The 57671-nt window shown below is 70.2% G+C and carries 45 protein-coding genes, 2 tRNA genes and 1 rRNA gene; 17 read left to right on the top strand and 31 right to left on the bottom strand.

Going from position 1 to position 57671, the window contains the following annotated elements; genetic code table 11:
* The first annotated feature begins 28 nt into the window (after positions 1-28).
* A 5S ribosomal RNA gene (rrf, locus tag WG209_RS13740) occupies positions 29-136 on the top strand.
* A 101-nt stretch (positions 137-237) separates the two neighbouring features.
* Here rrf and WG209_RS13745 read toward each other — a convergent pair.
* The 3 genes from WG209_RS13745 to WG209_RS13755 all read right to left on the bottom strand — a co-directional run bounded on the left by WG209_RS13745 (position 238) and on the right by WG209_RS13755 (position 2590).
* Positions 238-966: a hypothetical protein gene (locus tag WG209_RS13745; protein WP_337175625.1), complete on the bottom strand. Its 729-nt coding sequence runs from the start codon at positions 964-966 to the stop codon at positions 238-240.
* A 165-nt stretch (positions 967-1131) separates the two neighbouring features.
* Complete coding sequence (locus tag WG209_RS13750; RefSeq protein ID WP_337175626.1) at positions 1132-1848, bottom strand: protocatechuate 3,4-dioxygenase; 717 nt, start codon at positions 1846-1848, stop codon at positions 1132-1134.
* Positions 1849-1978: 130 nt separating this feature from the next.
* On the bottom strand, positions 1979-2590 hold the full coding sequence (locus tag WG209_RS13755) for a DUF1990 domain-containing protein (protein WP_337175627.1): 612 nt from the start codon (positions 2588-2590) through the stop codon (positions 1979-1981).
* 51 nt (positions 2591-2641) lie between these two features.
* Between WG209_RS13755 and WG209_RS13760 the strand changes: the two genes are divergently transcribed.
* The 4 genes from WG209_RS13760 (at position 2642) to WG209_RS13775 (ending at position 7806) form a co-directional block, all read left to right on the top strand.
* Entirely contained in the window at positions 2642-3673 is a 1032-nt protein-coding gene (locus WG209_RS13760) for an NAD(P)H-binding protein (protein ID WP_337175628.1), read from the top strand.
* Between the two features lie 360 nt (positions 3674-4033).
* A complete protein-coding gene (locus WG209_RS13765; protein ID WP_337175629.1) occupies positions 4034-5899 on the top strand; it encodes a sulfatase in 1866 nt (621 codons plus the stop codon).
* A 94-nt stretch (positions 5900-5993) separates the two neighbouring features.
* Entirely contained in the window at positions 5994-7130 is a 1137-nt protein-coding gene (locus WG209_RS13770; RefSeq protein WP_337175630.1) for an AAA family ATPase, read from the top strand.
* Between the two features lie 52 nt (positions 7131-7182).
* A complete protein-coding gene (locus WG209_RS13775) occupies positions 7183-7806 on the top strand; it encodes a DUF3226 domain-containing protein (protein ID WP_337175631.1) in 624 nt (207 codons plus the stop codon).
* Positions 7807-7821: 15 nt separating this feature from the next.
* On the opposite strand, the gene WG209_RS13780 is transcribed toward WG209_RS13775, so the two are convergent.
* The 3 genes from WG209_RS13780 to WG209_RS13790 form a co-directional block, all read right to left on the bottom strand.
* Positions 7822-8937, bottom strand: coding sequence for a family 16 glycoside hydrolase (locus WG209_RS13780; protein ID WP_337175632.1), 1116 nt, complete (start codon positions 8935-8937; stop codon positions 7822-7824).
* A 141-nt stretch (positions 8938-9078) separates the two neighbouring features.
* Positions 9079-10065, bottom strand: coding sequence for a diguanylate cyclase (locus tag WG209_RS13785; RefSeq protein WP_337175633.1), 987 nt, complete (start codon positions 10063-10065; stop codon positions 9079-9081).
* 105 nt (positions 10066-10170) lie between these two features.
* Complete coding sequence (locus WG209_RS13790) at positions 10171-11028, bottom strand: response regulator (protein WP_337175634.1); 858 nt, start codon at positions 11026-11028, stop codon at positions 10171-10173.
* Positions 11029-11515: 487 nt separating this feature from the next.
* Here WG209_RS13790 and WG209_RS13795 point away from each other — a divergent pair, with 487 nt between their 5' ends.
* From WG209_RS13795 to WG209_RS13810, 4 genes are all read left to right on the top strand, one after another.
* Positions 11516-12541: an SDR family oxidoreductase gene (locus tag WG209_RS13795; protein ID WP_337175635.1), complete on the top strand. Its 1026-nt coding sequence runs from the start codon at positions 11516-11518 to the stop codon at positions 12539-12541.
* A gap of 431 nt (positions 12542-12972) precedes the next feature.
* A complete protein-coding gene (locus tag WG209_RS13800; protein ID WP_337175636.1) occupies positions 12973-13593 on the top strand; it encodes a PEP-CTERM sorting domain-containing protein in 621 nt (206 codons plus the stop codon).
* An 888-nt stretch (positions 13594-14481) separates the two neighbouring features.
* Positions 14482-15228: a Calx-beta domain-containing protein gene (locus tag WG209_RS13805; protein ID WP_337175637.1), complete on the top strand. Its 747-nt coding sequence runs from the start codon at positions 14482-14484 to the stop codon at positions 15226-15228.
* A gap of 161 nt (positions 15229-15389) precedes the next feature.
* Positions 15390-16010, top strand: coding sequence for a hypothetical protein (locus WG209_RS13810; protein WP_337175638.1), 621 nt, complete (start codon positions 15390-15392; stop codon positions 16008-16010).
* A 19-nt stretch (positions 16011-16029) separates the two neighbouring features.
* Here the strand turns inward: WG209_RS13810 and WG209_RS13815 are convergent, their stop codons facing one another.
* Complete coding sequence (locus WG209_RS13815; protein ID WP_337175639.1) at positions 16030-16878, bottom strand: YiiX/YebB-like N1pC/P60 family cysteine hydrolase; 849 nt, start codon at positions 16876-16878, stop codon at positions 16030-16032.
* Between the two features lie 201 nt (positions 16879-17079).
* The gene (locus WG209_RS13820) at positions 17080-17742 is read right to left on the bottom strand and encodes a nucleoside monophosphate kinase (RefSeq protein WP_337175640.1); all 663 of its coding nucleotides are present in this window, start codon (positions 17740-17742) and stop codon (positions 17080-17082) included.
* Between the two features lie 331 nt (positions 17743-18073).
* Here WG209_RS13820 and WG209_RS13825 point away from each other — a divergent pair, with 331 nt between their 5' ends.
* The 3 genes from WG209_RS13825 to WG209_RS13835 all read left to right on the top strand — a co-directional run bounded on the left by WG209_RS13825 (position 18074) and on the right by WG209_RS13835 (position 22653).
* Positions 18074-19705, top strand: a complete 1632-nt coding sequence (locus tag WG209_RS13825) for a hypothetical protein (protein ID WP_337175641.1) — start codon at positions 18074-18076, stop codon at positions 19703-19705.
* A 189-nt stretch (positions 19706-19894) separates the two neighbouring features.
* Positions 19895-21769 carry a pseudouridine synthase gene (locus WG209_RS13830; RefSeq protein ID WP_337175642.1) on the top strand — a complete coding sequence of 625 codons (1875 nt, stop codon included), beginning with the start codon at positions 19895-19897 and terminating at the stop codon, positions 21767-21769.
* Complete coding sequence (locus tag WG209_RS13835; RefSeq protein ID WP_337175643.1) at positions 21766-22653, top strand: dihydroorotate dehydrogenase electron transfer subunit; 888 nt, start codon at positions 21766-21768, stop codon at positions 22651-22653. Before WG209_RS13830 ends, WG209_RS13835 begins: the two co-directional genes overlap by 4 nt.
* A gap of 24 nt (positions 22654-22677) precedes the next feature.
* Here the strand turns inward: WG209_RS13835 and WG209_RS13840 are convergent, their stop codons facing one another.
* On the bottom strand, positions 22678-23445 hold the full coding sequence (locus WG209_RS13840) for a UvrB/UvrC motif-containing protein (RefSeq protein WP_337175644.1): 768 nt from the start codon (positions 23443-23445) through the stop codon (positions 22678-22680).
* 192 nt (positions 23446-23637) lie between these two features.
* On the opposite strand from WG209_RS13840, the gene WG209_RS13845 reads away from it, so the two are divergent.
* A tRNA-Lys gene (locus WG209_RS13845) sits at positions 23638-23710 on the top strand.
* 1770 nt (positions 23711-25480) lie between these two features.
* Here the strand turns inward: WG209_RS13845 and WG209_RS13850 are convergent.
* The 12 genes from WG209_RS13850 to WG209_RS13905 form a co-directional block, all read right to left on the bottom strand.
* A complete protein-coding gene (locus WG209_RS13850; RefSeq protein ID WP_337175645.1) occupies positions 25481-26059 on the bottom strand; it encodes a hypothetical protein in 579 nt (192 codons plus the stop codon).
* A gap of 11 nt (positions 26060-26070) precedes the next feature.
* Positions 26071-27093 (bottom strand): DnaB-like helicase C-terminal domain-containing protein, encoded by a 1023-nt coding sequence (locus WG209_RS13855; RefSeq protein WP_337175646.1) that lies wholly within the window; start codon positions 27091-27093, stop codon positions 26071-26073.
* On the bottom strand, positions 27081-27707 hold the full coding sequence (locus tag WG209_RS13860; protein WP_337175647.1) for a hypothetical protein: 627 nt from the start codon (positions 27705-27707) through the stop codon (positions 27081-27083). Before WG209_RS13860 ends, WG209_RS13855 begins: the two co-directional genes overlap by 13 nt.
* Positions 27704-28702, bottom strand: a complete 999-nt coding sequence (locus WG209_RS13865; RefSeq protein ID WP_337175648.1) for a hypothetical protein — start codon at positions 28700-28702, stop codon at positions 27704-27706. Before WG209_RS13865 ends, WG209_RS13860 begins: the two co-directional genes overlap by 4 nt.
* Positions 28699-29544, bottom strand: coding sequence for a hypothetical protein (locus WG209_RS13870; protein ID WP_337175649.1), 846 nt, complete (start codon positions 29542-29544; stop codon positions 28699-28701). The genes WG209_RS13865 and WG209_RS13870 overlap by 4 nt, the downstream gene beginning before the upstream one ends.
* A gap of 71 nt (positions 29545-29615) precedes the next feature.
* Positions 29616-29852: a helix-turn-helix domain-containing protein gene (locus tag WG209_RS13875; protein ID WP_337175650.1), complete on the bottom strand. Its 237-nt coding sequence runs from the start codon at positions 29850-29852 to the stop codon at positions 29616-29618.
* A 1630-nt stretch (positions 29853-31482) separates the two neighbouring features.
* Positions 31483-34377 (bottom strand): DEAD/DEAH box helicase, encoded by a 2895-nt coding sequence (locus WG209_RS13880; protein ID WP_337175651.1) that lies wholly within the window; start codon positions 34375-34377, stop codon positions 31483-31485.
* Positions 34378-34581: 204 nt separating this feature from the next.
* Positions 34582-35670, bottom strand: coding sequence for an endonuclease NucS domain-containing protein (locus WG209_RS13885; RefSeq protein WP_337175652.1), 1089 nt, complete (start codon positions 35668-35670; stop codon positions 34582-34584).
* 6 nt (positions 35671-35676) lie between these two features.
* The gene (locus WG209_RS13890) at positions 35677-37344 is read right to left on the bottom strand and encodes a restriction endonuclease subunit S (protein ID WP_337175653.1); all 1668 of its coding nucleotides are present in this window, start codon (positions 37342-37344) and stop codon (positions 35677-35679) included.
* Positions 37341-38801, bottom strand: a complete 1461-nt coding sequence (locus tag WG209_RS13895; protein ID WP_337175654.1) for a class I SAM-dependent DNA methyltransferase — start codon at positions 38799-38801, stop codon at positions 37341-37343. The genes WG209_RS13890 and WG209_RS13895 overlap by 4 nt, the downstream gene beginning before the upstream one ends.
* A gap of 5 nt (positions 38802-38806) precedes the next feature.
* The gene (locus WG209_RS13900; RefSeq protein ID WP_337175655.1) at positions 38807-41260 is read right to left on the bottom strand and encodes a DEAD/DEAH box helicase family protein; all 2454 of its coding nucleotides are present in this window, start codon (positions 41258-41260) and stop codon (positions 38807-38809) included.
* A 198-nt stretch (positions 41261-41458) separates the two neighbouring features.
* Positions 41459-41653 (bottom strand): hypothetical protein, encoded by a 195-nt coding sequence (locus tag WG209_RS13905; protein WP_337175656.1) that lies wholly within the window; start codon positions 41651-41653, stop codon positions 41459-41461.
* Positions 41654-41901: 248 nt separating this feature from the next.
* On the opposite strand from WG209_RS13905, the gene WG209_RS13910 reads away from it, so the two are divergent.
* Positions 41902-41977 (top strand) — tRNA-Ser (locus WG209_RS13910).
* A 185-nt stretch (positions 41978-42162) separates the two neighbouring features.
* On the opposite strand, the gene WG209_RS13915 is transcribed toward WG209_RS13910, so the two are convergent.
* Both WG209_RS13915 and WG209_RS13920 read right to left on the bottom strand, forming a co-directional pair.
* Complete coding sequence (locus WG209_RS13915; RefSeq protein WP_337175657.1) at positions 42163-43746, bottom strand: efflux RND transporter periplasmic adaptor subunit; 1584 nt, start codon at positions 43744-43746, stop codon at positions 42163-42165.
* Complete coding sequence (locus tag WG209_RS13920) at positions 43743-46964, bottom strand: CusA/CzcA family heavy metal efflux RND transporter (protein WP_337175658.1); 3222 nt, start codon at positions 46962-46964, stop codon at positions 43743-43745. Before WG209_RS13920 ends, WG209_RS13915 begins: the two co-directional genes overlap by 4 nt.
* Positions 46965-47663: 699 nt before the next feature.
* Between WG209_RS13920 and WG209_RS13925 the strand changes: the two genes are divergently transcribed.
* The gene (locus WG209_RS13925; protein WP_337175659.1) at positions 47664-49277 is read left to right on the top strand and encodes a TolC family protein; all 1614 of its coding nucleotides are present in this window, start codon (positions 47664-47666) and stop codon (positions 49275-49277) included.
* A gap of 213 nt (positions 49278-49490) precedes the next feature.
* Here WG209_RS13925 and WG209_RS13930 read toward each other — a convergent pair whose 3' ends face one another.
* From WG209_RS13930 to WG209_RS13945, 4 genes are all read right to left on the bottom strand, one after another.
* The gene (locus WG209_RS13930) at positions 49491-50867 is read right to left on the bottom strand and encodes a hypothetical protein (protein ID WP_337175660.1); all 1377 of its coding nucleotides are present in this window, start codon (positions 50865-50867) and stop codon (positions 49491-49493) included.
* A gap of 46 nt (positions 50868-50913) precedes the next feature.
* Positions 50914-51321 (bottom strand): hypothetical protein, encoded by a 408-nt coding sequence (locus WG209_RS13935; protein ID WP_337175661.1) that lies wholly within the window; start codon positions 51319-51321, stop codon positions 50914-50916.
* 37 nt (positions 51322-51358) lie between these two features.
* The gene (locus WG209_RS13940; RefSeq protein ID WP_337175662.1) at positions 51359-52336 is read right to left on the bottom strand and encodes a DUF1559 domain-containing protein; all 978 of its coding nucleotides are present in this window, start codon (positions 52334-52336) and stop codon (positions 51359-51361) included.
* A gap of 266 nt (positions 52337-52602) precedes the next feature.
* Complete coding sequence (locus tag WG209_RS13945) at positions 52603-53034, bottom strand: hypothetical protein (RefSeq protein WP_337175663.1); 432 nt, start codon at positions 53032-53034, stop codon at positions 52603-52605.
* A 283-nt stretch (positions 53035-53317) separates the two neighbouring features.
* Between WG209_RS13945 and WG209_RS13950 the strand changes: the two genes are divergently transcribed.
* Both WG209_RS13950 and WG209_RS13955 read left to right on the top strand, forming a co-directional pair.
* Complete coding sequence (locus tag WG209_RS13950; protein WP_337175664.1) at positions 53318-54343, top strand: basic secretory protein-like protein; 1026 nt, start codon at positions 53318-53320, stop codon at positions 54341-54343.
* Between the two features lie 19 nt (positions 54344-54362).
* Positions 54363-54743, top strand: a complete 381-nt coding sequence (locus tag WG209_RS13955; RefSeq protein WP_337175665.1) for a VOC family protein — start codon at positions 54363-54365, stop codon at positions 54741-54743.
* Positions 54744-54762: 19 nt separating this feature from the next.
* Here WG209_RS13955 and WG209_RS13960 read toward each other — a convergent pair whose 3' ends face one another.
* The 4 genes from WG209_RS13960 to rplM all read right to left on the bottom strand — a co-directional run bounded on the left by WG209_RS13960 (position 54763) and on the right by rplM (position 57653).
* Positions 54763-55629: a pirin family protein gene (locus tag WG209_RS13960; RefSeq protein ID WP_337175666.1), complete on the bottom strand. Its 867-nt coding sequence runs from the start codon at positions 55627-55629 to the stop codon at positions 54763-54765.
* Positions 55630-55715: 86 nt separating this feature from the next.
* A complete protein-coding gene (locus tag WG209_RS13965; protein WP_337175667.1) occupies positions 55716-56378 on the bottom strand; it encodes a macro domain-containing protein in 663 nt (220 codons plus the stop codon).
* Positions 56379-56548: 170 nt separating this feature from the next.
* On the bottom strand, positions 56549-56959 hold the full coding sequence (gene rpsI / locus WG209_RS13970) for a 30S ribosomal protein S9 (protein WP_337175668.1): 411 nt from the start codon (positions 56957-56959) through the stop codon (positions 56549-56551).
* 88 nt (positions 56960-57047) lie between these two features.
* Positions 57048-57653 (bottom strand): 50S ribosomal protein L13, encoded by a 606-nt coding sequence (gene rplM / locus WG209_RS13975; RefSeq protein ID WP_337175669.1) that lies wholly within the window; start codon positions 57651-57653, stop codon positions 57048-57050.
* Between the last annotated feature and the right edge of the window lie 18 nt (positions 57654-57671).

The following is a 57671-nucleotide window of genomic DNA, read 5'->3' on the forward strand; positions in this document are numbered from 1 at the left end:
GGGGTTGAACGCCCCCGCCGGCCGACTTCCCGGCGACCATACCCGCGGGGCCACACCCGTTCCCATCCCGAACACGGCCGTTAAGCCCGCGGGGCCCATGATAGTGCATTCGCGCGAAAGTCGGTCATCGCCGGGATCCCACACTAGAAGCCCCCGCGCTCGCATGAGCCCGGGGGCTTCTTTTTTGCGCGCCGCGGCACTCCCTCTACGAGCCAGTTCGTGAAGACGTTCCGGGTACTACCCGAGGAGGTCGCGTAGCTTTCGACATTCCGCGTCGAGCGCTTCGTTTTCTCTCTCCAGCACGACGCCCCAGTCGGGCAGGCTGGCGGCGAGCGCTTCTCGGAGGAGCTCCATCCCTTCCGTGCCCGCTGCGAAGATCGCCTGCCCCCACGAGGTCGAAAGTCTCGCGGCCATCACCCCGAACGTTTTGTCATCCTGTCCCACGGGCCGGAGCACTTCGATCGAGCCGAATGGTTGGTCGGTCTCGGTCATGTGCCCGACGTACTGCTCGCGGCCTGTCGAAGCAGGTGACCGCTCCCAGTAAAGCCGCCCGCGTGTCGAGGCGTCGCGCACCGCGAGGGCCAGGGATTGCCACTTCGTGGAGATGTCGGGCGGCTCGGCCATGCTCGGCTCCGGCGGGCTGACTCGATCGATCATTTCGCGGACGTGTTCTCTCCACTCGCGCGACGACGTGGCAAGGAACCGGAGCGCATGGTCGTGCCCTATCGTGCCCCAGGTCGAGCCGACTTCGACGGCCTCGGATGCGATCACGACCGCCTGTCGATCGAGCGGGATTCCATCCGCGGCATACCACCAGATGTGGCGGAGCCGGTAACGCTGTCCATCGCATGCGGATCGGCAGGTGCAGACATCATCCGCCGCTCCTTGCGGGTCCCAGCGCATGAGTCCGGCTTCGGCGGCCAGGGCCAGGAGCCTGACGAACTCGAATCGGGGCCTTCCGTTCATGCGACCCTCGGGTGGCAGGCGTCTTGAACTCAATCCCTCAGATGCTCGAGGTACTGCTTTTCCAAGTCCGCTACGCTCCGGTGGCTCGGGGAAGTTTCGCGTGGCGGCTAAACCTCCCGGGTGATCGCCTCGTGTCACGGACGTGATGCTGCTCAGGTATGCGGCTCAGGTATTGCGAAGTCGGGCGTCGCGGGTCGTGTGCAGGACCTCGTCGTCCGGGGTACGGCCGAGGACGATGTCGTACGCGGCGGTCCATTCGCCTGTCTTGGAGTCGGGGACTGGGCGGAAATCGGCCATCAGGAGCTTGCGCGCGGAGTCGTCGAGGCCGTGCTGGACCACGCCGTCGGTCTTGTTGCCGGGATGGCCGTCGATGAAGAGCTGCGAGGTCAGCAGGGTGCGGTCGCCGCGCTTGATCTTGTAGTGGATGTGGGGCGCGGGGCGGCCGGGGTAGGGGACGGGCTTGATGGTGCGGAAGCGGTACTCGCCCGTGCTCGCGGTGGTGAAGCGGCCGAAGCCCTGGAAGTTCTTGTCCTGCCTGTCGGCGTTCTTGCCGCTGTCGGCGGTGTGCAGATAGACCTGATTGCCGTCGCACTGCCAGATCTCGATCGTCAGCCCCTTCAGGGGGGTCCCGGTGACGTCGAGGATCCGGCCGTGGAGTTGCGCGATCTCGCCGACGGCGGGGGTGAGCGAGTCGCCCAGGATGACGAGGTCGTTGTCCTGGTCGAGCGGGAGTTGGTCCGGATAGAAGGGGCCCTCGGTCCTCGACGGCGTGCGGGCCAGCTCCTCGGCGAACAGCCCGCGCGTGGTGAAGAACGCCGCGCCGGCGGCGAGCGAGCCCATGAAGGCTCGGCGATCGGTCGAGCGAAGGATGCGGGAAGTCATGGCGGGAGCCCCTGGTTATCGGTGAGTGCGACGAGACCGGCCCCTCGTATCGTGGCGACGCCGCCGTCCTCCCGCAAGTGAGGAAGCGTCGAACCGAGGGAGGGCGTCCGAGGAATCCCTGGACGGCGCGTCACTTCGTCGGCGTCGCCATCCCTTGCGCGGCCATCGATCGCGCCATCGCCGCGACCGATTCGAAGCCGAAGCGTCGCTGAGATCGACGCATGTAGGGATAGCCCAGGCGGGCGAGGATCAGGTTGGGGCGGGAATAGGCTCGCACGTCATAGAAGACCGCGTCGGTCTCCGCGTCCCAATCGACGAGGAATCGCTCCTCGCCGGACCCGACGTGATCCGGAAGGGTGCCGTAGGCGAAGCCGAACCGCGCGCGGGGCTCGGCGGGGTCGTCCTCGTCGATGACGTAGATGACGCGGCAGGCGTTGACCCACCAGACCCCCAGGCGGCGGGCGACGATCGCCACGACCTCGCCTTCGCGGATCGGCGCGTCGGCCGGCTGGATCTCCGCCCATCCGATGCGGAACTGGTCCCATCGTCGAAGCGCGGTCTTCGCGCGCTCGAACGCCTCGCGGCCGGTGCCGATTCGTTCGCGGGTGTGGTTCAGCCGGAAGGACGGAGGGGGGAAGGGGTCGGCCGTCGCGCCGACGGGGGAGTAGGTGAAATCGAGCCTCGCCTGGGCGTCGAGGAACTTCCGGACGGTTTCGGCAGACGGTTTGCGGAAGCTGTGCATCGTGCTCTCATCGCGGACGGTTATCTGTTGAATGGCCCGGGGGCGACGCTCATGTCAGCGAATCTCGAACCATCGCCGCCGATCCTCGTCGCCGGTGCCAGCGGATACATCGGCGGGCGACTCGTCCCGGTCCTGGAGCGTCGCGGCGGCCGGGTCCGCTGCCTGGCCCGCAAGCCCGACGTGATCCGGGAGAAGTTCGGCGCCGGAGTCGAGCCCTTCGCCGGCGACGTGCTCGATCCCGACTCGCTCCGGCCCGCGTTGAAGGGGGCCCGGGTCGCGTATTATCTCATCCACCTGATGGCGGGGGACGGCGATTTCGAGGAGCAGGACCGCCGCGCCGCGACCAACTTCGCCGAGGCCGCCCGGGACGCCGGCGTGCGCAGGATCGTCTATCTCGGCGGCCTGGGCGACGACTCCGACGCGAATCTCTCGCCGCATCTCAAGAGTCGTCACGAGGTCGGCCGCATCCTCCGCGACGTCTCGGGGGCGGAGACGATCGAGTTCCGCGCCTCGGCGATCCTCGGCCCCGGCAGCCTGTCCTACGACATGGTCAAGTCCCTGACCGATCGCCTGCCGGTGATGGTCTGCCCGAGCTGGCTCTCCACGCCCACGCAGCCGATCGCCGTCGACGACGTGGTCGCCTACCTGGGGGCGGCCCTGGATCTCCCGCCGGGCGAGAGTCGCGTCGTCGAGATCGGCGGGCCCGACGTGGTCCCCTATCGCGGGCTGATCGAGGAATACGCCCGCCATATGGGGCTGCGCCGGATCCTGGTCCCGGTCCCGATCCTCTCGCCGTGGCTCTCCGGGCTGTGGCTGGCGCTGGTGACGCCGAACAAGTTCGCCGTCGGGCGGCACCTGATCGAAGGGCTCAGGAATCCCACCGTCGTCCGCGACGACGCGGCCCGAAAACTCTTCCCGCGGATCCATCCCGTCGGCGTCGCCGAGGCCGTCCGTCGCGCCATCGGCCAGGAAGGGCGCGATGAGGGATCGTGGCCTGACGCCCGGGAGCGTCGGGGCGGGAAAAACCCCCGCGACGAAAAGAAACCTGAAATCGCCGCGTCGGACCCGAGGATCGTCTCTTGATGGTGATCCTTGGCAATTCGTGATCGGTGAGCTTGACCCGAGGCTCCACGGGCCGCGACGGGCGTGTCGCCAGGGGGCCCCACGTCCCGAGCCAACCCGCAACTCGCCGCCGAGAGCCCTCGCGGCCGATCTTCCTCGGCTCCCGGCGTAGGCGAAACGCCCCGAGAGCACGATTCGAAAGTAACGAACGAAGCCACGGGGATTTCGTCGAAATGATTTTCGTGGAATTGACTTGCGGCGAATGTCGGTTGCGCCCCGCGTGACGAACGAAGCCAACCGCGGCCGAGGATCGGCGTTGCTCGGTTTGGCGGGCTGGGGTATGGAGGGGCTGGACCCAGGGACGGGGAAGGGGGGGGCGACATGGATGGCGCGAGCGCGGCGAAGGTTGGCGGGGTGATCGAGGCCGAGGCGAGGCGCGCGGCGTCGCCGCTGGGGGTGGCGCGGCTGGCGTTGCTGTTCGGGCTGCTGACGGGGACGCTGGAGTTGACCCAGTGGCTCGTCCGCAACGAGATTTCCGGCGGCGGGGCCCTCGGGACCTTCCAGATGAGCCGGCACTTCTTCTGGATGATCCCGGCCTCCAACGTGGCCATCTTCGGGGCGATCGGCGTCGTGCTGGGGCTGTTCGCCTGGGTCCGGCCGGCCTGGGCGCGGAAGGCCACCCTCGCGGCGATGGGGTTCCTCTGCGGGCTGGCCCTCCTGCTGACGATCCCCGGCCTCTACGGCTCCGCGGCCGTGGCGCTCGCGGCCGGCCTGGGGGCGACGACCGCGCGCCGAGCCCTGGCCGACCCGGTCCGATTCCGCCGCGCGCTGGTCGTCGCGCCGGCGGCCCTGGGCGTCGTGGCGGCGGTCCTGTACGGCTGGGGCCGCGTCCACGCCACGCTATCGGCCCGGGTCCCCGCGACGGCCGCGACGGGGCGCTCGCCCAACGTCCTGCTGCTGGTGCTGGACACGGTCCGGGCGGAGAGCCTGAGCCTGTACGGCTACCATCGCGACACCACCCCCAACCTCAACCGCCTGGCCGCGCGGGCCGTCCGGTTCGATCAAGCCAGGTCTACCGCGCCGTGGACCCTGCCGTCGCACGCCAGCATGTTCACGGGGCGATGGCCCCATGAGCTGAACGTGGGGGAGAAGAAGCCGCTCGACGGGACCTATCCGACGCTGGCCGAGGCGCTCTCCTCGCGCGGATACGCGACGGGGGGCTTCATCGCCAACACGTTCTTCTGCAACCAGTGGTTCGGGCTGGGCCGGGGCTTCCGGCACTATGACGATTTCTACGAGGAACAGGAGTCGGTCTCGGTCGCCGAGGCCCTGCGATGCTCGTCGCTGGGCCGGCTGGCGGTCAAGGCGCTGCCGGATTCGCTCGGCGGGGTGGAGCGTCGTCGCAAGGACGCGGCGCGGATCAACGGAGCCTTCCTGAACTGGCTCGACGGGGAAGGGGGGGGCGACCGGCCGTTCTTCGCCTTCCTCAACTACTTCGACGCCCATGGCCCGTTCATCCCGCCCGACGGCTTCGAGCGCCCCTTCGGCCGTCCCGCCGCCGACGCCGAGGAGGAGGCGATGATCCGCGAGTGGGACGTCCGCTCCCGCGCGGGGGTCACGGACGCCCACCTCGCCCTGGCCCGCGACTCCTACGACGACTGCCTGGCGTACCTCGACCAGCAGGTCGGCCGGCTGTTCGACGAGTTGGAGCGGCGCGGGATATTGGACGAGACGCTCGTGATCGTGACCTCCGACCACGGCGAGGGCCTGGGCGAGCACGACCTGATCGGCCACGGGCGGAGCCTGTACGACCAGGAGACCCGCGTGCCCCTGCTGATCTTCCTCCCGCGCGGCGAGCGGGGCGGCGAGTCGGTGGCCGAGGCCGTCAGCATCCGCGACATCCCCGCCACGGTCCTCGACGTCCTGGGCCTGGACGGCCCCGCCTTCCCCGGCGCCTCGCTGGCCCGCCGTCCGACCGCGGAGGCCCCCGTCCTGACCGAGGTCCGCATCAAGGACGCCGTCTCGAAAAACCCCGCCCGCCCCCCCGCCTGGCGCGGGCCGATGGCCGCCGTGATCGCCGACGGCTTCTCCTACATCCGCAACGCCGACGGCCGCGAGGAACTCTACGACGTCCTCGCCGACCCCGCCCAGCTCCGCGACCTCGCCCCCGAACCCGACTCCGCCGAGACCCTCACGCGCCTGCGCGAGAGCCTCGACGGCATGAGGACGGACGGGGGCAAGGATTGAACCGGCCGGGCTTCTTCCCCCTGTTAGAATGTGGGCGAAGTTCTCGCGCGGGCCGTGCCCGCGCCTCCGACGTCGATACGAAGGCGAGCCGGCCATGATCAAGCAGCTTGTTATGGAAGGGTATCGCGGCTTCGAACGCTACACGCTCGCTAACCTGTCTCGCGTCAACCTGCTCGTCGGCAAGAACAACTCGGGCAAGTCGTCGATCCTGGAGGCTGTCCAACTCCTTGCCGACGGCGGCGACTTTCGGACGCTCGATCAGACCGCTCGAAGGCGAGGAGAGACGATTCTTCCCCCTTCCGATATGGGACGCGCCACGACAGCGAGGCTGCCTGACATATCTCATTTTTTCCATGGCCATTCGATCGAGCCCGGATCCCAGTTTTGGCTATATTCTGGCGACTCGTTCGGGTTTCTCGGTTTCGAGATCGTCCCCATATCGGACTATAGGGGAAAACTCCCCAGATCGGCCGCAGGCCTCGAGCTCCTGGATCCAGCCGATTTCATCCTCGTCGTAGGCGCGCAGGACGGTGGCTACTCTCGGTCCCCTTGGGACGACCACCCAGCGGTCCCGGTCTCGATGGCGGGAGCCTTTGATCCACGTCGAGCATTCACGAGGCACGCGCGACTCGCCGCTTTTCCGAGGATGGAGGGATTGCCATCATTGTTCTTGCCTCCCGAGTCCCTGGATCGTGGTGAACTTGTCGAGTTGTGGGACAAGATCATCACCGACGGCGACGAGGGGGAAGTTGTCCGCGCGATGCAGCTCCTGGAACCCGACCTGACCAGCATCGCGTTCCTGAGCGGCGAGCGATCCGCCGCGTCCGACCCGCGCGGCGGCGTCGTGGTTGGATTCCAGGGCGAACCCCAGAGGCGCCCGCTGGGGAGCCACGGCGAAGGGATGCGTCGTCTGCTCACCCTGGCGGTGGTGCTAGCTCGGACGAAAGGCGGCGTCCTCCTCATTGATGAGGTCGATACGGGGCTCCATTACTCGATCCTTGGCGACGTATGGAGCCTGATCGTGGAGACGGCCGTCCGCAACGACGTCCAAGTCTTCTTGACGACGCACAGCCTCGACTCCCTCCGGGCACTGGCCTGGTTTTGCGGGGCGCGACCGGACCTGGCGGGCGAGGTCACAGTCCAGAAGATCGAGCGGAGGCTTGACGAGGCGGTCGCGTTCGAAGCCTCGGAGATCCAGATCGCCATCGAGCAAGATATTGAGGTCCGTTGATGGCGAAGAACGAGACCAAGCTCCGGCTGTACGTCGAAGGGATCGATGACCAGTGGTCTCTCGTCAGCCTGCTCTACCGCACAACGGCTTGGACTATCCGCCGGGTCGAAAGCCCTGGGAGACTCCTCCCGATCTCCCGTTGTTCCAGCAGGCAGGCAGCGTGGATGCTCTTCTGGACTCGATCGAGCCGAATGTTAAAGCATCCACTGGACGGCCCGTTGGCTTCATCCTCGACGCCGACGCGCCGATCGCCAGCCGCTGGCAGGCGGTTCGAGATCGCTTGGCTCGAGTGGGAGTTCCCGCGGTCGGTGACGCCCCGCCTGTGGACGGCTTCATCGGCGAGTCAACACGCTTCAAGGTTCCCGCCGTCGGCGTCTGGCTGATGCCGGACAACGCGCGGGACGGCAAGCTGGAGGACTTCCTGGCCGACCTCATCGCCGCGGATGATGTCCTCATCGGCCACGCCCGCAAGGCGACGGCCGAGGCGAGGGACCTCGGCGCGGCCTTCTCGGAGCCGGACGTCATCAAGGCCGAAGTCCACTCCTGGCTCGCATGGCAGGGGGAGCCGGGCAAGCCGTATGGTCAGGCGATGATGGCCCGGTACTTCCAGCGCGACGCCGCCGTCGCGGCCCGGTTCGTCGCCTGGTTCAGGCGGTTGTACGGGCTGGCCGAGTAGCCGCGGGGGGCCGCCTTACTCCTCCACCCGCGGGAAGGGGCGGGGGGAGCCGTCGCCGATGCGGAGATTGACGAGGGTCGGCTTGCCGGCGTCGTCCTTCTCGAAGGTGACGTCGCCGTCGGTGTAGGGGAGGACGAAGTGGAGCGGGGCGACCGGGACGATCCGCAGCGGGGTCGCGCGGAACGGGAGCTTCAGCAGCAGGTGGTCGTCCTGGCGCGTCAGCTGGAGCTGGACGCCGTCGGCCTGGCCGTAGGTCCCGGCCAGGGCGTCGAGGTCGGCGGCCGGCACGGCAACGATCTTCGGCTCCCGGCGCTCGGCCTCGGTGGCGGGGACGCGCTCGGGGAGCTTGCGGACCCAGATGTTGCGGAAGCGGACCGGGTGGCCGTGGTCCTGCAGCTCGATCGGGCCGGTCGTCGCGCCCGGCTCGTAGGCGACGGCCTCCAGCCACGACGTCCCGCCGACGGGGGGCTCGTTGTCCTGCACCAGCACGCCGTTGAGGAACGCGGTGATCCGCGCCGGCTCGCGCAGGGCGCCGGAGGGGTCGAACCGCGGGGCGCGGAAGGCGACGTCGTAGGCCTGCCACTCGCCGGGCGGCTTCGTCGCGTTGAACAGCGGCGGGTACTGGCCGTAGATCGCGCCCGCCATGCCGTCGGCGTAGGTCTCGGCCTTGTAGGTGTCGAGGATCTGGAGTTCGAAGGACCCCATCAGGAAGAGGCCGCTGTTGCCGCGGTCCTGGCCCCGGCCGCGAGGAGGGGCCGGCGAGGCCCACTCCAGGTGGATCTGCGCGTCGCCGAACGATTCCCTGGTCCGGATGGCCCCCTTGCCGGGGGTCACGACGAACGCGCCGTCGGCCACGGACCACTCGGCCGGCCCGCCCGAGGCGGACTCCCAGACGGCGAGGTCGCGGCCATCGAACAGGACCACGGCGTCGGCGGGGGCGGGGACGCCGACCGACCAGCCGGCGGGCTCGACCACGGCCGGGCGGGGCCGGGCCATGTCGTGCTGGCGCCAGCCGCTGGGTGTCGGGATCGAGGCGACCGGGGGCCGATCCCCGGCCATCCCCAGGGTGGTTGCAACGATCGCGGCCCCGCCCAGGGCCGCGAAACCGAGCCGGAACGAGCGGACGTACATGATTCCCCGGGCCCCCGAACGACCTCGCGTCCACGCTCCCCCGATTCGACCACGACCCGTCGCCGGGGGGCGCGATCGCAAGTATAAGGCGCTCCGACGGCCGGCCACGAGGGCCTACCGCCGGGACCGGGGCGGATGGGATCAGGCCGGGGGGGGATCCGCCGGGGCGTCGTCGATCGCGGCGGCCTCGACGCGGTCGCGCCCGCCGGCCTTGGCGCGGTAGAGCGCGGCGTCGGCGCGGCGGAGGAGCCTGGAGGCGGTGTCGCCCGGGACGGCCTCGGCGACGCCGAAACTGGCCGTGAGCCGGCGCGGGGCCATCTCGGGCGGGCCGGCGTCGGGCGTCGCCAGCCGGAGCCGCTCGGCGACCCGCATCGCGACCTCCAGCGGGGCGTCGGGGAGCAGGACGACGAACTCCTCGCCGCCGAGCCGCGCGACCAGATCCTCGGCGCGGCTCAGGCCCCGCAGCAGGTCGGCGAAGGCGGCCAGGACGCGGTCGCCGCAGGCGTGGCCCCATCGGTCGTTCACCGCCTTGAAGTGGTCGATGTCGGCCATGACCAGGCAGAACGGCCGCCCCTCGCACGCCTGGACCGTCAGCTGGATGTCGAGCATCCGGTCCAGCGCGCGACGGTTGGCCAGGCCGGTGAGGGGATCGCGCTCGGCCGCCTCGCGCGCCTGGCGGAGCGCCTTCCGCAGCGCCGCGTCGCCGGAGGCGTCGCGGAGGACCACCAGGACCCCGAGCAGGGCACCACCCTCGTCGCGCACGGGCGAACAGCGGGCCTCCACCTGCACCCGCTCGCCGTCGCCGCGGCGGAGCGTGCCCATGCGGTCGATCGGCCTGCCCTGGAGCAGGGCCCGCTTGCCCAGGTAATCGTCGGCCTGGAGCGGCACCCCGGCGGCGTCCGTGAGCCCGAGCCGCGAGCTCGAGGCCGGCCGGCCCACCATCTCGCTCGCGGAGTAGCCGGTGAAGCGCGCGGCGGCCTCGTTCCAGTGGAGGGTCAACCCGGACGCGTCGATGAGATAGGCCGGGTCGCGCAGGGCGTCCAGCAACCGGCCGGCGAGGCCGCCGCCCAGGGCGTCCCGGTGCGGGGCGGTTGGGGCACACCACGACGATTTTGCTTCCGCGTTCATCTCCGCCGCGACTCCCGGGGCCTGATGCGGCACCGCGCCGCGCCGCGACAATACCGGGATTCTAGGGCGCGGACTTCCCGGGCGACGGCGATTCGAGGCAGACGCTCAGGAGGCGTCGGACGGGGAGGAGTCCGGCGGGGCGAACCGCTTGATGAGCGTGACCTGGTTGCCGCTCTCGTTGTATCGGAAGTCGTCGACGAGGCCGCGGGCGAGCATGATCCCGAAGCCCCCCTCGCGGATCCCCAGCTCGTTGCGCAGGTCGATGTGGCCGATGGGATCCTCGTCCGAGGCGGCGTGGGGGAGCCGGCCCGGGTTGAAGCCGGGGCCCTGGTCCTGGATGATCAGCGTGATGGCCTCGGGGTCGATCCGGTAGGTGATCCGCAGGACCAGGTCGGCGTTCTTGCGGTGGCCCCACTCGATGGCGTTGCCCCCCATCTCCATCACCGCCTGCTTCAGATCCTTGATCTGACGGTCGGTCAGCCGGGTGTGGGCGAAGAGGTCGGCCAGCAGGTCGTTGGCCTGCTGGAGATAGGTCAGCTCGCTGCGGATGTCGAAGTTGATCTCCCCGGAGGTCCCCCGCCGGCGGTGCTCGTCGTGCCAGGCCAGGGCCTCGTCCATCGCCCGGAAGAGCTGCTCGGGGGCGAACGGCTTGGCCAGGTAGCCGTTGGCCCCGACGCGCACCCCCGCGACCCTGTGGTGGGCCTCGTCCAGCGCGGTCACCATGATGATCGGGATCAGGTTGGTCTCGCGGTCCCGCTTCAGGGCGTCGCAGATCGCGAACCCGTCCATGTCCGGCAGCATCACGTCGAGCAGGATCAGCACGGGATCGTGCTCGGCGACGGCGGCCTTCACCTGGGCGCCGGCGTGGAGCTGGATCGGTTCGAAGCCGCGAGACCGAACGAAGCTGGCCAGGACGTCGTTGGTGTCGCGCTCATCGTCGACGATCAGAACCGTGCGCGGCATGGGCAGAACTCGATAGGGCGAACGGGACAGCGAGGAGAGCCGCGCGCGTCGCCCGGACGCGGCGGACGGTCGGAGCCATTGTCGCGCGCCGCCCCGGCCCTGGCAAGGGAGAGAGGTGCCCGGGCGGCGGGCGCGGCGAGCCGTCGCCGCGCGTCCCGGCCTCTCGGGCGTCGCCGCCTTCTCCCAGTAATCTAAGGATCCGGCCGCGGCCCGTCCACCCCCCGTCGCGCGGATCGCGCCTCTCGAAGGTTTTCAAGCGAAGGGCCAGGCGCGTCGTCGACGGGGGGGCTCGGCCTGGGCTCCGCGGGGCCGGTCCGGCCGTCCGCGATGTCGCGACGGTCGTCGACGCCGTCGAGGACTTTTCATCCCGTACCGCGCCAGGCGGGGAGGCCGTCGCGTGGCCCCGGATATCCCCCCGGGCACCCGATTTGCGACCCCGCCCCGCCGAGACGAACCTCGTTCGATCGTTCCCGTCGGAGTCGACGCCATGAACAGCGGTTTGAAGAAGGCCCTCGCCGTCGCGGCGATCGGGGCCGGCGCGGTGGCGGCCGCGCGGGCGTTCGCCCGGAACCGCCGGATGATCCACCTGGGCGGCCGAGTCGTCCTGATCACGGGCGGCTCGCGCGGCCTGGGCCTCGTGACGGCCCGCGAATTCGCCGCCCAGGGCGCCCGAGTCGCCATCTGCGCCCGCGACGCCGACGAGCTGGAACGCGCCCGCGTCGACCTCGCCTCCCGCGGCGCCGACGTCGCGGCGTTCACCTGCGACGTCACCGACCAGGCCCAGGTCGACCGCCTCGTCGCCGACGTCCTCGCCCGCTTCGGCCGGCTCGACGTCCTGGTCAACATCGCCGGGATCATCCAGGTCGGCCCCTTCGAGGAGACCACCCTCGAAGACTATGAGGAGGCGATGCTCACCCACTTCTGGGGACCCTACTACACGACGACCGCCGCCCTACCCGCCATGCGCGAACGGGGCGAGGGGCGGATCGTCAACGTCTCCTCGATCGGCGGCAAGGTCCCCGCCCCCCACCTCCTCCCCTATAGCGCCAGCAAGTTCGCCCTGGTCGGCTTCTCCGAGGGGCTCCGCGCCGAGCTGATGAAGGACGGCATCTACGTGACGACCGTCGCCCCCGGCCTGATGCGCACCGGCAGCCCCCACCGGGCGATGTTCAAGGGCCAGAACGAGAAGGAATTCGCCTGGTTCACCATCGGCGATTCCATCCCCGGTCTCTCCGTGAGCGCCGAGAAGGCCGCGCGGCGGATCGTCGACGCCGCCCGCCACGGCGACGCCGAGGCCATCATCTCCCTGCCCGCCGAGGTCATGGCGCGCGCCGCGGGGCTTTTCCCCGGCGTCTTCGCCGATGTAATGGGCCTGCTCAATCAGTTCGTCTTCCCCGCCCCCGGCGGCATCGGCAGGGCGAAGCGAGAAGGCCGCGACAGCCGCTCCCACCTCACCCCCGCCTGGGCCACGGTCCTCACCGACCAGGCCGCGGCCCGGAACAACGAGCTGTAATCCCGCCGCCCCCGGGACGTCTCGACCGAGATCTCCGCCCCCGGGGCACCCCTTTTTCGGACGCCCACACGCGCCGGTTCCGCGCAATTCCTGTTCGATCAGGTCTATATAAGCCGCTGGGCGAGCGTTGCCAGGGCCATGCTGATTTGTATGGCATTGCGCTTCGCCTGAGCGGCCCGACGTTGCCGGGGGTCGACATGCGGGCGACGCGGAGTCCGCAAGGTAAGGGTAAAATCGACATGGACCAAGTGATGATAAGTTTTCCGTTGACATCGGGCATCGTGGCGTTCACAATGTGCACCGCAGTGGAGAAGGAAAACAGGACGACACCCTGACGCGAAACCTCACGCTCAAGCCAAGGCAGTGGACGCCACTCGTGCGAACGCCAGGGATTGGCTCGTTAGAAGAAACATCAATTTGAGGGGAACAGCATGACGATCACCCGCAAGGCCTCTTTCCTGGCCGTCTGCGCCACCGTCCTTCTCGCCGCCGCCCCGGCCGCCGTCGCCGAGCAGATCATCTTCGTCGCCACCGGCACGTTCGACGCGACCGGCACCAGCCGCCTCGACAACATCGCCGGCGTCGACATCAGCTTCGACACGGGCATCGGCGTGCTCAACCTGGAAGACGGCGAGTTCTCTTTCGCCACCTTCGGCCAGTTCAACACCAGCTTGACGGACGCCGCCACCCCCGTGCAGGTGGACACCGGATTCACGCTGAACATCACGCAAAGCGCCCCGACGTTCGACACTTACGACTTCACGGGCTCCATCAGCGGTCGGATCTACTCCGAGGGGAGCACGCTGGTTATGCAGTTCAACGGGCCGCTGACGTTCACCACGGCCGACGGGCGCGTCCGGTACGACATCCTCAACGCCGACAGCGGCACCCCCGGCCGGATCGTCATCAGCGCCCCGAATACGAACGGCGGCATCACCAGCGTGAACGGCCAGGTCACCCTGAACGCCATCCCCGAGCCGTCGGCCTTCGCCCTGATGGGCCTCGGCATCCCCGCCCTGCTGCTCTTCCGTCGCCGCCTCGCCGCGGCCTGATCGCGACTGGTCGGCTTGCCGCTACCCTCAACGCCACGGCGGTCCTCCCCCCTAGGAGGGCCGCCGTGGTCATTTCGAAGCCCTTCGGTTCCGCGCTCGATCGCTCGCGGCCCCCGGCCGCCGCCTTGATCCCCATCACGACGCCGACGCGTTCGCCATGCCCCCGGCCGCCCTGCCACGGGCCCGTCACGGTCATGCCTTGCCCTTTCGCCATCCACGGCATGAGCGACCGCCGAGAGGCCCGGAGCTTCCCCCGTCCGCCCCGCTCGTGAACGCCCACGGCCGTGCGAACCCGCGCGTGGACCGAATCCGTTCATGTTCGGCTTCGTGAAGCCCTGGATCAAAAGATGCAGGTTGGTTTGCGCGTGCCGGTGTCGATATCGGGCCGGTCGCAGTCGTTCCCGACGGCCGGCGATCTTAGATTCAATGGGGCGTGGGCGAGGACGTTGGCGGGCCACGTCGGGCGGTCGTCGGGCCCACTCGTTCGCAAGCTACATGATATCATGAAGTTGTGGTTTGAGAAAAAGCTTATATCAGGGTCCGAGTCATTGACACCCCTTTGACCGGCCGTTAACATCCGAATTCAGTCGGATGGGGAGCTGCTGAAGGCCGCCCCCGCCCAACCTGCCACGTCGTGCGTGGCGTCGTCCGTCAGGGCCGCGAGGCGGCCCCCCCCGTTCCGCTCAACGGCCGCCAGGCCCGGACGCGCATTCGCGCCGACGGACGCCGGCCGTCCCTCGATCCGATCCCAACATCCAATCGAAGCAATTCCGTTCGCCCGCCCCCCGACCCTGACCTAGGCTTCGGGTAGCGGAGGGCCGTCGTCCGTCCCTTGCGCCGGCCCGGATCGTCGCATGAACCCGAGACTCCACGAGAGAGCACATCAAAATGCATTCCGATCGTCTCAACGCCCGGCGACGTCGCCCCACCTTCGACTCGATGGAAGAGCGGCAGCTCCTGACCTCGCTCCTGCTGGTTAACAATCCCTCCGTCACCGAGGGGACGGGCGGGACGACCGCCATGACCTTCACCGTCACGCGGGTCGGGGCGCCGGACACGTCGGTCGAGGTGGATTACGGGACGGCCGACCGCACGGCGGTCGCCGGGGCGGACTACGTCCGGACCGCCGGCACCCTCACGTTCGCCCCGGGCGAGATGGCGAAGACGGTCAGCGTGCCGATCGTCACCGACTCGATCGCCGAGTCCAACGAGTCGTTCCAGCTGAGGCTCTCCGGCGCGGTCAACTCGACCATCGTCCAGGGGATCGGGACCGGGGTGATCCTCGACGACGACGTCGTCGTCGCCCCGAAGCTCTCGGTGGCCGACGTCCGGATGCAGCGGGGCCTCACCGGGATGCGGGGGGCGGTCTTCACCGTCTCGCTGAACGCGGCCCAGCGGACCCCTGTTTCGGTGCTCGCCTCCACCGCCAACCTCACGGCCATCGCCGGGGTCGACTACCAGGCGAAGGCCGAACTGCTGACGTTCGCCCCCGGCGAGACGACCAAGACGTTTTCCGTCTCGGTCTACGGCAAGACGACCGCGAGCGCCGACGCCATCTTCACGGTGAACCTCACCGGCACGACGGTCGGGCTCGCGCGGGCGACCGCCTTCGGCATCCTGCGGTACGGTGCCTGACGAGACCGATCGCGACGCCGGGGCGGCTCCCGCCCCGGCCGTCGCGCGGCCCGGGGCGCGGATCCGGCGGCTTGCCTGGGAAATTCCGCCGCCGCGAGACTAGGATAGGGATGTCGGGACGTCGTCGAGTCCCGCCGTTCCTCACCCCGGAGCCTCGCGCCTTGGAGCCATCGACCCTGCTCGCCCAGGCCGCGGACGCGGCCCTCGTCCTACCCCCCTGGATCACCACCGCGACCTACCTCTGGCTCGCGATCGCCTGCGTCTGGGCCTGGCGGGCGGGGAAGGGGCCGGGGGGGCGACTCGCCGCGACCACGTGGCTGGCGCTCGCGGCGATATTCCTCGCGCTGGCCGCCGCCCGGACGCTCGGCCTGCAAGCCAAGCTCACGGGGACCGTCCGCGAACTCGCCCGCGAGGAGGGCTGGTACTACGCCCGTCGCGAGGTCCAGGCGAGGGTCGTCCTGGCCGCGGCCGCGCTCGCGAGCCTTGCGCCGGCCGCCATCGCCGTCCACGTCCGCTCGACCCGGATGATCCTCGCCCTCTCGCCGATCGCGGCGCTGCTCGGGTTCCTCGCGGTGAGGGCCGTCTCGCTCCACCAGGTCGACGCGGTGCTCTACCGCCGCGTCGGCGGATTCGAGGTCAATACGATGGTGGAGCTGACCTTGCTGACCCTGGTCGCGGCGGGGCTGGGCGTGTTCGCGTCCGGCGGGCGCGGCAACGCCCCGGGGGCGGCCGTTCCCCCCAGGGACGACCACCTCGGGGCGCGTCGGTACAGGGTCCGATGAAGATGAGGTCGGCGCGGGCTCAGTTGGCGCTCGAGACGACCCGCGGCACGCCGTGGTCCGCCATGAACGGATAGCCGGGCGTGAACGTCGGCGCCACGACCTCCTGGAGGCGCGGCGACGACCAGATCCCGTGGCGTTCGTTGCCCGGGAAGAACACTTCCTGCTCGAACGTCAGGGGGGTGTCGAGCGCCCACCTGGAGGCCGCGGCGATCCCCAGCATCTGGACCGGGAACTCGTTGGCCCGTTCCATGTCGCCCAGGCGGATCGGGTCGGAGAGCTTCAGCCCGGCGTGCCGGAAGGCCTTCTCGGTCAGCTCCACGCAGTAGAGGGCGTCGTCGTTCAGCCCCAGTTCATAGTCGAACGGGACTTGCCTGTTGAAGACGTCGTGGAGGTATGCGACCACCTGGGGGATCTTGTCGCGGTGTTCCGGCCGGAGCCGCTTGACGCCGAAATTCCCCACGTTGTCCAGGATCCAGACGCAGAACGGCTGCCGGGCGACGCTCGTGCGGGTGGTGTCGTAGACGACGGGCTCGCCGTCCTCCACCACGACGACGCCGGTGTGCGAGAACTTGCTGTTGCTGGCGTTGGCCAGGAAACGGCTCATCGGGAACCAGCCCCGGGCCACGCGGGCGTCACCCATCCGGAAGACGATGTCGCCGCTGCGCAAATTCTCGCGGCCCCAGGAATCCCAACGCTGCATCTGGGGCGTCAAGGCGATCGGCGGGAGCAGTCCGTCCTTCCGCCCCTGGGTGGCCGCCGGGCCCCAGTAGTTACCGTGGTAACCCGCCGGGACCATTCGTTCCGTCATCTCCCGTTCCTCGGGGGGGTGGAGGAACCACGACGAGGCCAGCAACAAGAGCCTAAGCATCGGCACCTATCTCCAAGGTATCGGAGCGCGTCGATCTCCCCGCGATCATCCCGCCGGGGACGACTCGGGGGCCGGCGATGCCACCGGCCTCGACGTCCTGATACGAGAAATTATAACACGGGGAGGAAAAGGGAGGCCCGCCCACTTCCGGCTCTTTCGTCGCGGCCGGGCCCCTTCCTACCCATGCGTGCCGAAGCGAAATCAGTGCCGCGCCGACTCTTCGCGCGTCTGGAGTTCCCGGAGCGATCGCTCCAGCACCTCCTCGGGGGGGCCGTCGGCCGAGACCGCGATCAGGCGGCCCGTCATCTCGTAATAATCGGCCAGGGGGCGGGTGCACTCCTCATAAGCCCGCATCCGGACCCGGATCGACTCGGGCCGGTCGTCCTCGCGCTGGATCAGGGCGCCGCCGCAGAGGTCGCAGACCCCCCCGGCCCGGGGGGGACGAGCCTTGACGTGATAGACGGCCTTGCAAATCGAGCAGGTCCGCCGGCCGCCCAGGCGATCGACGATCTCGTCCAGCGGCAGCTCGTAGGAGATCACCGCGTCCACAGCCGTCCCCTCGCGGACGAGCAGGTCGTCGAGCGCCTCGGCCTGCGAGACCGTCCGCGGGAAACCGTCCAGGAGGAACCCCCCCCGGCATCGAAGGCAGGCCGAACGCTCCTCCACCATCGTCACGACCAGCCCGTCCGAGACCAGCTCCCCGCGCCTCATCGCCTCCAGGGCCGACCGCAACGCCGGGCTCGGGTCGCACTGGCACGACGCCGCGCGGAAGACGTCGCCGGTCGACAGGTGACACGTCCCCAACGCCTGGCACAGCAATTCCGCCTGAGTCCCCTTCCCGACCCCCGGCGGCCCTAGCAGCACCAGACGATGTGCCCGACCGGGGGCGTCCGGCGTCACGCTGCAAACCGCGCCAACCCCCTGGAACCAAGTCGCACGATCATTTCGCGCATCCATTTCATCTCCGCTTTCCGCCCGCTTTCGGCCCGTCCAACGGACCACCGGGCTTCCTCCACCTTATCCGCGCGTCCCGCCGGCATCCAGGAGTTTCGGCGGTTTGTTCGGAAATATCGGTCGTGATCGGCCCGACTGGCGTACCGGCGGTGTTCTTTCGGCTGATTGCCTGGAGGAAGGGTGATGCTTATGTCGAATATGCGACGGCGAGGAGGCGAAGGGCCCTATGGTGATGCCCCCAATGCCTAGGATTCGTTGGTCGCGGGCCTGCCCGCTCGTGATGGCGATGGCCGTGGCGTGCGCGGCGTCCGCGCAGGAGGCGACGCCGACGGACGTCGAGGATCGCTTCCGCCGACTGGAGCGGATCGTGGCCGAGCAGGCCGAGCAGATCCGGCGGCTCTCCGAGGAGAATCGAGAGCTGGCCGGCCGGGGGAAGGCGGACCCTCCCGGAGCCGGGTCCACCACGTTGCCCGCGATCGTCGAGGACGACGACCAGCCCGAGGCCGATCAAACGTCCCCCGTGACGGACCCGGCCCCGGCGGTGGAGGACGCCCTGGCGAGCCCGAGCCAGGGCGACGACACCAGCTGGACGGCCGAGCGGGGGGTCTTCTCGTCGCTGATGGACGCGGGCGACGACACGATCCCCGAGGACGACATCGCCTGGTCGTCCCGCCGGTTCATCGTGGGCGCCTACGACAACGGGTACGTCCTGGTCGCCCCCTCCGATCAGCAGCGAACGCCGTTCTCTCTCAAGCTGAACATCACGACGCAGGTCCGGTATACGGGCTTCGCCCGCTCGGTGGAATCCTGGACCGACGCGTCCGGCCAGGTCCTCCCGGTGCGGAATCGGAGCTATTTCACGCTGAATCGGAACTGGTTCAGCTTCACCGGATTCGCGTTCTCGCCCCACCTGCGTTTCAACGCCACGGTGTTCAGCACGTCGGCGACCAATCAGACGCTGGCGTTCGGCTGGGCGGGCTACGAGTTCTCGAAGGCGTTCATCCTCAACGGGGGCTATTACAAGGTGCCGGGGACTCGAGAATGGATCGAGTCGGGCCGCTACCCTCTGGGCGTCGACCGCACGATGGCCAACACCTTCTTCCGGCCCGGGATCAGCCCCGGCGCGTGGGCGCAAGGCGAGCCAATCCGCGACGTCTACTACTACGCCGGGATCTTCAACGACCTCAGCTCAGCCAGCCCGAGCGCGAGCCGGACCAACACCAACATGACCTACGCGGCCACCGCCTGGTGGGAGCCGCTGGGCTCGTTCGGGCCGGGCTACTCGGACGAGGAGTACCACGAGACTCCGGTGGCCCGGCTCGGGGCGGGGGTCGTCTACAACCGGAGCATCCGCGAGCCCAGCCTCGAACAGGGCCAGTCCAATCCCGAGAATACCATCATTCGGCTGACCGACGGCACGCCGCTGTATCAGGCCAACGCCCTGGCGCCGGGCGTGACCGTGGAGGCCGCCCATGTCCTCCTGGCCAGCTACGACATCTCGCTGAAGTATCGCGGGATGAGCCTCTCGGCCGAGGCCTACACCCGCTGGCTCACCGACCTGAAGGCCTCCGGCCGGGCGCCGCGGGGGACGCTCGACGACATGGCGGACGTCGGCGGCCTGGTCCAGGGATCTTACGCGTTGGTCCCGAAGCGGTTCGAGCTGTTCGCCAGGACGTCCGGCGTCTTCGGCCGGCACGGCGACGGCAGCGAGTACGGCGGCGGCGTCAACTGGTTCTTCCTCGGCAATCGCAACGTCCGGGCCACCTTCGAGGCCAAGCGGATAAACCACTCCCCCGCGAACAACCTCCTGTACGGCTATTTCGCCGGCCAGAGCGGCACTCTCTTCCAGCTCCAGCTCCTCACCGACTTCTGACCCGGCGGCGCGACTCCGCTTCATCGGGGCGCCGGACGCCGGATCCCACGCGGAACCGCTGGCCGAGACGGGCCGGAAATCGTAAGATGAAAGTGATTCCGCCGCGCGGGGGTGCAACGCCCCCGGCGGTCGTCGAATCGGTTCCGGTGGCCCGTTCGCTGCCGCGCAAAGAGACGAGGAAGGTGGGCCATGGCGGAGCGGAGATCGCATCCCGGCGGCGGCAAGGGCCGTCCGCCCCGGAAAGAAGGGGGCGGGCCGAAGCCGCCGGGGGGGCCTCGGCGCAGCCTCTCCGGCGCGAGCCGGAAGCCGAATCGGTTCGGCCACGGCGGGCACTCCCACCAGGGGCCCGGCGGCGAAGGGCCGACGACGGGGCAGGGGGGCGGGCCGCCTCGCGCCGGTCGCCCCGCCGGCCAGGGCCCGCGTCAGCCCCGACGGCAGCCGCTGAAGTCCAGCCCCGAGGCCGAGAAGGGCGAGCGCCTCCAGAAGGTGCTGGCCCAGTCCGGCCTGGGATCGCGCCGGGCGTGCGAGGAATACATCCTCCAGGGCCGCGTCACGGTCGACGGCAAGACGGTCAAGGAACTGGGCGCTCGCGTCCATCCCGACCGGGTCGTGATCGCCCTGGACGGCGAGAAGTTGAAGGCCGAGCGCCACGTCTACTACGCGGTGAACAAGCCCAAGGGGTACGTCTCCACCAACGACGACCCGGACGGCCGCCCCCGCGTGGTCGACCTGCTCCCCGAGGTCCCGGAACGCGTCTACACCGTCGGCCGGCTCGACGAGGAGAGCACCGGGCTGATGATCCTGACCAACGACGGCCAGCTCGCCAACAAGCTGGCCCATCCGAGGTACGGGGTCGAGAAGATGTATCGCGCCGTGGTCGCCGGAACCCCCGCGCCGGACGTCCTGGCCCGCCTGACCGAGGGCGTCTGGCTATCCGACGGCAAGGTCCGCGCCAAGCGGGCCCGCGTCGTCGGCGCGCAGGGCGAGGCGACGGTCCTGGAGCTGGTGCTGGCCGAGGGGAAGAAGCGCGAGATCCGCCGGATGCTCGCGAAGTTCGGCCACAAGGTCATGCTCCTGACCCGGGTCGCCATCGGCCCCATCAGCCTCAAGGGGATCCCCATCGGCGACGCCAGACCGCTGTCGCGCGCCGAGGTCGAGATGCTCCGCAAGGTCGCGTCCGGCATCGCGCTCGCCCCGCCGCGCGACCTCCCGCACCACACCCGACCGGGCGGACGCGTGCCGCGTCAGGGCCAGGGGCAGGGACAGGGCCGGGGGCAGGATCGAGGCCAGCGGCCGTCGGGGCCGGGCAGGCCCGCCGGGCCCGCTCGCTTCGCGGAAGGCCGCGACCAGGGGCCGAGGCGCGAGATCGACATCGAGGCCCTGGGCCCGCCGCCGTCGCAGCGCCAGGGGCGGCCCCCCCAGGGCCGGTTCGAGGAAGGGCGTCGTCCCGCGCGTTCGCCGAGCGGCGTCCGGCCGCCGCGTCAACGCTTCGAGGACGGCCAGGGCCCGTCGTCGCGCCCCGCTGGGCCCGGCCGGCCCGGCTACCGCCCCGAGGGGCCGCCTCCCGGCCCTCGCGGTCGCAACCAGGGCTACCGCCCCGAAGGGGGACCGCCGCCGGGCCCGCGCAACCAGGGCTACCGCCCCGAGGGCGGTCCGCCGGGCCCGCGCAATCAGGGCTATCGCGCCGAGGGCGGTCCGCCGCGGGCCCCGCGCGGCCAGGGGTTCCGCCCCGAGGGCGGCCCGCCGCCGCGCCCCCCCGGCCCGCCGCCGTCGCAGCGTCCGCGCCCCGCCGGGGCCGGTCGGCCCCAGGGGCCCGGCCCTCGACCCCCCGCGCCCGATCGCGGCCCGCGCCCCGCCGGGCCTCCGCCGCGACAGAAGCCGCAGGGGCCGCCGCCGGTCCCGATGGCCAAGGGACGTCGGGTCATCGGCCTGGATCCGCGGATCCATCGCGAAGTCGCCGAGGCGTCCGCCCCCAGCGGGCCCCCCAGGCGGCCCATGCCGAAGCGCAAGCCCCCTCGCAAGGCGGCGGGGATCAGGCGGAAGCGACCGGGCGAGGAATCATGAGCGACGTTTGCACGAGCCGGGCGCTGACGACGCCCGGCGCGACCGTCCTGGAGAATCGGGAGATCGCGCGGGGGACGTTCCTCCTCCGCGTCGACGCCCCCGAGATCGCCCGTCGGATCCTCCCCGGCCAGTTCGTGATGGTCCGGGGGCCCGGCGAGGGCTCCGACGACCCCCTCCTGGGCCGGCCGTTCGCCCTCTACGAGGTCCGCCGCGACGCCTCCGGCGAGCCCGTCTCGCTGGACGTCGTCTACCTGGTGATCGGCCGGGGGACCGCCGCCCTGTCGCGACGACGCCCCGGCGACCGGGTCGACGTCTGGGGCCCGCTCGGCAACGGCTTCGGCCCCTCCCCGGGCCCGGGCGAGGCCGTGTTCGTCGCCGGCGGCATCGGCCAGACGCCTTTCCTCGCCCTGGGCCGCGAATGGCTCGGCCAGGCGTCCCACGGCGACCAGCCTCGCGAGACCGGGACGCCCGTCTCCGCGGCGACCCTCCTCTACGGCGTCCGCTCGGCCGACCTGCTGGCCGGGGTGGACGACATGCGACGCGCCGGCATCGCGGTGGAGATCGCCACCGACGACGGCTCGGCCGGCCGGCCGGGGTTCGTCACCAACCTGCTGGAGGAACGCCTCCGATCCGGCGAGAAGCCCGCGAAGGTCGTCGCCTGCGGCCCGCCGCCGATGCTGGCGGCCGTCGCCCGGCTGGCCCGGGAACACGACGTCCCCTGCGACGTCTCGCTGGAGAACCACATGGCCTGCGGCTTCGGCGCGTGCTTCAGTTGCGTCGCGCCGATCGTCCAGGACGACGGCCGCCCCGACCTCCGTCGGGTCTGCGTCGAGGGCCCCGTCTTCCCCGCCGATCGGGTCGACTGGTCGAAGCCGTCGCACTGACGCCGACGCGGGGCGCGCGAAGCCTCAACGACGGCCCCCGGCCTCATGCGCCCGGATCTGGTCGCGGAGGCGGGCGGCCTGCTCGTAATCCTCGCGGGCCACGGCCTCGTCGAGTTGCTCCCGCAAGGTTTTGTCGACGGCGAAGTTGCGTCGGATTTCCTGCTCGTTGAGCTTGAGCTGCTCGATCAGCGTGGGATCGGGGGATTCGGACGATTCGCGCGCGTCCCACCAGTTCCTCTGATGGTGGGTCAGCCTGTCGACGCCGTCGCGAAGGGCGTCGACGGCCTCCTCGGGGCGTCTCCGTTCCAGCGCCAGCGTGGCAAGGGCTTGCGCGCGATGGAACTGGACGAGGCCGCGAAACTGCTCATGAGAGGCGATGTAGTCCTCGGTCGGTCCGTACTTACGGACGAAGTCCATCAGGGCCAGGGTGTGGTCGGCGTCGCGCGCGGCCAGCTCGTACCGACGGAGCGAGAGCCAGGCCACGCGACGGTGGTAGAACTGGACGAACTCGCGATCGGCCTCGATGCAGTGCCGCGGCGACATCGTCCACGCCGTACCCTCGACGTCGGCCCGGTTCGCGGCGTAATGGCGGAGATAATCCAGGTAGGTCGCCGCCCCGTGGGGCCGCGTCCCGTCGGGCCGTCCCGCGACCTCGAGCTGCAGGATGCCCAGTTCAATGCGGATCTGCAGGACGGCGCGGCCGTCCCTGGCGCGGATCTCGCGCGCCAGGACCTCTCCCGGCCCGGGATCGTAGGGCCATCCCTGGATGACGTCGTCCAAGTCCTTCCGCATCCCCGCCCCCCCGAGCGCGTCCCCGACCGCCCCGTGCGACCATCCCGCGAAATTATAGCCCCCGGCCGCCCCGATTCCCAAACCTTCCGCCCTCCCGACGGCCCCGGGGACGAAATCCGGAATTCCCGCCGGCCCCCCCTTGCTTTCGACACCGCCGGACGTCATGATGTCCCTATCAATCCCACCTGCCACGCCTCCCTAGCTCAATTGGCAGAGCAGCTGACTCTTAATCAGCGGGTTGAAGGTTCGAGTCCTTCGGGGGGCACTCTCATTTCCTCGCGACACGACGCGACTTGAAGCGTCAACCCCGGTCGGGGAAAGGGGTTTAGGGCTCGTCGGCCTAGCGGCGTCGTCCGATCCCGCCACGCCATGACGCGACACGCAACGCCCCGAATCGTCCCCGGTGGTGGGCAAATAGTGGGCAACGGCGGGCGAGCCTTCCCCGCCCTCGCACCGGCCGGGCGTCTTCCCCTTCGGGGGGGGGGACCCGTCCGTCGCGGCCACGGCTTCGCGGCCGTCGGTCGGCCTCAGGCTCGGCAGCGACAGCGCGGCGGCCTCCACGTCGGCCAGCCGGGGGCGCGTGTACTTGTCGGTCAGTCCGGGTGTGCTGTGCCGCATGATCCGTTGGGCGACGCGGGGGGAGACGCCCGCCGCGTCGAGCAAGGTGGCGGTCTGGCACCGCAAGGCGTGGAAGTCGAACACGAGGCCGGACGCGTCGCGGTAGGGGATGCCGGCCCTTTCCAGGTCGCCCCTCAGCATCGTCGCCCCCCGGTCGTCCGCCAGGTGGAAGACGGGCTCCCCGTCGGCCACGGCCCCCGCGAACGGCCGCAGGTCTCCCGCCAGGTCCGGGGGGATGCTCAGCGTGGCCACGTCGCCATTCTTGGTGTAGCCGGCCTCCACCCGCACCGTCGCGGGCTCGGCGCGCCAGTCGAAAGACGCGGGCGTGATGCTTTGCAGCTCGGAATACCTCAGCCCCGTCGCCACGGCCAGCCGATAGAGCAGCGACCGGGCCGGGCCGCTCATGGCTCGCCACGGGGGGCCGGAATGGGCGGCCTCGATGAGACGCCGAAGCTCGTCGGTGGACAACGTCCGGCGGTCGTGGCGGCGGTCTTCCCTGGGATTGAACCCGCTCACCCCCGCGAGGGGATCGGACGCCAGCCGACCCGACGTCAGGCACCATCGCGAGAACGTCTTGATCGCCACCCGATAGGCGTTCGCCGTGCGGTGGGACGACCCGTGATCCACGAGGGACCGCAGCGCCCGTTGCACCGCGTCGGCGGTCAGGTCCGCCAGCTTCGCCCCCGCCGTCCAGCGGGACAGGGCGGCCTCATACTTGGCAAGCTCGGCGCGCTTGGCGGCGGGGGGCGGGCTCACTTCCGCCAGGGTCGCGCCCTTGACCACGGCCGCGAGGCGGCGGACGCGCTTCAAGGTTTCGTCGACGTGCTTCGGCGTCCCCCCCTTGGCGGTCAGGCGTCCGCCGAATGCCTCGATGTGCTCGGCGACGGGCGTCCGGGCGTGCTCCCTCAACGCCAGGTCGCGGGGGTCGACCAACCCGTCCCGAATCCTGGCGGCTTGGGCCTCCAACTCGTCGGCCAACCTCTGGGATTCCCGGCGGTCGGTGTAGGCGGCCCGCTCGCGCTTGACGCCGTGTTCGTCGACCCATCGGGCGTGGTAGCGGCGTCCGCGTTTGCGTACAGTAGCCATGGCGTCTCCATGCGACGTGCGATGAGGTGAGCGGGGGCGGGCCGGGTCAGGCGGCCCGCCCCTCGCGTTCGAGGGGTAAGCGATCGGGCGGCCCCCCGTCAACGGGTCGTCGGCGGCCCCTTCGGTGGTGCATCGTGGTTCGCTGCGTCCGGCGGGCCGGAGCGAGGCGGACACGGCCCGGGGATCGACCGCCCCGCCGGCCACCCCGAAGTGGAAACCGGCCGCCGGTCTCCGATCCCCGGAAACCGATCCCCGGGGGGCGGCCGGGAGCCGGGCCGGCGGACGGCCGTCCCCCCCACTCCCCTTGAGGGGAGTGGTTGGAATCGGCCGGTCAGCTCACCGACGTTACTTCGGCGGTCGGCTCACCGGCGATGGACGTCGGTGAACCGACCGTCGACGAGCGACGCGCCCCGTTTTTCGCGAGGGACGACTCGCGTCCCCGTTTGGAGCGGGCTTCCCGGCGGCGGGCAACCTTCGCCAGGTACGAATCGACCCGGGCGCGCCTCTCGTCGCGCTCGTCCGGCGTCTCGGCGGCCTCGCGCTCGGCGACGACCCGCGCGGCCTCGGGGTTGATCGCCGCGAGTTGGCCGGGGGTCAGGACCGTGTACACGGCCACCATCCCGGGGCGGTGGGCGTAGACCAGCCGGGCGGCCTTCATGTCGGTCAGGACGCGGATCGCCTTGGCGGCCCGATCCCCGCCGACCCCGAGGCGTTCAGCGAGGTGGTCGCGGCCCGGCCTCGCCAGCCCGTCGGGTTGCGTGTCGCGGCGCAGCATCCACCACGCGAGCGCGTCCACGGGGTCCAGCGTGCGGACGACGTCGTCGAGGAAGCGGTTCTCGCGTCTGATGCGGAAGCGGAGGCAGGCGCGGCGGCGGGCGGCGTCCGGCTTGCCCTTCGGTTCGGTGTGCATGGGGTCGTTCCTCAGTAAACGTCGAAACCGTCATCGTCGGGGTCGTCGGCGGCCGGGGTCGCGCCCGGGGCGGGGCTCGCGGTCGTCGCGCCGAGCGGGCGGAAGCTGGCGGGGTCGGGCGGCCCGGCGGACGTCGGCCCGAGGTCGTCGTCGGGGCGAGGCATCCGGAACGCCTGATGCTCACGCTCGAATATCGCGCGGAAGGAATCGACGGGCCCGTGTCGGTTCTTCGCGTGGTCGATCAGCACGCCGACCGGCCCGCGACGCGCGACCCGACGTGCCTCGGGGTCGTCGTGCTCGCGGTCGCCGGGGTTCGGGCCCTCGGGGTGGCGGGACATCAGGACGACGTCCGTGGCCCGGTATTCGAGGCTCCCCGACCCCCTCAACGAAGAGAGGCCGGGGCGTCCGTAGTTCGCGCCCCCCGACCGCCGCAGGGAAGAGACCGCGATCACCGCGAGGTCGCGCTCGACGCACAGCTTCCCGAGGTCGCGGACCAGTGCGGAGAGGCGCGCGTACTCGTCCGTTTGCGTCGGGTCGCTCGCGGGTTCCATCTCCTGGACGAAGTCGAGCAACAGCAGGTCGGCCCCCGTCAGCGCCGCGAGGCGGACGGCGGCCCGCAGGCTGTGCGGTTCGTCGCACCACATGAGGCGGTCGCCGATGCCGTCTAGGACCGCGAAGGCCCCGCCGAGGCGGGCGTCGTCCGCTTCGGTGGTCGCGTGCGCCGCGATCCGGTCGAGCGGCAAGCGCGCCAGGCGGGCGAGTTGCCTTTCGAGGCAGGTCTCGGGGGACATCTCCACGGACGCGACGACAGCCTTCAACTCGGGGTTCCTCGCCAGGCAGTCGACCACGATTTGGAGCGCGGCCGACGACTTGCCCACGCCGGGCTCGCCCGCGATCAGCAGCAGCTTCCCGGGGCGCAGCTTCAGCCCCGAGAACACGGCGATTCCGTCGGACCAGGCGGGCGGGAGCGGGCGTTTCAGCCCTTCCCGGAACCGGCGGCCGCGCACGGCCCACGGGGTCGTCAGCCGTTCCAACGGCCACGTCGCGGGGTCGTCCGGAAATCCGGCGTCCGCTTCGGTGTGGTCGTCGACGACGCGGAATCCTTCCGGGTCGGGTCGCCCCGACGCCCCGGAGGCGCTAGGATAAGGTCCAGCCATTCGAGTCCTTTCCTCGGGTCCATCCAGCGGATTCGAGCCGTCGCCTCCGGTTGCCGCCCGGGGGCGTCGGCGTTTTCAGGGCTCACGGAAACCAGCCGATGGGAGTCGGCTCGTAGTCGTCGGGCGGGTCGCAGGAGTCGGGGTCGTACTCGGGGGAGTCGACCAGGGGCGGGAGCGGGTCGTCGGCCGTCGGGCAGCGACTGCAAGAGGTGGAAGACGCGGACGAAGGCGGGGCCGTAGTGCAGCGCCTCCCACGCCATCGCCCCCGCCGGGGCGGCCGGGTCGATGCGGCGGACGACCGTGTCGCGGCGGACGGGGTCGTCGATCAGCATCCCCAACCGAAGGGAATCCCCTTCGACGCGGACGGCGGCCCGGACGTCGAAGCCCCCGTCGGGGGCGTCGCGTCGCTCGGGTTCGGCAACGGCGTCCACGGCGTCCAGGAAGTCGCAGACGACTTGGGCGCGGAAGGCGCGGGCCGGTTGCTCTCTCACGGCGTCCTCCGGGGGGGGCGGGCGTCCTCGATGCCGCATTCGACTTGCCTGCGGACGTCGGCGGGGTCGAAGCCGAACGCGCAGCCGATCGGCATCAGCAGCGACAGGACCAGGTCGTCCACGTCGGCGGACTTCTCGGCCATGTCGCGGGCGCTGCTGTACAACAGCCTGTGCCGGTCCCCGCAGCCGACGCGCTCGGGGGTTTGCAGCAAGGTCCAGGTCGCCCGGTTCAGGGTCGCGACGCCCCATTCGGTGAGGGGGGAGTGGGGCGCGGGCCTCGCGGCGGCGGCTTCGACGGCGGCCCGGGCGGCGGCCCAGTCCTCCGCGAACCGGGGGCCGGGCGGCCCCGTCGGCAGGTCGAAGGGGATCGGGGCCGCCGCGCGTCGCTTCGCCTCGGCGAGGTCGATCCCCCGGACGACGTCGTCCAGCGGGATCGGGACCGCGTACAGCGTCGTCTTCGCGTGCCAGCTATTCGGCGCGCGGAAGAGCGGGATGTGGTGATAGATGCTCGTGTCGATGACGACCCCCGCGTCGGCGGCCGCCGCCAGGGCGAATGCCTTCGCGAGGGCTGGGACGTCCGGGCCGGGGGGGATGAGGTCGCCCGTCGCGAGCGCGACGTGGGCGCCCTTTGATCCGCTGAAGTTCACGAACACCGCGCCCGGATCGTGGCGCCTCGCGAGGTGGTCGGCGAGGCGGCCGGCGGCGGCCAGAGCCGCGCCCGGGTCGCTCTCGTCGTCCAGGTCGAAGGGGAGCCAGGACGCGCCGCACGGCCCCCGGTAGCCGGCGGACCAACCCTTCGACTGGTCCCGGGCGGGTTGGGCGTCATGCCAGGCGAGCAAGTCGGGCGGGTAGCTCCAGGCGGACAGGAACGCCTCGCGCCCGGGGACGATCCCCCGGGCGGCGGCGAAGCCGGCGAGCGCCGCCCCGTGGTCGGCGAGGAACCGACGCGGGGCGGCCTTCCCGTCGGCGCGGAACCCAAACGGGGCGATGTTCACGCGGCGTCTCCCGCGGGGCCCGGGGCCGGCGCGTACTCATTGCCGAACATGTCAAAGCGGTCGTCGTCGGCGGGCGGGGCGGCGGCCGGGGGCGCGGTCGCGGCTTCGCGGGCGACGCGCTCGCGTTCGGCCCAGATTCGCTCAAGGGCGGTCAGGCTGGCGAGGGCGGGGGAGGCCGGCCCGGGCCCGGCGGCCGGGGGCTCGGGGGCGGGCGTCGGGCCGTCCGGTGGGGCGGCTTCCGCTTCGTGGTCGGCCTCGGGGGGCGCGTCGGCCGGGGGCGGGCCCCCCAGGAGTTCGGCGGCGATCAGCCGGGCGCGGGCGATCTCGTCGGCGTCGTCCGTCGGCCCGTGGCGGCCGGTGGGCGTGCCAGGATATTGATATTCATAATTTGAATCCGCCGGGGCGTCGTCCGTCGCCTCGGGGCAGGTCTCGGCGGCCGGGGCGTCGGCGACCGCCGCGAAGTGCTCCACGACGTTGTGCCACCCCCCGGCCCGCGACGCGGCGAGGGCGACCCTCACGTCGAAGAGGCGGTCCAGCGGCGGGGGGGCGGTCGTCATGGCGGCGGCGTTCTCGTATCCCAGCGCGACCGCCTCGCGGTCCGCGTGGGCGCGGGCGGCGTCTGTCAGCCAGACGTCCCGGAAGACGGCGCGGCCGGCGTGCGGGCCGGCGACGACCTTGAACGTCAGCTTGGCGGTCGGGTGGCCCAACCGCGAGGCGGTGAGGCGGACGTCGGCGAGGCGGCAGCGGTACGCCCCGAACGGGATCGGCGCCCGGTCCCCCTGGGAGCGCGGGGCCCCGGCCGGGCGGATCGGGGGCGGGGCGAAGGTCGTCCAGTTGGCCATAGAGATTCCTTACCATCGGCGAGGTTCGGCGACCCGGGGGCCGTCCCCGGGGCGCGGGTTGCGGGGCGAGGTCAGGAGCGGGCCCTGCGGCTCGCGGGGCGGGGGGGCGTGCAGCCGGCGGCGACCCAACGGGAGAGGACGTCGGCGTCCCAGCGGACGCAGGAGCCCAGCTTGACGGGGGTCGGCAGCGCGCCCCGGGCGTGCAGCCTCTGGATGGTGCGGACGCTGATCCCGAGGAATCCGGCGGCCTCGCGGGCGTTCAAGAGTCGGGGCGTCGGGCTCGGGGCGAGGTTGGCGGCGGTCGACATCGCGCGTGGTCTCCAAGGTGGTGCCGGGCTCGCGGGAGTCGCAAGCGCGGCGTCAGAGTCCACACTAGCGCACCTGATGTTTTTGCAGGCAGGTCGGTTTCAGGAATTTTTCCAAGAGGGCGACCGGTCGGGGTCGCTTTCCCCGAATCGGCCCCCGGCCGGCGGCTCGCGGCCGGCGGATCGGGCGGGGCGTCCGCCGGGGGGACGGCCCGGGGGAGACGGCGGGGCGGGGCGATCGGCCCCGGCGTCCGCTTCGGTGTGTGTGTCGTGGCGGGCGGGTCGTCGGTCGGCCGGGTCGTCGGGCCCGGGGTGCTCCCCATATCCATGTCATGTAGCGCATCGGGCGCGCGATACCGCGCCCCGGGCCGTCTCGCAAGGGGGGACCGGCGGCCGATCTACGTCGTGATGGACAGCAGATTCCCGCTATTCCGATAGGAAAATGGGGTCGGAATTCCCTGAAATTGCGCGAGCCGGGCCGCTACGTCCGGCGGCCGGGCCCTCAAAACTTTAATCGGGCCCCCTGGGGGCTATTTCTTAAGGGTTGGGCGACGTCGCCATCGAAAGCGACGTGCGGCCATCTTGGGCGACGGGGCGTCGGCCCGGGCGTTCGGGCGTCGTTGTCGATTCCGGGGAGGGCCCCACGTCGTGGGGGGGCCGGGGCGCGGCGGATTGCGCCATCCGTTGCCCAACGGCCGGGGCGTCGGGGGCCGTGGACGTCCGGTCAGTATTCAACAATTAACTTGTAGTTTAAGACGACTTGCTTACGCAAGGTCGTCTCAAACGCGCCCCTGCGGGTCTGCTGCACTGGCGTTCCGCATCCCCTCCGAGCCGCCTTTGGATCGGATGCTGACGCCTCCGATCCAGCCGAAGGGCCCGGGGCGTCGAGCTCAAAGCTGGTTTCCCAGCTTTGCGCGGAAGGCCCCTGGCGCGCCCGCCACGGCGTCTACGCCAACGGCCTTTCCTCGGCTCGGGGGCCTGGGGCGCGTCTGGCGCGATCCTGGGGCGCTTCCCGGGGGCGGGCGCGGCTTCGGGCTCCGGGCGTACAGATTTTGGGGGGCCGACCTGTCGTCAAAGCGCACGAGCCAGCCGCCACGGTCGGGGGTGCGGGGCGCGGTCAACATCTCAGGGGCCCCCGGGGGCGAGGGGTGAAGGCTCGCGGCCCACGGCCCGGCGGCGTCAAGATGGGCGGACCCAACTCGCGGGGCGATCGTCGGGGCGGGCGACGTCGGCCCGGCGGCGAAGTGCGCCGGCGCGTTTCGCTGAGAGGGGCGCTGTACGGCCCCAGGGCGCGTCCGCGGCGGCGGGACGTCGGATCACCCAGGCGACCCCCGGCGGCGCGTCCTGGGGCGCGGGATGAGGCGAGGGGCGGGACGGGTGCTGGCCAGCATGAATTGCGGGCGGATCGGCGTCAAGGATTGGGGGCGGAACGGCGTCCGCTTCGGGGGCCGTCGGGCTCGGGGGCGCGTCGTCCGCTTCGGTCGGGTCGACGGCGTCCCACTCCTACGCTCCTCACGAGGTGGACGAGATTTTGCGGCATGGGGAAAGGGCAGGGCGGGTAGCACTGGTGCGCTCTACACCCTCCCTGAACCCGGAGGTCCTCAGGGTGAATGCATTCGCGTGGCCGCCATTTTTACTGATCGCCCTCTCCTCCACCCGTATCGGTCCCCTCTGGATTCGAGAGCATACGGCAGATGCTTGCGACGAGCTTCTCTATCGCGGTTTCCTGTGGATAGCGTTCAAGGAGCGACCTTGCTACTCGATGTGCATCCTCGAAGTGACCGACTCCCCTGAGCGCCAGGGCGTAGCTAAGGCTCAGCTCCTTCGTCGCCTCCCGTTCATATTTCCGACGTACTGACGCGACCGCCTCTCGCCCCTTCCGAATCGACTCTGCGACCTCGCTCGGGGAGCGGCGCGGCGAGGCCAAGCCCTTCAGCACTTCGCCAAGCGTCACATCCTTGAGCGCGGAAGCGATCTGGGCGAGATACTGCGCGCACAAGCTCGCGGTCTGCTTGTTGTTGGTGGCGGTGGAAACCGCTCTAATCACTGCGGCGACAGCCTTCCTTCGATACCCCGTGGCCCAGCCGGAGACCTGGGCCACCGTCAGGCGCGACGCCTCGACCAGGAGCGGCTTTACGCCGAGGGGGTCCTGAACCTTGGCCAACGCAGCTTCGTCAAGCGAGAGAAACGGCAATTCGTGGTTGAAGGCGGGACTATCCTGACGGTTCCGCTCGAAGATCGAGTCCGCTGCGGCCAGGAGGGCACCCGAATCTCCGGCTGTCGCCGGGTTGGCTAGACACCACCTGCCGATCTCATCCTTCATGATCCGCACCCAGGGACCAACCGGAAGCCCGTAGCGCGCGATGATCGCGTTGCCGTCCAGGGGGCAAGCCTCCTCCGGCTTGACGTCGCACAACTTCTCCTCGGTGGCGTCGATCGCGTGGGAGACGGCCGCGAGGTTCCTCCGGATCCAGCGGAGTACGTATCCGTCCCACAGGGCCTCGGCGAACTCGAAGTGCTGCCTCCAGAGTGGCCCCAGCCGGTTACGCCAACGCTGGCAGAGCTTGAGGGTCGGTTGCGAGGCCATGTTGTTCAATAGCTGCTCGAATAGGTATTCGTGGTGGCGGATGAGCTCCAAGCAGAGCTCGCGTGGTTCACCCCCGAACCCGATGGCGTCGAACGCTTCGGCAGCCACCTCGGCGCTGCGCGCCCCATAAGCGCGGACGGCCTTGAACCCGTACTTCCGTGCCTGCTCGACGAGCCCCGGCACGCCGGCCATCGCGAAGAGGGCCGCCATCCGGAGCATGAGGTCCGGCTTGGCACGCTGGAGGGCCCGCTTGGTCCTCTCGAAGTGGCTCGGACCCTCGTACCCGTCAAACCGAACGGCGGAGAGCTCGGCGAGAGGGCCGAGCCCGATGGGCTTGAGGCACCCGGCTCGCAGCATCTGCTCGAGCCAAAGATGCGGACGTTCGGAAAGGAGACCAGCCTCCACGAAGGCCAGCTTCTCGGCCTGCGTCAGCCTGGAGATCGCCGGCCTCAGGGAACTTAGCCGCTCGGTCGAGCCGGGCCGAGTCAAGTCGACAAGAGCATCCCGGTAGGCGGCAGCGAGGGGACTGCTGACGCCACGGAGGATGCTGTCGAGGGAGGTCTGAGACCTGCCTGTTCTCGCCGGCTCAGTCCGCTCATCAACCTTTCCGAACGGAACCGATTCCGCGCCGTCTGCCAGGGCGTCGGGCCTGGCGACGGATGGGGCTCCGAGCTCGTGGAGATCCCCGGCGGCCACCCCGGGAAGCTTCCGCGCCAGGCTGAAGGAATAGCGGCACTCGGGGCACACCTGGGTGCCGACGTGCGAGACCGCGCCGCACTCCGGGCACCTCTTGCACGACGCCCGCGCCCCCGTCGGGTCGAAGAAATCGCCCTGCTCGAGCTCGTAGTTCGTGATCTCCGCGAGCAGCCCATGCCTGTACGAGTTGCCCGCGTGGTCGAGGATGATGCAGTCCGCCTTCGCGGGCGCCGCACACGGGCGGAGCGCCCGGCCGACCATCTGGACGAAGAGCGTCCGGCTCGCCGTGGGACGCGCGACCACAACGCAGGAGACGGGGGGACAGTCAAAGCCTTCTGAGAGGAGCATGACGTTGCTGACGACGGCCGTCTTGCCCCGGGTCAGGCGGTCTAGGATTGCTTCCCGCTCGTCCTCGGGCACCTGGGCGTCCAGGTGCTCCGCCGCGACTCCGGCACGGGCGAACGCACTGACGAGGTGGCGTGAATGAGCAACGTTGCAGGCGAAGATAATGGTCGAGCGCGGCTTGCCACCCTCGCACGCGTGCTTGCGCCACTGATCGAGCACGTCCCCGACCAGCTTCGGGCGCTCCATGATCTCCGCGGCTTGGTCTTCGTCGAACTCTCCGCCGCGGCACCGGACCGTGCTGAAGTCGGGCAAGTCCCGCGGGAGGAAGACGCGTGGCCGAACGAGGTACCCTTGCCCGATCAGGAACGGGTAGTTCGCGACCGCGACGATCGCGTCGAACAACGAGCCGAGCTTCCTGCCCGTTAGCCTCCAGGGGGTTGCGGTCAGCCCGAGGACTTGGGCGTCCGGGTGGGATTCGATGATCCGGAGATACGTCTCGGCTGTGGCGTGGTGGGCCTCGTCGATGACCAGCAGCCCGACCGCGTCGAGAGGCTGGCGCCGCGCTAGCGTCTGGACGCTGGCGACCTGGACCGGGTACCTCGGGTTGTAGTCGCCCACGCCCGCCTTAATGATGCCGTGCCGGACTCTGTAGTCGCGCGCCAGGTGCTGAGAGGCCTGCCGGATCAACTCGGAGCGGTGGGCAATCCACAAGCAGCGTTTCCCCTGGTCCACGGCCTGCCGAACGAAGTGGCAGCCAACCGCGGTCTTTCCAGATCCAGTCGGGGCGACGAGCAATACAGCCGTCTTCCCCAAACGGTACTCGCCCTCCAACTCGTCCACCGCCTTCAGCTGGTAGGGACGAAGCCGGAAGTCGGAGTCGGAGGACGTAGGATGCTTCACCTTCGGAGCCCCTCGTTGACGTCTTAAGCCTTCACCATGTTGTCAGTCCGGCCTGATTTTTGATTAGGTTGTCATCAACCATTCCAGCGGATTGGTCCAGGGCGCGGCTCGCCGCGCCCTGGTTCGAGGGACGTGCGCCAGGTACAGCCGGAACCACCCGGTAGTGCGGCGAACCGGCGGATTCGGATGGCGTCTTGGGTCCCGTCACACTGATTCGAAGGCTAAGAACTTCTCCTTCAGGCGTTCCACGGTGGTGCGCCACTTCGGGGTCGTCGGCTTGCAGACGGTGTTCTGGTTCCCGAACAGGCCGATCTCGGCGAACGCCTGGGCGACGGGGAGGGTCTGCAGCCAGCGGACGGGCACGAAGTACTCGCACTTCGCCGGGTCGTCCAGGAACTCGCGGTGGTAGTCGCCCTTCCTGGCGACGTCGAGCACCGGGACCTCGCCCTCGGGGGCGACGCGGAACTCCGCCGCGGGCTGGGCGCGACCGGTCACGCGGCCGACGCCGACGAAGCCGGCGTTGGGGACCTTGACCCAGATGCGGTCGCCGGGGGCGAGGATCTGGAGGGTCTTGCTGTACCAGGCGCCGCCGCCGGCGCAGAGGAAGCCGTACGTGATCGCCTCCTCCCAGGAGCGCTCCGGGCCGTGGCCGAAGGAGGCGTAAAACTCACTGTTCCAGGGCTCGCTCGGGCCCTCGGGGGTAGCGGCCGCGGCGCTGACCTGGGTGCGCACCGGGTCGAGGAGCCAGGCGCGGCTTAGGAGCTGCTCCGCCCCGTGGGAGAAGACCTGGAAGAAGAGGACGTTGATGGCGATGTCGCGGGCGCTCAGGTAGGCGACGATCCGCTCGGTGCTCTCGTCGAGCGCCGAGGCCACGATGATGATCTCGTGGGCGTGGTTCAGGGCGTCCTCGTCCAGGTCCTGGCCGAAGCGGGCGCGGAAGTCGTCGCCGAGGCTCCGCCCCGGCGCGAACCGCCCGTAGATGGCGGCGACCTCGTCGTCGCGCAGCCGCTCGACCCAGCTCGCGTAGTCGAGCGCCTGGGCCACCACCTCGCGCGGCGTGCGGTCGCGCTTCAGCTCGATGAGCACCAGGGCGCCGTCGGGGGCGACCGCCAGGAGGTCGATGCGGCCCCCGAACCCGGTGTCCTCCTGCCGGCCGATCAGCATCCACTCGTCGGAGAGCATCCGCGGCGCGGCGACGATCATGTCCTCCAGGAGCTGCTCCTTCGCGAGCGACGACTCGGCGAGGGCCTCGGGCTGGGGGCCGATCTTCCAGATGGCGTGGCGGATGGGCATGAAGAACTAACGCTCGTCAACGGAGCGGAGTAATTGGTCGAGGGCGGATCCAAGGAGGCGCCGGCTTCGCTCCCGAGCGGTTTCGAGTTGGTTCTCCATTTGGTCACAGATACTAAGCAGCTGATCGAGGCTAGTGACGATGCGGAGCTGCTCAGCAAGAGGGGGTACAGGGATTACGACCTTCCCGATCTGGACCTGAGACACTTTCCAGAGGCCGACAGCCGTCTTAGCGAGGTGCCTGATCTGTACCCTGATGAACTCGGCGTTCCACACGCGACTGAACCACTCTAGCGAGATCGAAGGCTTCAGGCGGACCCGGATCATGGTGTCCGGAAATATAGTGAGTTCGTCCGGTGTCTGCTTCACGACACCTCCTCGAGCGACCAATTCTTGACTACCGTTTCCTCTTGCAAGCAAGAAGTCGCCCGCAGATAGAGCCACTCGCGCAGCACGGTCCCGATCCAGGGGCAGATACCGCACGACCGAAGTGTCTATTCCTTCCTGGGTGATCGCATTGAGCTTCAGTGCGCGAACACCAGGTGGCTCGTCCTGGCCCTTGATCGAGATGCCGTTAACCATCTTCTCCCGGATGAGTTGGTCAACCTGCGCCCAACGCCATCGAGCGGGCAGAAGGAATTCTGCTCCATCAAAGAGAGGAGGTTCCCTGTGTCCAGGAGGAAGAAGGCACGGCTCGTCAGTGGGGTCTTGGTGGACAAGCTTCCCTTGGGCAGCGAGGTCGAGGATCGTCTGACGCAACTGCGGAACCTGACTCGGACAAGTTGTAAGCCGAGGTAGGTGCTCGAAGAAGAACCGAGCGTGGCGGCGGAGGGTGTCAGCGTCGGTATCGGCCCGTCCTAGGCGCCGGAGTGAGGCGGTCGCTAGCCTAGCCCGTCGCCTCTCACGCTCCGCCTGGGCCGCCTCCAGCCGGTCGCAGAGGGCTATCAGCTCGTCTACCCTAGCAACGATGCGTCGCTGCTCTTCGAGCGGCGGCAGACAGAGGAGCAGGTTCTCGAGCTTGCCCTTCGTGATGTGCTGCAAGCCGACTCCCCCGTGCGCCTTGGAGATCATCTCGTCGAGACGGCCGTTGATCGCGATCTGCAGAAACCTGTCGAAGTAGAGCGTGTCCTTCTGCTCGCAGCGGAAGATGTGCTGGTTCAGCGCGGCACGGCCGCGTCGCCAGATGAACGCCCCGAAGGATGTCCCAGGAGTTCCCGACCAGCTGATCAGGAAGCTGCCCGAGTCGATGATGTGCCGAGCCTCGGTCGTCGCCTCGTCGCAGTAGTTGTGCGGTGCGCCGGGGTTGTTGAGATTCTGGATCCTGACGATCGGCAACCCCTTCGGCAGCCAATCGCTCGGCTTGAAGGCTCGGCCGTTCACCATCTCGAGGACGTCACCGAGCCGCTTCCATCTCCAGCTGTCGGGGAGCATGTACGGCCCGATCACATCGGGTTCCGCGACCTCTTGAGGAGAACCCCGACTAACCCGCCTCCTTCGCGGACGGCCGGAGGCTTCCAGCGAGAAGCTCACCGGCTCGTCTAGTGGAGCTTCGCTCGGGTCCTGCGCGACCAGCTTGCCGCGGACAGCGAGCTCCAGGATCAACCGCCGAAGTTGTGGGACCGCGTTGGGGGCCTCGCTTAACCGGTCGAAGTGTTCGAGGAGTTGCGCCGAGGTCATCGCAGCAACGCCCCCTCCAGAATGGTCCGGAGCCGGTCGCGCAGCTCGGCCACCTGGCGCTCGGACTCGTCGAGCTTCGACAGCAGCTCCTCGGGGTCGCCGTGGTCCTCGTCGACGGTGTGCGGGTTCTTGACGTCGAGGTTGTAGCCCCGGGCCCTCAACTCGTCGGCCGTGACGCGCCAGGCCACCTCGGTCTCGACACGCCCCTCGCGCGTCGCCCCGCCCCACCAGGCGACGCAGGGATGGAGGTGCTCGACGCGGATGGGCCTTGTCATCGAGTACGCTTTCTGGCCCTCGGGCACGCGGTGCTCGTAGTACCAGACCTCCCGCGTCGGCTCGCCCTTCTCGAAGAACAGCAGGTTCGTGCCGATGCTCGCGTAGGGCCGGAACACGCTGTTGGGCAGCCTCACGATCGTGTGCAGGTTGCACTCCTCGAGCAGGTGCTCCTTCAGCCGCGTCTTGACGCCCTCGCCGAAGAGGGTGCCGTCGGGCAGCACCACCGCGGCGCGGCCCCCGGGCCGGAGCAGTCGGATGATCAGCGCCAGGAACAGGTCGGCGGTCTCGCGGGTCTGGAAGTGCCGCGGGAAGTTCGACTCGATCCCGTCCTCCTCGCGCCCGCCGAAAGGCGGGTTGGTGAGCACCACGTCCACCCGGTCCTCGGTGCCGTAGCTGACGTAGGGGCGCGCCAGCGTGTTGTCGTGGCGGACGAAGCTCGGGTCCTCGATCCCGTGCAGGAGCATGTTCGTCACGCAGAGCATGTGCGGGAGCGGCTTCTTCTCGACGGCCCGGAGGCCCTCCTGCATCCGCCGTTCGTCCTCGACCGCCTTGACGTAGCGGTCCCGCATGTGGCGGACGGCCGACGTGAGGAACCCGCCGGTGCCGCACGCGGGGTCGAGGAGGACCTCGCCGGGCCTCGGGTCGATCCGCTCGGCCATGAACGCCGTTACGCCGCGGGGGGTGTAGTACTCCCCCGCGTTCCCGGCGCTCTGGAGGTCGTTGAGGACCTGCTCGTAGACGTCGCCGAAGTGCTGGCGCTCTGCGAGCTGGTTGAAGTCCACCCCGTTGATCTTGTTCACGACCTGCCGCATGAGCTGGCCGGACTTCATGTAGTTGTAGGCGTCCTCGAACACGTCGCGGACGACGCGGCGGCGATCCCCCCGCGCCGGCCCCGAGGCGGGCAGCGCCTTGAGCTGGGGGAACAGCGTGCCGTTGACGAACTCTAGGAGCGCCTCGCCGGTGAGCCCCTCGGGGTCGGCCGCCCAGGACTGCCACCGGAGCGGCTCGGGGATCGGCGAGCGGTACCCGGGGTCGAGCAGCTCGAGCTCCTGGTCCTGGTCGTCGATGATCTTCAGGAAGAACATCCAGCACAGCTGCGAGATGCGCTGGGCGTCGCCGTCGACGCCGGCGTCCTGCCGCATGATGTCCTGGATCGACTTGACGATGGTGCGGACCGACATGAGCCTCAGGCGGCCTCCGGGTACAGGGCGGACTGCAGCTCGTGCACGGCGCGCTCGAAGTCGGCGCGGGAGCCGAACTGGCGGATGAGCTGCAGCGGGGTGCCCATCTTATCGAACGGGGGGACCTGGAGGATACGGGGGTCGTCGAGCTTGTTCGCCCCCTCGTCCTGGTACTTCCGGAGCAGCGCCTCCAGGACCGCCCGCGCCTGGTCGCCGTAGCGAGTGAACACGTCGCGCTTGCGGACGTTCTCCGCGCGCTCGCGACGAGTCAGCGGCGGCCGGTCGAACGCGACGTGGCAGATCAGGTCGAAGGGGTCGAGGTCCTTGCCCAGCTCCTCGGCGACGGCGTCGAGGGGCAGCCCCTCGGTGGCGAGCTCGTCGAGGATCGCCTGCTTGCGCTCGGCCGCCCCCCAGCGGCCCAGGAAGTCGTCGAGGCTGGCGAACCGCTTCCTCAGAGCCCGCTTGGTGAAGTCCCGGAGGCTCTCGGTCACGAGCTTGCCGTCCTCGTCGAGGTACTCGACGCGCTCGGCCAGGACGCTCGCCGGGACCCCGTCCACGTAGACCTTCCGGCGCCTGCCACCCCCTGGCCGGTCGCCCCCCTCGGGCGCCGTGCCGTCGACCACCCGCTCGTCCTCGCCGGGCTCGGGGCCGATCGGCTCGCCGTCCTCGTCGGTCGGCGCGTCGACCTCGGGGGGCGTCACCGGGTCGCCCTCTCCCGGCTCGTTGACCTGGACGGGCTCGCCGTCGAACTCGGGGTCGGCGAAGTGGCTCGTGGCACCGCGGAAGTCCATGAGGGTGAAGTAGTACTTCTTCGTGTCCTCGTGGACGCGGGTGCCCCGGCCGACGATCTGCTTGAACTCGGTCATCGAGCCCACGGCGCGGTCGAGCACGATGAGCCGGCAAGTCTGGGCGTCGACCCCCGTGGAGAGCAGCCGCGAGGTCGTCACCAGGACGGGGTACTTCGCCTCCGGGTCGATGAAGTTCCCCAGCTCCGCCTGGCCTTCGGCGTCGCCGCCGGTGATCCGCATGACGTAGCGGTGGTTCTGGGCGCAGAGGTCGCGGTTCTCGTTCACCAGCGCCTGGCGCATCCGCGCCGCGTGCTCCTCGTCGACGCAGAAGACGATGGTCTTCTGGAACCGGTCGCCGCCCTCCCTGAGGAACTGGGTGACCTTCCGCGCGACGAGCCTCGTGCGGTCGTCGATGACGAGCGTGCGGTCGAAGTCCGTGCGGTTGTAGAGGCGGTCCTCGACCTCGGCCCCCTCGCGGTCGAGCTTCCCGCGCTCGGGCCGGTATCCCTCGACGTCCAGGTCGATGTGGACCTTGACCACCTTGTAGGGGGCGAGGAAGCCGTCGCGGATGCCCTGCTTGAGCGAGTAGGTGAAGACGGGCTTGCCGAAGTAGTCGATGTTCGAGACGTACTTCGTCTCCCTCGGCGTGGCGGTCAGGCCGATCTGCGTGGCCGAGCCGAAGTACTCGAGGATCTCGCGCCAGGCGGAGTCCTCGGCGGCGCTGCCCCGGTGGCACTCGTCGATGACGATCAGGTCGAAGAAGCCGGGCGAGAACTCGCGGTAGAGCTTCTGCCGCTCCTCCGGCCCGGTGATCGCCTGGTAGAGGCCCAGGTAGACCTCGAACGCGGTGTCGATGCGGCGTCGCCTGTCGAGGGCGCTCGGGACCGCGACGGCGGCGCCGTCGTCCCGCCCGATCGTCTTCGCGCCGGTGCTGAGCTTCGCCATCGCCGGGCCGAATGGGCGGAAGTCGTTGACCATCGTCTGGTCGACGAGGACGTTGCGGTCGGCGAGGAACAGGATCCGCTTCTTCCGCCCGCCCTTCCAGAGCCGCCAGATGATCTGGAAGGCGGTGTAGGTCTTGCCGGTGCCGGTGGCCATCACCAGGAGCACGCGGTCCTGCCCCCGGGCGATCGCCTCGGTGGCGGCGTTAATGGCATTGACCTGGTAGTAGCGCGGCGCCTTGCCGCTGCCGTCGTCGTAGTAGTCCTGCAGGACGACCTTCTGCGCCTCCGGGGTGAGCCCCTTCCAGGCGCAGTAGCGCGACCAGAGCTCCTCAGGCGAGGGGAACGCGTCCAGGGCGAGGTTTGCCTCGATCACGCCCGCCGTGCCGGTGCGGTCGTGGAACAGGAAGCCGTCGCCGTTGGAGGAGAAGGCGAAGGGGACCTCCAGGGCCTCGGCGTAGTCTAGCGCCTGCTGGATCCCGTCGCCGACGCTGTGGTTGTTGTCCTTCGCCTCGACGACCGCCACGGGGATGTTCGGCTTGAAGTAGAGCACGAAGTCGGCGCGCCGCGCCCGGCCGCGCGTGACGAGCTTGCCGCGGACGATGATCCGCCCCTTGGTAAAGCCGACCTCCTCGCGGATCTGCGTCGCCGCGTCCCACCCCGCCGCCACCAGCGCCGGGGTGATGAACTGGGTGCAGACATCGCGTTCGCTGAGGAGGGACTTGTCCATCGGCGGCTCCCATTGACGGAGAGAGCCACCTCGGTCGCGGAGGCTCCTCGGACGCGGGGCCCACCTCTCCCCCGCGCTCTCCTCTCTCCGAGCGGCGGGGAGGGCGAGCGGCGGCGCCCGCGGGACCCCATGATAGGGCGATCGGTGTCGATCCGCCAGCGCGTGCCGCATCGCCCGGGGTTCCTCCTGCCACTAGAGTCAACGCGGGAAGGGCTCGCGTAGCACGAAGCCTGTCGTGTCCAGGTGCCCCGGGCCGGTCTTCACGCGGAGACCGACGACCCTGGACGCGGGGCCCCGGGAGGACCGGAGCCGCTTTCGGGCGAAGAACGCCAGGACCATCCTGTCGCAGATCCGGCGGGTGGCGGTGCCGCTGCTGAGGCGGAAGCCGGGCAAGGGCAGCGGAGTATTGCACCTATAGTCCGGTAGCCCAGCAGAGAACCGATGCTAGGGTGTCCGACGGACGGGTACAACTACGCCGTGTCGTCGGGCCGAACGGCCCGAACCATTGCGAGGATTCCGGCCCGGACGGTCTTGGGAAGATCGGGCCAAGCTTCGACGAGCAGATCGAGCTCAGGATCCGTAGGACATTCGTCGATGGGCAAATAGTGGGCAGCCGGCGTCCTGGCAATTCGTAAGTCATTGCCGGATTGACCTTTGCTGGCTCCTCCGGGCTGACTCTTAATCAGCGGGTTGAAGGTTCGAGTCCTTCGGGGGGCACTTGACATCAAGGGGCTTTCTACAAGTCCTTGGCGTCTGTCAGCGGTCGTCGGATGAGTCCCGTCTCTCGGGACGCCATCCGGGAGCAAACTCCCGGACCTTCCAGTCCACTCGTGACAGGGAAGGTTCGCATATGCCGCGCATTTTTGGGCCTTGCTTTCGCGTCCGACGTGGCCCTGGCGCGTTCAGATCCCTGGTCGTCGTGTTCGACTTCGGCTCCGAGCGCGACGAGGCGTCATGCCGCAGCGGCGTGCTGATGGCCTGAGGTCAAGATCGGCGTTCGGGAGGTACTCTCCCGCTCGACTCAACGGGCTCCAGGATCCCGGCATTCGGTGTCGGGCAGGCGTTGGATCGTCGCCTCCCTGGGCCGCACGGACCAGCGGCACGCCGTCGAGGTGGGGCGGCATACGGCATGGCGCGGCCGGGCGCAGGCGGCGGTGCCCGGCGGCCCGAGGCGCCCTGGCGGGCGGCTGGGATTGGAGGACGCCGCGAGGTCCCGCCGGGGCCGGCCCGGACGTTTGCGCCGGCCCGATCCGACCGAAGATCTCGGCGAGCAGCAGGCTGCCCGTCGTGACGACGACCTCGCCGGGACGCAGGCCCGCCGCGATGACGACCCGGCTGGCCTGCTCGCGTGCGACGGTCACCGTCCTTTGCTCGAAATCATCGACGTGGTCGGGGCCGCGGACGTAGACATGGCTGGCGCCGTCGGCCACGACCAGGGCGATGCGGGGGATCTCGACGTATCCCTCCGTCGGCGGGACGTCGAGCAGCGTGCGGACGAGCATGTCGGCCTTGAAACGGCGATCGGGGTTCGCGATCGTCCCGCGGATTCTCACGGCGCGGGTCTCGGGGTCGACGCTGTCGGCGATGTACTCGACCCGCCCGGGGACCGACTCTGCCCGGTAGGGGAACTGGACCTCCCAGGAGAGGCCCGCGCGGACCAGCCCGAGGTCGCTCTCGTAGACGTTGCCCCACACCCAGAGGTGGTCCAGCTGCGCGATCGTCAGGAGGACGTTCTCCGGGCCGTAGAGGTTCCCGGGGACCGCGTCGCGATTGATGACGATGCCGGCGGTCGGCGAGCGGATCGTCAACTCGGCCTTGGCCGTCCCGTCCTCGGAGGCGATCTCGGCGATCTGCTCGGCGGTCAGGCCGTAGACGAGCAGCTTGTCGCGGGCCACCATGTAGGCCAACCGGCTCTGGATCTCGGCGCTCTGGGTGTCGGCCCAGACCTGCCGGGAGATGGCCCCTTCGTTGGCCAGCGGCTCGCGGGTGCCGAGCAGGCGCCGGTCGTGCCGCCACCGGGTCTCGGCGGTCTGGTAGTCGGTCTTGGCCTCGGCCAGGGACGCGCTGTAGAGGACGACGAGCGGATCGCCCTGCTTGACCGGGTGCCCGAGCGCGACGTCGACCCGGCTGACCAGGGCGTCGAAGCGCGGCCGGACCCTGGTCAGGGTGTCGGGGTCGTAGGCGGTGGTGCCGAGCAGCTCGATGCGGATCGGCTCGGTCTGGGCCCGGACGACCGCGGTGCCGAGGCCGATGGCCGCCTGTTGATCGGCCGGCACGACGAGCCGGCCGTCGGGCGTCGGCCGCGGGCCGCGGTCGGCGGGGGCGTGGACCAGGTTCTCCCGGGCCTCGTGCCCCGGGGCGAGCCCGAGCCGGTCCACGACGCGGCGGATCGTCGGGTCGGTCCAGCCGCGCTGGTAGGCCAGCACTGTGATCAGGACGAACCCCAGGGCCAGGGAGGAGAGCAGGATCGACCGCCTGGGGATCATGCTGCCTCCGGGACCGGGCCGAGGGGGTTCGGGCCGGCGTCGGCCGCCGCGTCGTCGGGCCGCGGGGCGAACTCCGGGGCCGGCCCCGGGAAGTAGCTGTAGAGGACAGGCATCAGGTAGCGGGTCAGGACGAGCGTGACCAGCATGCCGCCGACGACCACGATCGCCAGGGGCCTCTGGGCCTGCGAGCCGATCGACGTGGCCATCGCGGCGGGCAGCAGCCCCAGGATCGCCGTCAGCGAGGTCATCATGACCGGGCGGATCCGCAGCTCGGCGCCGCGCAGGATCGCCTCGCGGACCCCGAGCCCTTCGGCCCGCTGCTGGTTGAAGTAGCTGATCATCAGCACGCCGTCCTGCACGGACACGCCGAAGATCGAGATGAACCCCACGGCCGCGGAGATCGAGAAAGGGGTGCCGGTGAGCTTCAGCGCCCAGACGCCGCCGATCGTGGCGGCGACGACGTTGACCATCACCAGCAGCGTGTCCTTGGCCGAGTTGAACGCCGTGTACAGCAGGACCAGGATCATGCCCACCGACAGCGGCACGATCCAGGCCAGGCGGGCGTACGACTCCCGCATCTGGGCGAACTCGCCCGACCATTCGACCCGATAGCCCGACGGCGGCAGGCCGGCCCCGGCGACCCGGCGCTGGGCCTCGGCGATCGTCGAGGCGAGGTCGCGGCCCTGGACGCTGAACCGGATGGGCAGGAAGCGGCGGTTGTTCTCGCGGTAGATCGTCGTGGCGCCGGGCTCGTGGGGCCGGATCTCCGCCACCTGGGACAGCGGGACGCGCCGCCCCGGCCTCCCCGAGGCCGCCGGGACGTCGATCGGGATGCGCGCGATCTCCGCCGGGCTGTCGCGCCGCTCCTCGGGCAACCTCAGGACGATGTCGAAGAGCTTCTCCCCCTCGACCATCTGGGAGAACGGCCGGCCGCCGATGGCCACCTGGACGGCCTCCTCGACGTCGGCGACGTTCAGGCCGAACCGGTTGCAGGCGGCGCGGTCGATCTCGATGACGAAGTTCGGCTGGCCGACGACGTGGAACAGGCCGACGTTCCGCACGCCCGGCACGTCGCGCAGGATCTCGACGATCCGCCGCCCCGCGTTCTCCAGGGTGGCCAGGTCGCCGCCGAAGACCTTCACCGAGTTCGCCCCCTTGACCCCCGAGAGGGCCTCCTGGACGTTGTCGCGGATCAGCTGCGAGAAGCTGAAGGAGACGCCGGGGAACCTGTCGAACCGCCTCGTCAGGTCGTCCTGGATCGCCTGGCGGGTCACCCCGGGGCGCCACTCGGACATCGGCCGGAGCGGGACGTTGAACTCCAGGTTGGAGAAGCCGGTGACGTCGGTGCCGTCGTCGGGGCGGCCGACGTGCGACATGACGCCGCGGACCTCCGGGACCTCGGCGATGGCGGCCCGGAGCCGCGGGGCGAGGCGGGCGGCCTCCTCGCGCGCGATCGTCGGCGGCAGCGTGGCCCGGATCCAGAGGTTCCCCTCCTCCAGCTCGGGCATGAACTCGCCGCCCAGCCTCGGGATGATCGCCGCCGTCGCGGCGAGCAGGATCGCCATCAGGACGAGGAAGCCGGCCCGGTGGCGCAGCACGTGGTCGACCTCCCGGAGGTAGCTCCGCTTGACCCACCGGTCGACGAACGTCTCCTTCTCCTTCACGTCCCCGCGGAACAGCAACGAGCACAGCACGGGGGCCAGCGTCAGGGCTAGCGCCAGCGCCCCGCCGATCGCGAAGGCGTACGTGTTGGCCATCGGCCCGAACAGCACCCCGGCCGGGCCGGACATCGCGAACAGGGGGATGAACGCGCAGATGATAATCATCGTCGAGAAGAACAGCGGCCGCCGGATCTCCTCGGAGGCCTCGATGATCAGGTCGATCAGCGGCCTCGACCCGCCTTCGCCGTGCTCGGCGACGTGGCGGTAGATGTTCTCGACGATGATCACCGAGCTGTCCACGATGATCCCGAAGTCCACCGCGCCGATCGACAGGAGGTTGGCCGACTTGCCCCGCAGGTACAGCGTCGAGATGGTGAACAGCAGCGCCAGGGGGATCGCCAGGGCCACGATCACGGCGCTCCTGAGGTCTCCCATGAAGACCAGCAGGATCGCCATGACCAGGACGATGCCGACGGCGAGGTTGTGCAGGACGTTGTGCGTCGTCGTGTGGACCAGGTCGGCCCGCTGGTTGAAGACCTGGATCGACATGCCCGGGGGGAGCCGCCCCTCGCGCATGATCTCCTCGAACTTGGCGGCGACCCCCTCGGCCGTCGGCAGGGACTGATCCCCCTTGCGCATCAGGACGATGCCCTCGACGACATCGTCCTCGTCGCCGCGGCCGACGAGGCCCAGCCGGGGCTGGTGCCCGACGATCACCCGGGCGACCTGGGCCACGCGGATCGGCGTCCCGTCGGGGGCGGTCGTCAGCAGGACGTCGGCGATGTCGTCGAGCTTCTCGGCCTCGAGGGTCGCCGCCCGGCGGGCGTGGTCGGCGTCGAGCGGGTCGATCCCCCGGCCGAGCAGCCCGAGGGCCCGGACGTTGTGCGACTGGCCCCCGAGGGTCAGGACGTCGCCGCCGACGTTCGCGTTGGACCGCGCGATCGCCCCCTCGACGTCGGCCATGGTCAGGCCGTACTGCCTCAGGGCGCGGGGGTCGAGCAGCACCTGGTATTGCTTGACCGTGCCCCCGAAGCCGGTGACGTCGATGACGCCGGGGACCTGCTTCAGCAGGCGGTTCATCACCCAGTCCTGCGCGGCCTTGAGCTGGTTGATCGTGTAGCCCGGCCCCGAGAGCACATAGCGGACGATCTCGCCGGTCGGGCTCCACGGCGAGAGCCGCGGGTTGACCCCGGGCGGCAGGCCGGCGACGCCCGCGAGCCGGTTCAGGACCTCCTGCCGGGCGGCGAGGTACTCGGTCTCGTACGTGAACTGGCACTTGATGTCGTTGAGCCCGGCGATCGAGGTGCTTCGCAGGTCGACCAGCCCCGGCATGCCGTTCAGGGCCGCCTCCAGCGGGATCCCGACGAGGCGCTCCATCTCCTCGGGGCTGGCGCCGGGATTCTGGCTGATGACCTCGATCAGAGGCGGCGTCGGGTCCGGGTATGCCTCGACGTCGAGGTTGTACGCGGCATGCAGGCCGAACCCGACCAGGCCGAGCGCGGCCAGCAGGACGATCAGCCGGTTGTGGAGGCTCCACGCGATGATGGCCCGGACCATGGCCCGTCGATGCCCCTGGTGCCGCCGGTTCGCTCGGGCGGATCACGCGCCTCGGGCGCGATCGTCTCCCGGGGCGCCTGCCCCGATGGGCGACCGCCGCGGCGACGGGCCGGCCGACGTGAATCATCGGACGGCCGCCCCCGAGGCCCCGGAGCACTCGGGCCATCGCCTCGTCCCCCCCGGCGCTCGTCGTCCGGGCGGAACGCCTCGATGGGCCCGGACGACGCGTGGCGGAGGCTTCGGGCCCCGGCGCGATGGCGGCTCCTCGCAATCATACGTCCTGGTCGGGCCGATGCCAAGGATCGCGCCGGCCGGCCCGAGGATCGGGATGGCGGGGAGCCGTCCTGGAGCGTCCCCGGGGGCCGGCGTCGCACGCGGGCAGGGGGCGGACGATCGGGTGGACCCGCCGATAGGCGGGCACGCCCGGCGCGGGGGCTTCGACTCCATCCGTCGGTCCATCGCCGTCTCCGGCGCGGTCGGCTCGGCCTTCGACTTCCTGAATTTCGGCGTGCCGCCGCTGCTCGTCGATCAAGGAGATCGACCCGGAAGATGCGGCGCTCGCGGCCCTCGGTCGTCGATGCGACGGGGAAACTGCACCGCGCGGCCCGACCTGCCGATAATGAGCGCGATGGACCGACCGTGCCGACGAGGGCGGTCCGCCAGGATCGGCTTCCCCCCGCCGCCGCTCGGAGATCCAGGATGAGGATTCGAGGCTGCGTCGCGATCATCGGCTCCCTCGTCCTGGCGGCCGGACCGGGGGGGGCGCACGGCCAGGGGCCACCCCCGGAGGACACGACGCCGAGGATCCTCGGCGGGACGCGTTCGAGCCTAGGCGCTCCTCCGGGGGCCGGCGCGACCTCGATGCTCGGCGCCGTCCCGGGCTCGGGCGACCGCCCGGACATCCAGCCCCTCCCCTCCGGGTTCATCGGGAATCGTCCCGGGCCGGCAACCCCCCGCGTCCCCTTCTCGGTCACCATTCCCGGCGGCGGATACGCCGCGCCGGGCCAGGGCGGCCTCTCCCCGACCTCCGAACTGCCCCAGGCGCTCGTGCCGGCGTATGGTCCCCTGGAGATGCCGCTGGAGGGCGAGGACGAGGGCCTCGCCGACGGGCTCACCCTCGACCAGGCCATCGAGCGGCTGGTCCAGGCCAACCCGACCTTGCGGGGCCAGGTCCACGAGCTGCCCCAGGCTCGGGCGGACGTCCTGACCGCCGGCCTGCGCGCCAACCCGATCTTCTACGCCGACGCCCAGCTCGTGCCCTACGGCAACAACTCCCCACAACGGCCGGGCGGGCCGACGCAGTACGACGTCAACATCACCTACCCGCTCGACATCTCGGGCAAGCGCTGGGCGCGCATCCGCTACGCCACCCAGGTCCTTCGAACACTGGAAGCGCAGTACCAGGACGCCGTGCGCCTCCAGATCGACAACCTCTACACGGCCTTCGTCGACATCCTGGCCGCCCGCGAGACGGTCCGCTTCGCGAGGGCGAGCGTCGCGGGGCTCGAACGCATCCTGGAACTGACCGAGGACTTGTTCCGCCAGGGCACCGTCACCGAGGCGGACGTCAATCGCGTGCGGTCCCAGGCCGTCGCCGCGTCCATCGCCCTGAATGACGCCGAGGGGGCCCTCCGAAGCACGAAGCGGACGCTGTCCGCCCTGCTCGACATCCCGCCTCGGCAGGCCATGGCGATCGAGCCGCGCGGCACGCTCCGCGACACGATCCCCGCGATCCCGTCGACCGACCAGCTCGTCGAGCTCGCCCTGACGGCACGGCCCGACCTGGCCGCTTACCGGATCGGCCTCCAGGCCGCCCACGCCAACGTGCGCCTCGCCCAGGCCAACCGCTACTCCGACGTCTACGTCCTCTACCAGCCCTACACGTTCCAGGACAACTCCCCGTTCGGCACGAAGAGCGCGACCTCCTGGGCGCTGGGCGTGACGGTCCCCCTGCCGCTCTACAATCGCAACCAGGGAAACATCCAGCGCGCCCGGCTCAACGTCTCGCAGACCCGGGCCGAGAATTACGCCCTGGAGCGCCAGGTCGTCACCGACGTGGAGCAGGCCGAGAGCGAGTACCAGGTGACCCGCTCGGCCCTCGGCCGCATCGAGTCCGAGTTGCTCCCCGAGGCCCGCCAGGTCCGCGACAGCGTCCTGCGACTTTACCGCGGCGGCGAGGTCGACGCGCTGGCCTACCTGAACGCCCAGCGCGATTACAACGAGGTCGTCCGACAGTACCGAGACATGCTCGTCCGCCATCGTCGGAGCATGCTCGACCTCAACACGACCGTCGGCCATCGCGTCCTGCCGTGATCTCGGGGGACCGCTCCGCCCCGGCGCGCGAGCCGGGAGGTTCGAATCCGTCTGGCGGCGCAATTACCCGGCCTCGTCTCCAGCCCGCCTGACGGCGCGAGCATCGACGCGGATCTGGGGTCCTCGCTCCCGCGTCGCCCCGGGCCACCGAGGCTTGTCGCCCCGCCTGGTCCCGGCGGGGGCCGCCGGCGAGAGCGGCCCCCGCCGCGGGCGTCAGTGTTCCAGGCGGAGCCCGGCGGCCTCGGTGAGGCGGTCGAACGCGGCGGCCTGCGTCGTGAGGTAGACGACCTCGGCGGTCTCGGAGTCCGAGAAGGATCGGCGGACCGCCTCGACGTCGGCGTCGGTCACCAGCGCCGGGTCGACGGTGATCTTGCGGGCGAGCGAGAGCGCGGCCCGTTCCGCGTCGGGGGCGTCGAAGTCGGGCTGGTCGATCGCGAAGACCTGGTCGTCGGTCAGGCCCAGGTCGTTGAGCCGCTTCTTGGCGTGACCGAGGGCGTACCACGCGCGGTCGTTGCGGGCGGCGACCCAGGCGATCTTGGCCTTCAGCGGCGGGTCGAGCTTGCCCTTCGTCTCGGCCCGCGCGAAGGCGTCGGCGAGGCGCCTGCCCCCCTTGGGGAAGTTCCCCAGCAGCCGCGCCCATTCGGGGGCTTCGCCGGCCCCCGACCAATCTTCGGGGAGCACCGCCCGGGCCTGAGCCTGGTCGGCGAGCGGGAGGCGGGCGGAGCGACCGCGCGCGGCTTCCAGCGCGGCCTCGACCTCGGGCCTCGATTCCAGCGGCCCGCGGGACGCGACCCTGGCGCGGGTCGGCCGGGCTGAAGCCGGGTCGAGGGGGGCGACCAGGCTTCGCATCGACCGGTATTTCTCGGCCGTCGGCGTCAGGAAGACGCGATGCTTCTCCTGCGGGATGGCGAGCGGGCCGGTCCAGCGGTTCGTCGCGTTGTTGCCCGAGACCGTCATCAGGATCTCCAGGATCTGGAGGTCGTTGTAATGCGGGCGCAGGCGGTCGATGTCGGCGTCGGCCAGGGCGTGGGGCTCGTAGGTCAGCTTCCGGGCGAACTCGAACGCGGCGCGCTCGGCCGGGGGGAACTCCGACCAGTCGCCGTCGAGCGCGGCGATGGTGTCCTCGGTCACCCCGTCGTTCGTCAGCTTGACTTCCTGGTGGCCCTGGCAGTAGGTGCAATTGTTCGCGCGGGAGACGATCCAGAACAGCATCGTCTTGAACGTGTTGTCCACGGTCATCGACGGGTCCGGCTCGCGCGGGCCCGAGACGCCGGAGCCGAGCAGCGCGGGATCGAGGTGGATCTGCCGGAGGCGCCCGTTGTTGGCGACGCCGCCAAGCCCGCGCGGGGCCCCCGAGGCGCGACCCGCCTCGGCCCGCGCCTCGGCCGCGGCGATCTCGGCCTCGGTCGGGGGGGGCAGGGGGAGCCTGGGGCGCGACTCCTTCGACCGTTCGAGCTGCTCCTTCAACTCCTGGCGGGTCGGGGCGACTTCCACGGGGCCCCCCCGGGCTTCCGAGTCGTCGCCCGCGCGCGCCACGGACGCCGAGGCGAGGGCGGCCGCGGCGAGGATCGCCGTCATGTGCTTCTTCATGCGAGTCGGTCTCCGGATTGCGGTGATGATCATGTTCGTCGAGGCGTCAATCATCCTGGCGCAGCACCATGAGCCGCGGATGGGTCGACACGGCGTAGACGGCATCGCGCCTGGTGGCCTTCCCCCGGGCGGGCTTCAATTCGAGGACGACGCGGTAGTTGAGGTCGGCGCCGAAGTGCTTCCCCTCGTCGTCGGCCTTGTAGCCCTGCAACTTCGCCCCGGCGTTCCAGTCGCCGTCGGCAACGTGGATCGGGGGCGTGGCCTGGGCGAGCGACGCGGGCGTGGCGCCGGCCTGCCAGGCGTCGAGGGCGGTGACGAGCGCCTTGCGCCCGTACTCGGGGTCGGCGGGCGGCCCGGACGTCCCGCATCCGGACGCGGCGAGCGCCAGCACGAGCGCCAGGGCGGCCGTCGTCCGGATGGTCGGGCGCGGCGCGGTGGTTCTCTTGCGGATCAACGGAGATCCTCCGATGGGATGAAAGGGGGGTCGCCGTTCAATACGCGTCGGAGCTGATCACCTCGCCGCCGTTGCGCGTCCCGAGGGCGCGCCAGGTCGGGATGGCGATCGACGCCTTGATGAACTTCACCGAGCCGTCGGCGAGCAGGACGTTGACGCCCCCCGCGTGCCGGCTGTTGGCCGTGGTGCTGATCCGCGAGGGCGGGAACATGCAGGAGCGCGCATTGGGCGGGCTGGCGTGGTAGTAGCGCGTCGCCGTGTGGTTGTCGGTCATCCAGGGGGCGCCGACGTTCGAGTTGCCCTGCATGGTCAGGTCGTTGATGTTGACCGCCAGGCACATCAGGTGGGCCTCGTCGGCGTTCGCCGGGTAGGTGCCGGGCCGGTAGGTGTCGGAGATCTCGGTGGAGATCGAGTTGCTGAAGTCACCCTTGACGTGCTCGCTCATCGCGGCCGTGTTGCTGGTGCCGTCGACGACCTCGGCGATGCGGACGGCGTAGTCGGTGAACAGGAGCCCGTTCGGCGGGGGCATCGTCGTGTTGACGGCCGAGGTGTCCTGGGCCCCGTAGGAGTTGACCACGCTCGTACCGCAGTTGGCGCGGTAGTTGATGCCGGCCCAACCCTGCGGCAACTGCGTCACCGCGTCGCTCGGGCAGAGGAACGACGAGACGCTGGTCACCAGGGCGGTCGAGTTCGCGACGTGCTGCGACGTGTGGCTGAAGTTCAGCGCGTTCGTGACGCTCGTCGCCTCCATGTAGGGGAGCAGGCGGGTCTGGTGCGAGATGTCGTTCGAGGAGCCGGTCGCCGTGTTGAGGCTGCGTCCGATGGGGAAGGACCCCTGCGCGTCGTGATAGTTGTGCAGGGCCAGGCCGAATTGCTTCATGTTGTTGACGCACTGGGCCCGACGGGCGGCCTCGCGCGCCGCCTGGACGGCCGGCAACAGCAGGGCGATCAGCACGGCGATGATGGCGATGACGACCAGCAGCTCGATCAGCGTGAAACCATGACGACGATTCATGGGAACCTCATATGATCTGGTGGCGAATGTTCGGAGGAATGGCCGGACCGGGGGCGTCGACGGCGCATGTCAGGGCGCGATGGGGACGCGGGGATCCCGCCCGCCCTCGTGCCCCGATCGGGGTAGGCCGCTCGACGATCCGACGGGGCCGCGTCGCGGAGGCCGCCGCGCGGAGCCCGGACGCTGATGTATGTGGGAGAACTCGACCGAGCCGGGCCGCGGCGCGCGGGATCCGCGTTGTCGTCAGGGCGCGACGGGAAGCCGGGTCAGCGCGACCGCGCGTCGAGGGCTCGTGGAGGGTGGAAGACGCCGACGCTCAGCCGGAGCGGGGGCCGGGGCGGCTCGGCCCAGAAGTGGGGCTCCGAGGCTGGATCGCGGTCGTCCCGAAGCACGGCGACGATGGCCCAGGAGCCCGGGGCGACGATCGGCACCGAAGTCGAGGTGGCGGGCGTCGCCGGCGATCCGGAGCAGAACGCCCCCGTGCAGGGAGCCGGCGCCTCGGCCGGTGTCGCGGCCGCGCCGAATGACTCGCCCTCGATGAACGCTTCCAGGTTCGAGAGCGTGGCCCCCCCCTGAATCGCGACGCGGCCATGGCAACCGGCCTCGGCGGACCTGGACGCCAGCACGGCAAGGGCGGCGAACGCGAGGAGCGCCGTCCAGGGCCTTGCGGGTCGATGTCGCGCCGCCGCTGGGGTCATCAAGGGCAATTCCGCGAAGTCGATCGGTTTAAGGGGAGCGATCATGACGGGGATGTTAGGCAAGTTACTGCCCGTCCAACGATGATTCAAGAACCAACTTGGAAATCCGACCGATCCGCCATGGAGGGAGCACATGCTCATGGGAGATGAATACGCCGCTCGCGACGACGTCGCGGCGGGGCCGGGGGGCGTCGCGAGGGGGACCGCGCGGCCTATCGGACGTCGCGGCGGTGGACTATGCTGAGACGAGCACGAACCGCTCGACTCCTCGAAAGGACCGCCGATGCTTCGCCTCGCGCTCATGCTCCCCCTGATCGTCGCCGCGCCGGGCCCGGACGCCGGGCGGCCCGTGGCCGTGGTCGTGGAATCGACGCTCCCCACCTCGGGCGGCGAGATCCGCCAGCAGGCGTTCGACGGCGACCCGGATTCGGCCTACGAGTCCGCCCGCCCTCCGCGCGAGGGGGACGCCGTGACGCTGGCCTTCGACGCCCCCGTCCTGGTCCGCTCGGTCGAGGTCCGCGCGTCGGGGCTCGACGGCGGGACGCTCGAAGGGGCCGAGGACGGCGCGACGTTCGCCCCCCTGGCCGAGTTCCGCGAGGGGGTGGCGAAGGCCGAGCCGGGCAAGACGCTCAAGGCGGTCCGGGTTGTCCCGGCGAAGGACGCCACGGAACCGATCGCGATCCGGGAGTTCCTCGTCGAGTCCGACCCCGGCCTGCGGCGGTTCGAGTTCCCCGTCGAGTTCGTCGTCGACGAGGTGGACGACCCCGCGCTCAAGGACTGGGCCGACAGGGCCGCTCGCGAGTGCGAGCGGGCCTACGACCTCATCGCCCACGCGCTCCGGAGCGACGGCTACCGCCCGGCGAAGGTCGTCCGGATGTCGCTCAAGGACGGGATCGACGTCCCGGCCTACGCCTCGGGCGACCGCGTCACCGGCTCGACGAAGTGGTTCCGCGACCATCCCGACGACGTCGGCGCCATGGTCCACGAGGCGGCGCACGTCGTCCAGCGCTACCGGAGCCGTCGTAACCCGGGCTGGCTGGTGGAGGGGGTCGCCGACTACGTCCGGTTCGTCCTCTACGAGCCCGAGAACATCGGCGGGATCAACGCGGATCGGGCCCGGTACGACCAGAGCTACCGCGTCACGGCCCGGTTCCTGGGCTACATCGTCGAGAAGCATGACCCGGACTTCGTCCTCAAGCTCAACCGCGCGATGCGCGAGGGGAAGTACTCCGACGACATCTTCAAGGAGTCGACCGGCAAGACGATGGAGGAACTGGGCGCGGAATGGAAGGAGTCGCTGAAGGGCTGAGCGAGGGGAGGGGCCGGCGATGGGGATCGACTTCACCGGGGCGTTCGCGGCGATCGGCGCCGAGGACTTCGCGCGGGCCGTCGCGTTCTACGGGGCGCTTTTCGGACGCGAGCCCGACGAGCGGATCCGCGACTCCTACGCCGCGTTTCATCTCCCGGCGCTGCGGCTGGCGATCTTCCGCCCGCGCGCCGGCGGGGCCGACGACTTCCGCAACCCCTCCGATCGCCGCACCGCGTTGAACCTCGTGCTGGAAGTCCCCGACCTGGGCCGGGCCGTCGCCGAGATTGAGCGGTTGGGAGGCACCGTCGCGCCCCCGTTCGACGCGCCTCACGGGCGAGAAGCCTATGCCTACGATCCGGACGGCAACCGGCTGATCCTGGTGGAGCGGGTCGGGGGATGACGACGGGGGCCGCCGACCGTCAGGCGGGGGGCACCAGGCGACCCATGCGGCCGTCGCGATAGTCCCGGATGGCCTGCCGGATCTCCTCCTCCGTGTTCATGACGAAGGGGCCATGCGCGACGACGGGTTCGTCGATGGGCTCGCCTCCCAGGAACAGGATCGTCGCATCGTCCAGGGCTTCCACGGTCACGCCCTCGCCGTCGGGGTCGAGGATCGCCGTGTCCGCCTCGCCGAGCGTCTCGCCGGCGGTCGTGGCCTTCCCCTTCAGGACCATCACGATCGCGGAATGGCCTTCGGGCGATGGGATCTCGACGCGCGAGCCGGCCCCGAGGCGCAGGTCGATCAGGGTGATCGGCGTGAAGGTCCGGGCCGGGCCTTCCGTGCCGCGGAACCCGCCGGCGATCACCCGCGCCGAGCCGGCGGCGTCGAGGTCGACCGTCGAGATCCGGGCGGCCGGGATCTCCTGGTAGCCGGGCGCGGCCGACTTGTCCTTCGCCGGCAGGTTGACCCAGAGCTGGACCAGCTCCAGCACGCCGCCGCGACGGGAAAAGTCCCGGTCGTGCCATTCCTCGTGGACGAGGCCGGAGGCGGCGGTCATCCACTGCACGTCGCCGGGGCCGATCTTGCCGTGGTTCCCCGCGGAGTCGCGATGCTCCAACTCGCCTTGATAGACGATGGTGACGGTCTCGAAGCCACGATGAGGATGTTCGCCCACGCCCCGAGGCTTCTCCGACGGGGCGAACTCGGCCGGGCCGGCGTAGTCCAGCATCAGGAACGGGCTGATCCGGGCCCCGGACTCCTGGTGCGAGAACAGCGTGCGGACGGGGAACCCGTCGCCAACCCAGCGAGGCTCGGCCCCGCGCCTGATCTCGAACAGCTTCTTCACGGCGATCTCCTTGCATCGGCGGGCCGTGCCGCGGTTGACCGGTTTTACCCCGAGTGACCTCCACGGCGGCGCGTGAGGGTGACTCGTTACCGTCCGCCGCCTGATCCCCATTGCCACGGCGCGGGCCCCGAACCCAGGGCGAATGGAGCCTGCGCCGGATGTTCGATCCGTCTCCAACCGCCGAGCACGACCATGTCGTAGGCCGCCCTCATCTGAGGGGCCGCCTCGGCGGCGGCCATTCCGCCGACCCCCGTGCACAGGCCGGGCACGGCCACGCTACGGATGCGCCTGGCCTCGCTCGCGTTGTGGTCGAGGATCGCCGTGAAGACCGCGCGCATCGCGAGGTATGCGTTCGTGGTCCCGGAGACCCGGCCGGGGACGCGCATGGTCGGCGCGGCGACGAGATAGGGGAATCGCCGAGTGCCCATCTCAATGACGGTCGCCACGCCCACGGGCAACTCGCCGTGGTATTTCGCCGCGATTCGTCCCTGGAGGGCTCGCTGGGCCGAACCTTCGTGGAACCGGTCAATCCGCTGGTCGATACCGCCGCTCATGTCGCCGAAGCTGTTCGCCGGGCTGACGAGGGCGTCGCAGTCCAGGTCGAGCAGGTCGCCGACGAGCACCTCGACCCCATCGACGTCATGGAAATGCTCGGCGAGCACCCGGGCGATCTCGTGGTCGAGATCGCATAGGCTGATCCGCAACTGATCCGGATTTCGGCCGCGACCGAGAGGCTTGATGACCTTCATCCGCATCCGCCGCGCCCTGCCCAATAGTCGGAGGAGCATCGGCGACCCTCCATGCCGGCGTCGACGGTGTGCGATGACTTCCGAGGGATATCCAGGAAAAGCGGAAGGCCGAGGTTGTTGCCAACCTCGGCCTTCCGGGACAAGGATCCAGACGAGCGATGATTCTTCGATCAGCGCTTGGAGAACTGGAAGCTCTTACGGGCCTTCTTGTGGCCGTACTTCTTGCGCTCGACCATACGGGCGTCGCGGGTGAGGTAGTTGCCGGCGCGGAGGGCCTCGTCGAGGTCCGTGCGGAACGCCTTCAGGGCGCGGGCGAGGCCCTGGACGACGGCGCCGGACTGGCTGGGCTTGCCGCTGCCGACGACGTTGACGAAGACGTCGACGCGCTCGGCCATCTCGGTGGCCTTGAGCGGGGCGCGGATGTCGGTCTGCTGCACTTCCAGGGGGAAGTACTCGCGGGCGTCGAGGCCGTTGACGATGAACTTGCCGTCGCCTTCGGCGATGCGGACCCGGGCGACGGCGGTCTTGCGCCGGCCGGTCCCCCAGGTGTACGTTTTCGAGGCGGTCGCGGTCGCGGACATGGTCGTTTTGGAATCCTCGGGCTGGTCTGGGGGTTCCGACGCGCGGGAGCCGTCCTATCGACTTAACGAGGGGGCGGCTCGACCTGGATCACTCGGCGGCCGGGGCCTCTTCGGCCGGCGGCTGGGCGGGGGCGGCCGTCTCCTGGGCCTGGTCCTCGACCGGGGCGGCCGAAGTGGTCGCGGCGGCCTCGGCGGCCGGGCGGCGACGCTTCTTCTCGACCGGCGGGGGGGCGAGGATGGCGCCGGAGGGGGCCGGGCGGCCGGCGTAGGGCTCCAGCGGGGCCGGGTTCTGGGCCTGGTGCGGGTGGTCCGAGCCGACGTACAGCTTGAGCTTGCCGAGCATGTGCCGGCCGATCTTGTTCTTCGGCATCATGCGCTTGACGGCGAGTTCCAGGATCTGCTCGGGCCGGCGCTTGAGCAGGCTCCAGGCGGCTTCCTCGCGCTGGCCGCCGGTGTGCCCGGAGTAGCGCTGGTAGGTCTTCTGCCGCCACTTGTCGCCGGTGAACACCACCTTATCGACGTTCGTCACGATGACGTAGTCGCCGGTGTCGATGTGGGGGGTGTAGGTCGGGCGGTGCTTCCCCATCAGGATCGGGGCGATCTGGGCCGCGAGCCGGCCGACAACCTGGCCTTCCGCGTCGATCGTGAACCACTGGGCGGAAAGCTCGCCGGTCTTCGCTTGGTAACACTTCATGGAACGGTACGCCTGATC

Origin of the sequence: Paludisphaera sp. (assembly GCF_037189885.1) — a bacterium.
Taxonomy (GTDB): Bacteria; Planctomycetota; Planctomycetia; order Isosphaerales; family Isosphaeraceae; genus Paludisphaera.

Bases quoted from the DNA above. Each gene is read 5' to 3' on its own strand.
- WG209_RS13745 (WP_337175625.1), bottom strand. From the start codon at position 966: ATGAACGGAAGGCCCCGATTCGAGTTCGTCAGGCTCCTGGCCCTGGCC.
- WG209_RS13750 (WP_337175626.1), bottom strand. From the start codon at position 1,848: ATGACTTCCCGCATCCTTCGCTCGACCGATCGCCGAGCCTTCATGGGC.
- WG209_RS13755 (WP_337175627.1), bottom strand. From the start codon at position 2,590: ATGCACAGCTTCCGCAAACCGTCTGCCGAAACCGTCCGGAAGTTCCTC.
- WG209_RS13760 (WP_337175628.1), top strand. From the start codon at position 2,642: ATGTCAGCGAATCTCGAACCATCGCCGCCGATCCTCGTCGCCGGTGCC.
- WG209_RS13765 (WP_337175629.1), top strand. From the start codon at position 4,034: ATGGATGGCGCGAGCGCGGCGAAGGTTGGCGGGGTGATCGAGGCCGAG.
- WG209_RS13770 (WP_337175630.1), top strand. From the start codon at position 5,994: ATGATCAAGCAGCTTGTTATGGAAGGGTATCGCGGCTTCGAACGCTAC.
- WG209_RS13780 (WP_337175632.1), bottom strand. From the start codon at position 8,937: ATGTACGTCCGCTCGTTCCGGCTCGGTTTCGCGGCCCTGGGCGGGGCC.
- WG209_RS13785 (WP_337175633.1), bottom strand. From the start codon at position 10,065: ATGAACGCGGAAGCAAAATCGTCGTGGTGTGCCCCAACCGCCCCGCAC.
- WG209_RS13790 (WP_337175634.1), bottom strand. From the start codon at position 11,028: ATGCCGCGCACGGTTCTGATCGTCGACGATGAGCGCGACACCAACGAC.
- WG209_RS13795 (WP_337175635.1), top strand. From the start codon at position 11,516: ATGAACAGCGGTTTGAAGAAGGCCCTCGCCGTCGCGGCGATCGGGGCC.
- WG209_RS13800 (WP_337175636.1), top strand. From the start codon at position 12,973: ATGACGATCACCCGCAAGGCCTCTTTCCTGGCCGTCTGCGCCACCGTC.
- WG209_RS13805 (WP_337175637.1), top strand. From the start codon at position 14,482: ATGCATTCCGATCGTCTCAACGCCCGGCGACGTCGCCCCACCTTCGAC.
- WG209_RS13815 (WP_337175639.1), bottom strand. From the start codon at position 16,878: ATGCTTAGGCTCTTGTTGCTGGCCTCGTCGTGGTTCCTCCACCCCCCC.
- WG209_RS13825 (WP_337175641.1), top strand. From the start codon at position 18,074: ATGCCTAGGATTCGTTGGTCGCGGGCCTGCCCGCTCGTGATGGCGATG.
- WG209_RS13830 (WP_337175642.1), top strand. From the start codon at position 19,895: ATGGCGGAGCGGAGATCGCATCCCGGCGGCGGCAAGGGCCGTCCGCCC.
- WG209_RS13835 (WP_337175643.1), top strand. From the start codon at position 21,766: ATGAGCGACGTTTGCACGAGCCGGGCGCTGACGACGCCCGGCGCGACC.
- WG209_RS13840 (WP_337175644.1), bottom strand. From the start codon at position 23,445: ATGCGGAAGGACTTGGACGACGTCATCCAGGGATGGCCCTACGATCCC.
- WG209_RS13850 (WP_337175645.1), bottom strand. From the start codon at position 26,059: ATGCACACCGAACCGAAGGGCAAGCCGGACGCCGCCCGCCGCCGCGCC.
- WG209_RS13870 (WP_337175649.1), bottom strand. From the start codon at position 29,544: ATGGCCAACTGGACGACCTTCGCCCCGCCCCCGATCCGCCCGGCCGGG.
- WG209_RS13875 (WP_337175650.1), bottom strand. From the start codon at position 29,852: ATGTCGACCGCCGCCAACCTCGCCCCGAGCCCGACGCCCCGACTCTTG.
- WG209_RS13885 (WP_337175652.1), bottom strand. From the start codon at position 35,670: ATGCCCATCCGCCACGCCATCTGGAAGATCGGCCCCCAGCCCGAGGCC.
- WG209_RS13890 (WP_337175653.1), bottom strand. From the start codon at position 37,344: ATGACCTCGGCGCAACTCCTCGAACACTTCGACCGGTTAAGCGAGGCC.
- WG209_RS13895 (WP_337175654.1), bottom strand. From the start codon at position 38,801: ATGTCGGTCCGCACCATCGTCAAGTCGATCCAGGACATCATGCGGCAG.
- WG209_RS13900 (WP_337175655.1), bottom strand. From the start codon at position 41,260: ATGGACAAGTCCCTCCTCAGCGAACGCGATGTCTGCACCCAGTTCATC.
- WG209_RS13915 (WP_337175657.1), bottom strand. From the start codon at position 43,746: ATGATCCCCAGGCGGTCGATCCTGCTCTCCTCCCTGGCCCTGGGGTTC.
- WG209_RS13920 (WP_337175658.1), bottom strand. From the start codon at position 46,964: ATGGTCCGGGCCATCATCGCGTGGAGCCTCCACAACCGGCTGATCGTC.
- WG209_RS13925 (WP_337175659.1), top strand. From the start codon at position 47,664: ATGAGGATTCGAGGCTGCGTCGCGATCATCGGCTCCCTCGTCCTGGCG.
- WG209_RS13930 (WP_337175660.1), bottom strand. From the start codon at position 50,867: ATGAAGAAGCACATGACGGCGATCCTCGCCGCGGCCGCCCTCGCCTCG.
- WG209_RS13940 (WP_337175662.1), bottom strand. From the start codon at position 52,336: ATGAATCGTCGTCATGGTTTCACGCTGATCGAGCTGCTGGTCGTCATC.
- WG209_RS13945 (WP_337175663.1), bottom strand. From the start codon at position 53,034: ATGACCCCAGCGGCGGCGCGACATCGACCCGCAAGGCCCTGGACGGCG.
- WG209_RS13950 (WP_337175664.1), top strand. From the start codon at position 53,318: ATGCTTCGCCTCGCGCTCATGCTCCCCCTGATCGTCGCCGCGCCGGGC.
- WG209_RS13955 (WP_337175665.1), top strand. From the start codon at position 54,363: ATGGGGATCGACTTCACCGGGGCGTTCGCGGCGATCGGCGCCGAGGAC.
- WG209_RS13965 (WP_337175667.1), bottom strand. From the start codon at position 56,378: ATGAAGGTCATCAAGCCTCTCGGTCGCGGCCGAAATCCGGATCAGTTG.
- rpsI (WP_337175668.1), bottom strand. From the start codon at position 56,959: ATGTCCGCGACCGCGACCGCCTCGAAAACGTACACCTGGGGGACCGGC.
- rplM (WP_337175669.1), bottom strand. From the start codon at position 57,653: ATGAAGTGTTACCAAGCGAAGACCGGCGAGCTTTCCGCCCAGTGGTTC.